Below are 56,284 nucleotides of genomic sequence, written 5' to 3' on the forward strand. Positions count from 1 at the left end.
GAACCTGACTCCCCGACGATCCCGAGCGTGCGTCCCTCGTACACGGCGAACGACGCATCGCTCACCGCCGCGATCTCGCCGAAAGTCTTGGTCGCGCCGGTCGCGACGAGCACGGGCGGGGCGTCCTCCGCCGAAGTCGCCCTGGGCTCGTGGATGGTCGCGGCGATGAGCTGCCGGGTGTACTCGTGCTGGGGCGCCTCGAGCACCTCCGCCACCGTCCCGGACTCGACCACCGCACCGTCGCGCATGACCAGCACGCGATCGGCGATCCGACGGACGGCCGCGAAGTCGTGGCTGATGAACACGATCGCGGTGCCGGCATCCGCGATGTCGCGGAGCAGTCCGAGGATCCGCGCCTGCACAGTCGCATCGAGAGCCGTGGTCGGCTCGTCAGCGACGAGGATCGCCGGTTCCGCGGCGATGGCCGAGGCGATCAGCGCTCGCTGCCGGAGCCCTCCGGAGAGCTCGTGCGGATATTGCAGCGCGCGGCGGGCGGCATCGGGCATCGACACGCGGTGCAGGAGTTCCTGAACCCTCTCGCGCAGCGCCGCTCGCCCGGAGACGAGACCATGGAGACGCAGAGGCTCGGCGATCTCCGATCCCACTCGCTGCAGCGGATCGAGCGACACAAGGGCATCCTGGGAGACGAGCGCGATGCCTGCGCCGCGGAGGGACCGCCAGCGCCGTTCGCCGAATCGGGCGACATCCGTCCCGTCGACGACGAGCCGATCGACGCGCACGCGCGCGTCTGCGGGCGTCAGTCCGAGCAGCGCCCTGGCGGTGAGCGACTTCCCCGCCCCCGACTCGCCCACGATCGCGACGCACTCACCAGGCGACACGCTGAACGACACCCCGTCGACCACGGGCACCCTGCCGAAGTCGATGTGCAGCCCGGTCAGCGCCAGCGCAGCGGTCATGATGTCCGCCCCTCTGCTCTGGCACGCAGGACCCGGCCGACGATGGTCGCTGCGATCACGGTCACGGTGATCGCGATGCCGGGGAACACGGCGATCCACCAGGCCTGCCCCAGCACATTGCGTCCTCCCGCGAGCATGAGTCCCCACTCGGGCGTCGGCTCCGAGGGACCGAGGCCGAGGAAGCTGAGACCGGCCGCGGCGAGGATGCTCGATCCGATGCCGATGGTCGCGAGCACACTCAACGAGCCGAGCACACCCGGCACCACGTGCCGGACGAAGGCGGGCACGGGAGGCACCCCGAGGATGCGGGCGGCCTCGACGTGCTCGGCGGTGCGGAGCGTGCGGGTCTGCACACGGGCGAGACGGATGTACACGGGGACGGCCGCGACCGTCACCGCGATCGCGATGTTGACCGGCCCGGGCCCCAGCACCGCGACGACGACGAGTGCGACCAGGAACTCGGGAAAGGCCATGAGCACGTCGTTGACGCGCATGAGAGCTGCGTCGACTCCCCGCGGAGCGAGTCCGGCGAGCGCGCCGATGAGGAGTCCTGCAGCGAGCGCGATGCCGGTCGCGAGCAGACCGATCCCGATCGAGCGCCCGGCTCCGTGGATCACCCGCGAGTACACGTCGCGGCCGCTCTGATCGGTGCCGAACAGGTGCTCGGCGCTGGGCGGCAGCAGCGACGCGCGCACATCGGTCTGGAGCGGGTCGTGCGTCGCGAGGACTCCGGGGAAGGCCGCCGCGAAGGCGAGCACCAGCAGCACGAGCACCGCGCACCAGAGCATCACGACCTGGGCGCGCTTCATCGCACACCCCCACGTTCCGTGCGAAGACGCGGATCGATGAGCGGATGCAGGAGCTCGATCACGAGGTTCACGATCACGAACACGACGGCGCTGAGCAGGATGATCCCCGTGATCACGGGGAGATCGCGGTTGGTGATGGCCGCGAGGGTGACCCGCCCCAGGCCTGCGCGGGCGAAGACCGTCTCGACGAGCACGGCTCCGCCGAGCACCGATCCGGTCAGGTAGGCCGCCAGCGTCACTGCATTCGCGGCGCCGTGCCTCAGCCCGTGCCGCAGCGTGAACCACGACGGGCCCGCGCCCCGGGCCCGGACGGTCTCGGCGAACGGCATCCGCTCGGCCTGCACGAGTCCGTCGCGCAGTACCTGGCTGAGAAGCGCCGCCACGGGAAGCGCGAGCGTGATGGCCGGCAGCACGATCGTCGCCGGGTTCCGCGCCCCCGAGACGGGGAACCACCCGAGTCCGAAGGCGAAGACACTGAGCAGGATCAGGCCGATCCAGAACACCGGCGACGACAGGATGATGAGCTCGATTCCCGCGGCGACGGCTCGCCCTGCCTGACCGCGCACCAGCAGGGCCACGGCCAGCGCGAGCAGCACCGCGATCACGAGCGCCAGCGCCGAGAGCTGCAGCGTCGAACCGAGCTGACGACCGATGACCTCGGCCACCGGCATCCGCAACTGGTACGACTCCCCCAGGTCTCCCCGGGCGAGCTGACCGATGAAGGCCAGATACTGCTCGAGCGGGGGCCGATCGAGGCCGAGATCTGCGCGGATGCCGTCTTTCACCGCTTCGCTGACCTGCGCCTGCGGCCCGAGCATCACCGATACCGGATCGCCCGGAATGATGCGGAACGCCAGGAAGACCAGCGTCGCGGCGCCCCAGAGCACGATCACGACGGATGCTGCGAGACCGGCGATGCGGAGGAGCGCTGCCTTCACCGTTCGCGCCCTCTCGACAGTTCCTGAGCACCCTCGGGTACGCGGCGCTCGCTCACGAACGATACCGCAGCGATATACCGGAGGTGGCCCGACGCCCCAGGCGTCAGCCGACGCTCACGTCGAAGAACAGCGGGCGTCCGTACAGGTCGTAGTCCAGACCGCTCACTCGCTCGCCGACGGCGGTGATGGCAGACGGACTGTACAGCGGCACGATCGCCGTGTACTCCGCGTTCCACTCCTGCAGCTGCGTGTAGATGCTGTTTCGCTGGTCCTGGTCACTGGACGCGACGGCCTGATCGAGCAGGGCGTCGATCTCGGGATCCGCGACCTGCGAGGCGTTCTGGAATCCGTCCGTGTGCAGGTGCGCACGCAGGAAGTCCGGGTCGACGCCCGAGAACCCCCAGTCGGTGAGGTCGAACGTCTTCGGACCGTACTGCTCGTTGTAGGCACCCGGTTCCAGCACCTCGCGCACGACCTCGAAGCCGATCCCCTTGAGGTCCGACTGGATGGCGTTCGCCAGAGCCGCCCGGTCGTCGGGCACCGGGGTCCAGGCGATCCACCGCGCCGACAGACGCTGACCGTCCTTCATGCGGATGCCGTCGCTGTCGCGCTCCGTCCACCCGGCCTCATCGAGCAGTGCGCTCGCCGCGGCGGCATCGAACGGCCAGCTGTCCTCGAGCGAGGCGTCATAGCCGGGGGTCGTCGACCCGAGCACGCTCCACGCCCGCGGGAACTGTCCGAAGAAGATCTCATCGACGGCCGCGTCGACGTCGATGCCCCGGGCGAACGCCTGGCGGACCTTCTCGTCGGCGAAGACGCCGTACTTCTCGTTGAGGTACAGCGAATACGGCAGGCCGGGGTACTCGATCGAATCGACGGTGACGCCGTCTCCGAGATCCCCCGCGAGGTTCGGCGGGATGTTGCTCCCGAGATCGGCCTCGCCGCTCTGCACCACGCCGGTGCGCACGGAGGCCTCCGGTTGGATCTCGACGCGCAGCGTCTCGACCTTCGGTGCGTCCTCGCCGTGCGGGCCCCAGGCGTAGTCGTCGTTGCGGGTGTAGACGAGCTCCTGATCGGGCGTGTACTCGGTGAGCACGAACGGACCGGTGCCGACCGTGACGTCGGGCCCCCCGGCCTTCAGCTGATCCGCGGACTCGGCGAGCACCGCCGGCGAGTAGAAGCCGAGCTGCGGGGTGCTGGCCGCCTGCAGGAACGGCGCGTACGGCTGGGTGAAGCTGACCTTGACGGTGTGGTCGTCGACGACCTCGGTGCCTTCGTAGAAATCGGCGCCGAGCATCGACGCCGCCTGGGCGGACTCGGTCTCCGGGTCGACGATGCGGTCGAAGTTCGCCTTGACCGCCTCGGCGTCGAAGGGCTCGCCGTCGGTGAAGGACACGTCGTCGCGAAGCACGAAGGTGTACTCGGTGCTGTCGTCCGAGACCGTCCACTCCTTGGCCAGCCACGGGGTGAAGGACCCGTCGTCCTCCTGGAAGACGAGCGAGTCGAGCACGGCGCGCTGCACCATGCCCGAGACGTCGAGCTGGCTCACCTGCGGGTCCATGTGACCGGCCGAGAGGTTCGCACCCTCGATCGACCAGACGAGCTCGCCGCCGTCGGAGTCGGAGGACGGAGCGGCGCACGAGCTGAGCAGGAGGGCGCTCGCGGCGACGGCGGCACCGAGCGGGATCGCGCGGCGCAGGAAGGAGTTGGGCATGCTGTTCCTCGGGAGGGAAATGCGGGAGACGACGCGGATGCATCAGTTCTTGGACTCGATCCAATTCTATGCCGTCCTGGGCGACACGGGCGCTCCGTGGCCTTCACCCCGTCATCCACTCCTCATATACTGCGAGGACACCGGAGGAGGGGGTAGCAGTGTCGACCGAGGAACTTTCGGACACGATCGCCGCGCTGAACGCGAAGATCGATGCCCAGATAGCCCATGCGCAGGACCTGGCCGCGGAGACGGCGAAGCTCGACGACGAGGTGGCGGAGACCACGGCGACCGTGTCATCCGCGGATGGTCGCGTCACGGTCACCGCGCGCCCCACGGGCGGGATCGACTCGGTGCAGCTGTCGTCGATCAGCACCGCGACCGACGCCGCGGCACTGGGCGGACTCATCACGGCGACGATCGCGAAGGCGCAGCGCGCGGCCGCAGAGCAGGTGCTCGCATCGATGAGCCTGACTCTCGGTGAGACCTCGCCCCTCGTCGCTGCCGTGCGCGACGACATCGACACCGCCTTCCCGCAGGCGGGCGGCAGCACGATCGAGTACCGCTGATGGGCGTGATCGAGGTCAACCCGGCGCAGGTCGCCAAGGCGGCGAAGGCGATCAGCGTCGCCTCGCGGAGCATCGACGCCGCTCTCGAGGAGCTCACCGCCCATGCGGGGATTCTTCGTCGCTCATGGTCGGGCGAAGCCCAGGTCGCGTTCGACTCGGCGCAGGGCAGATTCGACGGGCTCATGCGCGAACGCACCGCACTCGTCATCGCGATCTCCGACGCGCTCGGAGAACTTGCGACTCAGTACTCGGATGCGGACCTGGCCGGTCAGCGCGTCCTCGGCGGCAGCTGACGCCGGATCACACAAGACACACAATCGGGGGGAACCGATCACGATGACCGCAGCCAATCAGCAGATCATCATCGACGAGGATGAGCTTCGCGCCCATGTGAAGTCACTCACCACAGCCGCCGAGCTCCTCGGAGCCGCAGCGAAGACAGCGGCGGGAGGCGTCGGGCAGTCGGCCTTTGGAGCGATGTGCGGGCCGCTGCTCGGCCCCGCCATCGATGCGCTCGCCGATGCATCCGAGTCCACGCTCACGGCGGCCACCGAGCTCGCCGACGCGACCGGCACAGGGCTCAAAGGCATCGTCGATGCGTTCGGCGAGATCGAGGACGGCGCCGTCAAGGCATTCGGCACGATCGAGGGCGAGCTGTGAGCGCGATCGCCGGCATCAGCAGCCAGGTGCGCTCCGGGTCCTGGGCCGCCGGGGCGCCCGGGCCCAGTGCATCGCAGGCGGACTGCGCGAGCATCCCGGGTTTCGCAGGGATGCTGATGCAGTACATCGCCCCGCTGCGCGAGTGGTTCGACGACCTCCTCGGCGACCCGGGGACGGTCGGCGGATTCGCCTCTCGATGGGAGGACGCCGAGAAGTCCCTCCGCCGGGTCGTCGAGACCCTGCGGGACGCAGAGCCGAAACTCGCAGAAATGGATGGACGGACGGTCCGCGCGCTCCGGGCCCGCTACGGCGACCTGCTGTCCGTCGCCGAGGACGCCGCGCAGTGGACCGGGGCCACCGCGAGCGCCGTGCGGCTGGTCAGCCAGATCATCGAGTCAACGAGGGTCCTGATCTGCGACTTCCTCGGGAGCCTCAGCAGGTTCGCCGATGACCTCTTCAGCTTCAGCCTCAACCCGTTGAAGAAGATCGACGACATCAAGCGCTTCGCATCGTCCGCCGCCGACTTCATCACCTCGGCAGGCGCTCTGGTGAAGAGCCTCACGGGCGCCGTCGTTTCACTCGCTCAGCTGCTGTACAAGCTGGTCCCTCTCATCGGGGATGCACTGGCGACGCTGCGTGACCTGCTCGTGGACATGCTGCCTCTGGTCGGAGCGCTCACCGGTGGACCGCTCGGGTTGGTGTTCGGCAACGTCCTGCACGACTTCCTGACCGATGACGCGCGCGTGAACGAGATCGATCCGTCGACGCTCACCGACGATCAGCTCGAGGCCTGGAAGGACGCTCACGGGGTGACCTCTCTCGACTCCCTGTCGGACCTCGTCTCGGTCAACGGCACGACCGATTCGATGGGCGGCGAGGATTCGACCGCCATCGACATCAAGCAGGTCGTCGCACCTGACGGATCGACCCACTGGGTCGTGTCGCTGCCCTCGACGCAGGCGTGGGAGGTCGGAGGCCCCGCGGGCGCGATGAACGACCGCGACAACAACCTCGCTCTGATGCTCGACAATCCGCTCTTCCGCACGCAGTACGAGCGCGCGGTGCTGGACGCGATGCAGCAGGCGGGCATCCCCGCGGGCTCCGATGTCGTGCTGACCGGCTTCAGTCAGGGCGGCATCATGGCGGCGAACCTCGCCGCGGACTCGTCGTTCCCTTACAACCCGATCGGGGTCGTGACCAACGGCTCGCCCGTCGACAACTTCCACGTGCCGCCGAACGTGCCGGTCTACGCGTTCCAGCACGCGACGGACGTCGTGCCGATGCTGGATGGAAGCCTCGTCGGCGTACCGGGGCTGCCCGGCCAGTCGCCGATCGACATCCCGAACACCCCCGTGACCGTGCTCCCGCCGAACATCCACCAGATCACCCTTCCGGACCCTCCGGGATCACACGGATTCAGCGCGCACGACAACGCGCTCTACGCAGACTCCGTCGGCGACTGGGAGAGCGGATACCACGCCGCGAACAACGGCACCGATCCATGGGATCTCGCGGGTCTCGGTGGTACGGTCGTCGATCACCAGGTCTATCAGGGAGTGGAACGCTGATATGAGCACCACCGGCGTCACCCGACTCGTTCGTGGAGTCACGGTCATCGCCCTCGGCGCAGCGATGGTCGCGCTGAGCGGGTGCGGGGCCGTCACGAAGGAGCTCTCCGAGGGGGACTTCGCCGAGACGATCCCCGCTGCCCTGGCGGCGTCCGACATCGGTATCACCGACTCCTATGCCGAGAAGACGATCTCCGGCTTCACCTTCTACCTGAGCGTGGGAGTCGATCTCGACCACGACGATGCCTCGGCCGACGACCTCGCGGGAATCCTCCGGATCATTCTCGAGAACAACGACGTACCCAGCGACAAGATCGACCTCGGCGTCAACGGAAGCGACGAGGAGTCCGTCGACCTCGAGGCGCTGGTCCAGAGCATCTCGCCCGACCTGAAGATCTCGTCGAGCACCTACGGAGACATCCAGGTCACGAACGACCAGGCCGCGGCGATCGTCGAGGCCGTCTGGGGCGAGTGAGGGACTCCCCACACGTTCGGGGCGATTAGACTGTGGGGCACAACCCACACTCAGGCACGCTCACACAGTGCCGTATACATCGCTCGAGGAGACCTCCATGTCCGTGATTCCCGACAAGCCCGTACTCGAAGGCCTCGAAGCGAAGTGGGGTGAGTCGTGGTCCGAGCAGGGCACCTACCTGTTCGACCGCATCCGCGCTGCGCAGTCCGGCCGTGAGGGCGTGTACTCGATCGACACTCCCCCGCCCACGGCATCCGGCAGTCTGCACATCGGTCACGTGTTCTCGTACACGCACACCGACGTCAAGGCGCGGTTCGAGCGCATGCGCGGCAAGAACGTCTTCTACCCGATGGGCTGGGACGACAACGGCCTGCCCACCGAGCGCCGGGTGCAGAACTACTACGGCGTGCGCTGCGACCCGACGCTCCCGTATCAGACCGACTTCACCCCGCCGTTCGAGGGCGGGGACAACAAGTCCAGCCGCGCCGCCGACCAGGTGCCGATCAGCCGCCGCAACTTCATCGAGCTGTGCGAGCGCCTGACCATCGAGGATGAGAAGCAGTTCGAGGCCTTGTTCCGCCAGTTGGGCCTCAGCGTCGACTGGACCCAGACGTACCGCACGATCTCCGACGACACGATCCGTCAGAGCCAGCTCGCGTTCCTGCGCAACCTCGAGCGCGGCGAGGCCTATCAGTCGCTCGCGCCGACCCTGTGGGACATCGACTTCCGCTCGGCCATCGCCCAGGCAGAGCTCGAGGACCGCGACCAGCAGGCCGCGTACCACACCATCGACTTCCCCTTCGCCGACGGTTCAGGCTCGATCACGATCGAGACCACCCGCCCGGAGTTGCTCCCCGCCTGCGTCGCGATCGTGACGCACCCCGAGGGCCCGCACAAGCACCTCATCGGCACGAAGGTGCGGACGCCCTTCTTCGACGCCGAGATCGAGGTCCACGGACACCACCTCGCGCAGCCTGACAAGGGCACGGGTGCGGCCATGGTCTGCACCTTCGGCGACGTGACCGACATCATCTGGTGGCGCGAGCTGCGCACCACCACCGGCGGCGACCTGCCGAACATGACGACCATCGGTCTGGACGGGCGTTTCCTGCCCACTGCCCCGTCGATCGTGGCGAGCCCCGAGGCCATCGACTGGTACACGGCAGAGCTCGCCGGCAAGACCGTGTTCTCGGCCCGCAAGGCGATCGTCGAGAAGCTTCAGGAGACCGGCGACATGACCGCGGTCGGCAAGCCCTTCAACCACGCGGTGAAGTTCTTCGAGAAGGGCGACCGTCCACTCGAGATCGTGTCGACGCGGCAGTGGTACATCCGCAACGGCGCCCGTGACGCGAAGCTCCGGGACGAGCTGCTCGCGCACGGAACCGAGCTCGCCTGGCACCCGGAGTTCATGCGCGTGCGCTACGAGAACTGGGTCGGCGGCCTGACCGGCGACTGGCTCGTGTCGCGTCAGCGCTTCTTCGGCGTGCCGATCCCGCTCTGGTACGGACTCGACGAGAACGGCGATCGCGACTACGACCGCGTGCTCGCTCCGGACCACGCGTCCCTGCCCATCGACCCGACGACCGACGTGCCTGCGGGTTACACCGAGGACCAGCGCGGAGTGGCCGGAGGCTTCGAGGCCGAGGCCGACATCCTCGACACCTGGGCCACATCGTCCCTGACCCCGCAGCTCGCCGGCGGATGGCAGCGCGATGAGGAGCTCTGGCAGCTCACCGCCCCGTTCGACCTGCGCCCGCAGGGTCAGGACATCATCCGCACCTGGCTCTTCTCGACCATGCTGCGTTCGACCCTCGAAGACGGCCGCTCGCCGTGGCGCAACGCCGCCATCTCGGGCTTCATCGTCGACCCCGACCGCAAGAAGATGTCGAAGTCGAAGGGCAATGTCGTGACGCCGGCGGACATCCTCGAGACCCACGGATCGGATGCTGTGCGCTACTGGGCCGCCTCCAGCCGCCTGGGCATGGACGCCGCCTTCGACCCGCAGAACCCGACGCAGGTCAAGATCGGCCGCCGCCTGGCGATCAAGGTGCTGAACGCCGCGAAGTTCGTGCTGTCGTTCCCCGTGCCCGAGGGTGCGCAGGTGACGCATGCGCTCGACGCCTCGATGCTCACCGGGCTCGACGCCGTGATCGCGGAGGCGACCAGGGCCTACGAGAACTACGACCAGGCGAAGGCGCTCGAAGTCACCGAGGCGTTCTTCTGGACCTTCTGCGACGACTACCTCGAACTCGTCAAGGAGCGCGCCTACAACCAGAACGACGTGGGTCAGGCATCTGCCGCGCTCGCTCTGCGCCTGGCGCTGTCCACGTTGCTGCGTCTGCTCGCACCGATCGTCTCGTTCGCGACCGAGGAGGTGTGGTCGTGGTTCGAAGAGGGTTCGGTGCACACCGCGGCCTGGCCGGAGGCACTCGGCATCGAGGGCGACACGGCTGTGCTGTCGGCGGCGAGCGAGGCTCTGATCGGCATCCGTCGGGCGAAGACCGAGGCGAAGGCCTCGCAGAAGACACCGGTGTCACGTGCGGCGATCGCCGCTCCTGCCGCCAAGCTCGAGGCGCTCCGCGCCGCGGCCGACGATCTCCGAGCCGTCGGGCGCATCGCCGACCTCGAATTCACCGAGGCGGACGAGTTCGCGGTCACCGCGATCGAGCTCGCCCCGGTCGAGGGCGCCTGATGCAGCTGGGCACGAGATGGGCCACAGGCTCCGAGCCCCCGGCATCCGTTCCCGCCGCGCTCCGGCCGGCGATCTCCGAGGTCGAAGCGCGCGGTCTCACCGGGCACTGGACGCTCACCTGGCTCGAGGGCCGCGCGATCGCCGAGCTCGATGCAGGCTGGGAGGTCGTGCAGACGGGCACCGGCGACGTGATCGCCCGCCCCTTCGAGGACTGATCCGACTCTGACGACGAAGCCCCCTGACCGCGCCTGCGGCAGGGGGCTTCGTCGTCGTCGGAACGTCTCAGCGCCGAGGGAGCCCGATCTGCGCGAGCATGTGATCGACCTCGCGGGGATCCTGTCGCCTGGTCTGCTGCTCTCGCAGGAGATCGAGAGCGAGGGTCCGCTTCTGAGCGCGGCGAGCGATGCGGCGCTCGACGAAGACCGTGAGGAGATCGGCGAGGCCGAGGAGCTGCCGCTCGGCCTGTGTCGGGGCGACGAGGCGGATGGTCGCGCTGGTCATGATTCCTCCTCGTTCGATTCAGCGACGTCGGCGAGCACCGGCCCGGTCGCCGGAAGGTCGAAGAGCTCGGTGCGCATCGACACCCGACGCACGTCCGGGCCCGTCTGGCCGCGATATCGCCCGACGGCACCCTCGATGACTCCCGTGAGCTCGTCCTTGAGATCCTCCATCTGCGAGGGGGTCATCTCGAGGAGGGTCGTGGCGATCAGGCCCGCGTCCTTCCAGCCTTCCGGCACCTCGGTGTCCGGCCGGTTGACGTAGGACATCAGGGTCTCGTGCCGCAGGCGGAAGAACTCCGACGACACGATCTGCGCGGCTGCGCGGTTGGCGGGCGACATGCTCTGGCTCGGACCGGGGATGTCGATGCGTCCCTCGGGGAGCTCCCACCAGCGCTCGCGTGCGGTGCCTCGCCCCTCGACCTCGTGGATCAGGTCGTGCGCCGAGAGCGTGCGCAGGTGATAGCTGGTGGACCCAGACGTCTCCCCCAGCATCGAGGCGAGCGAACTCGCCGTCTGCGGCCCGTGCGCGCTGAGCAGATCGAAGATCCGCACACGCAGCGGGTGAGCCAGGGCCTTGAGCGCCCCGGAATCGAGTCGTCGCAACTGCTCTTCGTCTGCCATGCCTGCAAAGATACTCTTGCAAAGACTTCTTTGCAAGTATTCTTTTGCAAAGAAGTCTTTGCCTGTGCGCTCGTCAGCTCACGACGGCTCGCGCGCCGACGAAGGCGGCCACGCATCGCTCGATCTGCTCGGGCGTATGCACCGCCGAGAGCTGTACGCGGATCCGCGCCAGTCCGCGAGGAACGACGGGGAAGCTGAACGCGGTCACGTAGATGCCTTGCGCCTGCATCTCCGTCGCGATGCGCGCCGTGAGAGCCGCGTCGCCGAACATGACGGGGACGATCGGATGCTCTCCCGGCAGCAGGTCGAAGCCCTCCGCCGTCATCCGCGCACGGAACAGAGCGGCGTTGTCGCGCAGACGCGCTCGGAGATCGGCAGAGCCCTCGACCAGGTCGAGAGCGGTCAGGGTTCCTGCCACGATCGCGGGCGCGAGCGTGTTCGAGAACAGGTACGGGCGAGAGCGCTGTCGTAGTAGTGCGACGATGTCGGCGTGCGAGGCGACGTAGCCACCGGACGCTCCACCGAGCGCCTTGCCGAACGTGCCCGTGTAGATGTCCACCCGATCCGCGACGCCGCAGAGCTCGGGTGTGCCCCGGCCGCCCTCTCCCACGAAACCGACAGCGTGCGAGTCATCGACGAACACGAGGGCGTCGTAACGCTCCGCCAGGTCGCAGATCTCGGCGAGGGGTGCGATGTAGCCGTCCATCGAGAAGACGCCGTCAGTGACGACCACCCGGAAACGGGCATCGGATGCCGCCTGCAGCTGCTCTTCGAGGTCCGCCATGTCGCGGTTTCGATACCGCAGTCGGCGCGCCTTGGAGAGACGGATCCCGTCGATGATCGACGCGTGGTTGAGTTCGTCCGAGATGATCGCGTCCTCGGCGCCGAACAGCGTCTCGAAGACTCCCCCGTTGGCGTCGAAGCACGAGGAGTACAGGATCGCGTCATCCGTTCCGAGGAACCGCGCTAGTCGGCGCTCGAGCTCCAGGTGCTGCTCCTGGGTGCCGCAGATGAAGCGGACGCTGGCGAGCCCATAGCCCCACTCCTTCAACGCCGTGGTCGCCGATTCGAGGATTCGCGGGTCGTCCGCGAGCCCCAGATAGTTGTTGGCGCAGAAGTTCAGCACATCCGCCCCGTCCGCAGTGATCTCGGCGCTCTGCGGTCCGCGGATGCCGCGTTCGTGCTTCGTGAGGCCCGCAGCCTCGATGCCGTCGAGTTCGTCCGCCACATGCTTCCGGAATGTCTCGTACATCACAGCTCCGTCCAATCGAGGATGATCTTTCCCGTTCCCGCGGACTCTGCCGCGGCGAACCCCTGTTCCCAATCCCTGGCGGGGATCACATCGGCGATCACCCGTCCGATCGAGTCGCGCAGAGTCGCGCTGGTCTGCAGCATCGCCCCCATCGCGTTCCATGTCTCGAACATCTCACGCCCGTAGATGCCCTTGATCGTGAGCATGTGGGTGACGAGCTTGCCCCAGTCGATATCGAAGCCCGCGCTGGGCAGCCCGAGCATCGCGATCCGACCACCGTGGTTCATGTTGTCGATCATGGCGGGGAGCGCCGTCGCCGCACCGCTCATCTCGAACCCGATGTCGAAGCCCTCGCGCAGTCCGAGGCAGTGCTGGGCATCGCGGATGTCGCGCACCGACACGTCGACGACCTCATCTGCGCCCATCAGACGCGCCATCTCGAGACGGGGAGCACTCACGTCCGTCGCCGCGATGAAGCGGGCGCCGGCATGCCGGGCGACGGCGATCGCCATCAGACCGATCGGCCCGCATCCGGTCACGAGCACGTCCTCGCCGACGAGCGGGTAGGTGAGCGCCGTGTGCACGGCGTTTCCGAGCGGGTCGAAGATCGCACCGAGTTCCGGTGCGACATCGGCGTGATGCACCCAGACGTTGGTCGCCGGCAGGGCGAGGAACTCGGCGAAGGCGCCGTCTCGCTGCAGGCCGAGGCCGACCGTGCGGATGCACATCTGCCGGCGCCCCGCCCGGCAGTTGCGGCACGTGCCGCAGACGATGTGCCCCTCGCCGGAGACGCGGTCGCCCACCGCGATGTCATGCACGAGCGGCCCGATTTCGACGACCTCACCGTAGAACTCGTGGCCGGGGATGAGCGGAGCCTCGATCGCGGACGCGGCCCAGTCATCCCAGCGACGTATGTGGAGGTCGGTGCCGCAGATCCCTGTGCGCAGAACGCGGATCACCACCTCGTCGGCCGCCGCTGTGGGCTCAGGACGATCGACGAGTTCCAGACCGACTGCGCGTTCCGCTTTGAACAGTGCCTTCATACATCGATCCCATCGCGACTGTCGATGTAGAGCAATCTCGAACTTCTGCATCGATGATGTAGCGATCGCTAATCTGTGAGCATGGAACTCCATCAACTGCAGATCCTCAGAGAGCTGGGCGCGCTGGGCAGCGTCGCCGCCGTCGCGGACAACCTGCATGTCACACCCTCGGCCGTGTCGCAGCACCTCGCGGCGCTGCAGCGGAGCTTTCGCACGCCGCTCACACGGAGAGACGGACGCCGCCTGACGCTGACCGCCGCAGGCGAGGTGCTCGCCACAGCCGGGGCCGACGCGATCGATGCCATGGCAGCAGCGCGCAGCGCATTGGACGACTTCGAGGGCGACAGCACCGGCATCGTCACAGTCAGCGGATTCCACAGCGTGGGACAGGCGCTCTTCGGCCCGCTGGTCCGAGAACTCGACGCCGCGGATGCGCCGCCGACCGTGCAGCTCACAGACGAGGATGTCGCGCAGAGCGACTTCCCGGCTCTCACCGCCCGCTACGACCTCGTGCTCGCCCACCGCATGGAGCACTCTCCTCCCTGGCCCACCGACGGGGTGCGCAGCCTGGCACTCGTGCGGGAGCCGCTCGACGTCGCCGTCTCGGCATCCCATCCCCTCGCCGCGCGTGGCCAGGTGACCTCCTTCGACGTGGTCGACAGCCCGTGGGTCACGAGCCGTGTCGGCTACTCCCCCGACGACGTGCTGCGCGCGGTGTCCGCCGTGGCCGGCCGCCCTGTCGAGATCCGGCACAGGATCAACGACTACGGGGCGATCGCCGCCGTCGTCGCCGCCGGCGGAGTGCTGGGGATGCTGCCCCGCTACACGACCCGCACGGTCGACGACCGTGACATCGTCCGGCTCCCACTGCGAGGAGTCAGCACCCACCGGATGATCGACGTGCTCGCCCGCCCCGAGAACCTGAGACGGCAGTCCGTGCGCCTCGTCGTCGAGGCCCTCCAGCGGGTGATGGCTAGGCTCAGAGGATGACCGACGCCTCGAACCCGCTGCTCCAGCCGTCCACGCTCCCCTACGGTCTTCCCGACTTCGCCGCGATCAGGCCCGAGCACTACCTTCCCGCGTTCCAGGCCGCATTCGACGAGCACCTCCGCGAGATCTCGCGGATCACGATGGTGCGCTCGATGCCCACCTTCGAGAACACGATCGACGCGCTCGAGCGCTCCGGCGAACTGCTCGACCGAGTCGCGCACGCGTTCTACACAGTGACGTCGGCCGATGCGACGCCCGAGATCCAGGAGATCGACGAGCACCTCGCTCCGCTGATGGCCGCGCATCAGGACGCGATCACCCTCGACGGAGCCCTGTACTGGCGCGTGCAGCAGGTGCACGCACAGCTCGCCGACCTCGACCTCGACGACGAGCAGCGCTATCTCGTCGAACGGCACCACCGTGAGATGACGCACGCGGGCGCCGCCCTCGACGACGGAGCGAAGGAGCGGCTCACCCTGCTCAATCAGCAGCTCTCGACGCTCAACAACACCTTCGAGCGCAACCTGCTGAACGACACCAACGACCTGGCCGTCGTGTTCGACTCCGCCGAGGAGCTCGCCGGTCTCAGCACGGGAGAGCTCTCGGCCGCCTCTCGCTCCGCCGAGGAGCGTGGCCTCGACGGCAGATTCCTGATCTCGCTGCCCCTGTTCACGGGGCACCCCTATCTCGCGCAGCTGCATCATCGCGGGGCGCGGAGACGGATCATGGACGCGTCCCGCGCCCGCGCATCGCGTGACAACGGCAACGACAACCGCCCGGTGCTGCGAGACATCGTGCGGCTGCGCGCAGAGCGCGCGGAACTGCTCGGCTACGCATCGCACGCGGCATACGTGACGGCCGACGAGACGGCGGGAACTCCCGAGGCGGTCGAGCGGATGCTGCGTGACCTCGCCGCTCCGGCCGCGCGCAACGCCCGTGCGGAGCGGGAAGCACTGCAGACGATCGTCGACGAGACCGAGAGCACCCCCTTCCCCGTCGAGGCGCACGATTGGGCGTTCTACACAGAGAAGGTGCGCACTGCGCGCTACGACATCGATACCAGTGCCCTCCGACCGTGGTTCGAGGCCGAGCGGGTCCTGCAGGACGGCGTGTTCTTCGCCGCCACGCGGCTCTACGGCGTCACCTTCACCGAACGGCACGACCTGGTGGCCTACCACCCGGGGGCACGTGTGTTCGAGGTGCACAACGCCGACGGCACCGCCCTCGGACTGTACGTGCTCGATCTCTACACGCGCGACTCGAAGCGCGGCGGCGCGTGGATGAACCCCATCGTGAGCCAGTCGCACCTTCGCGGCACGCTGCCGGTCGTGGTCAACAACCTCAACGTGTCGCTTCCCGGCGACGGTGAGCCGACCCTGTTGACCCTCGACGAGGTCACCACGCTCTTCCATGAGTTCGGCCACGCGCTGCACGGCCTGTTCGCTGTGGTGACGTATCCGCACTTCGCCGGCACCAACGTCTTCCGCGACTTCGTCGAATTCCCCAGCCAGGTGAACGAGATGTGGATCCTCTGGCCCGAGGTGCTCGACAACTACGCGCGTCACCACGAGACGGGCGAACCCCTCGACCCGGCGATCGTCGCACGTCTGCGCGCGACCGAGGCTTTCAACCAGGGGCACGACACGAGCGAGTACCTCGCGGCCGCCTGGCTCGACCAGGCATGGCACCGAGTGGGTCCTGATGCCGAGGTCGCCGACGTCGCCGCATTCGAGGCTGCGGCGCTCGCCGACATCGGCCTCGACGACCCGGTGGTGCCGACTCGCTATTCGTCGACCTACTTCGCCCACGTGTTCTCGGGCGGGTACAGCGCAGGGTACTACTCCTACATCTGGAGCGAGGTGCTCGACGCCGACACCGTCGACTGGTTCCGAGAGAACGGCGGGCTCACTCGCGAGAACGGCGACAGGTTCCGTGCGCGCCTCCTCGGGGTCGGCGGATCGAAGGACCCGCTCGACGCGTACCGTGACTTCCGTGGCCGCGACGCGGAGATCGCGCCTCTGCTGAAGCGTCGCGGGCTCGATACCTGAGTCGGGTCACCCCGACTTGCCTCGACTCAGCGGTCGAGCACTTCCATCGCCTTGTACCAGGTGAGCTGATGATAGCTCTGAGCGAGGTGGTCGCCGAGACCGTCGAGAGACACGACGTGCACGGCGATCGCCTCGCTGTCGTCGAGCGCCTGCTCGGCGACGCGGACGCAGTCGCGAGCGAGGAAGTGATGCACGCGGTTGGTATGGTTGCCGAAGTTCGCCCAGGTGGATCCGAGTTCGACGATCTCACCCGGCTCGTACCCCGTCTCCTCGCGGAGCTCCCGGGCCGCTGCCTCGATCGGGACTTCGCCCGGTTCCACGCCCCCTCCGATCGTCCCCATCGCGATGATCCCCGCTCCGTGGCGGTACTCCTCGACGATGATCGCGTCGCCGTCGACATCGAGCGCGAGCAGTGAGATCCAGTCCCCGTACTCGAGCACGTAGTAGGGCGCGATCCGACGGTCGTCCGCATCACGGCAGTCGTCCGCGCGCACACGGATCCAGCGGTCGGCGACGACGGTCTCGCTGTCGACGACCCGCCAGGGCTCGAGAGCCGGACTCACGCGCTCTTGCGCTTGCGCTCCATCACGATCGTGGGAGGCGCGCCCTCATCGACGGCCGCGCGGGTCACGATGACCTTGGCGACGTCTTCGGCGGAGGGGATCTCGAACATGATCGGACCGAGCACGTCTTCGAGGATCGCGCGGAGTCCGCGGGCACCGGTCTTGCGCTCGACCGCGAGGTCGGCGATGGACCGCAGAGCCTCTTCCTCGAACTCGAGCTGCACGCCGTCGAGCTCGAACATGCGCTGGTACTGCTTGACCAGAGCGTTGCGGGGTCCGGTGAGGATGTCGATGAGAGCATCCTGGTCGAGCGGAGACACCGAGGTGACGACGGGCAGTCGGCCGATGAACTCGGGGATCAGACCGAACTTGTGCAGGTCCTCGGGCAGCACCTCGCTGAACAGGTCGAGATCCTTGCCCTTGTCGTGCAGCGGGGCACCGAAGCCGATGCCGTGCTTGCCGACGCGCGCCGACACGATGTCCTCGAGACCGGCGAACGCGCCGGCGACGATGAACAGGACGTTCGACGTGTCGATCTGCAGGAACTCCTGGTGGGGGTGCTTGCGCCCGCCCTGCGGCGGCACGGAGGCGACCGTGCCCTCGATGATCTTGAGCAGCGCCTGCTGGACGCCCTCGCCCGACACATCGCGCGTGATCGACGGGTTCTCGGCCTTGCGGGCGATCTTGTCGACCTCGTCGATGTAGATGATGCCCTGCTCGGCGCGCTTGACGTCGTAGTCCGCCGCCTGGATGAGCTTCAGCAGGATGTTCTCGACGTCCTCTCCGACATAGCCGGCCTCGGTCAGCGCCGTGGCGTCGGCGACCGCGAACGGCACGTTGAGGCGTTTCGCGAGCGTCTGCGCCAGGTAGGTCTTGCCGCAGCCGGTCGGACCGATGAGCAGGATGTTGCTCTTGGCGATCTCGACGCTCTCGGCCTTCTGCTCGGCCGTCTGGAGCGTGCCATGTGCGCGGATGCGCTTGTAGTGGTTGTAGACCGCGACGGCGAGTGCCTTCTTCGCGGGCTCCTGGCCGACGACGTACTCCTCGAGGAAGGAGAAGATCTCGCGGGGCTTCGGCAGCTCGAAGTCTGCACCGCCCTCGGCGGAGGATTCCGCCATCCGCTCCTCGATGATCTCGTTGCACAGCTCTACGCACTCGTCGCAGATGTACACACCGGGGCCAGCGATGAGCTGCTGCACCTGCTTCTGACTCTTTCCGCAGAACGAGCACTTGAACAGGTCAGCGCTTTCACCGATACGGGCCATGCGCGTCCTCCTAGGGGGATCCAGAGATCGTCTACTGAGCCTAACCGCTGCATCCGACACCGGGACGCATTGGCGCGGCGGAGGACATCTCGAGTCCGTATCGACTCGCACGCGAAAGGCCCGCCCCGAGCGATGCGCTGGGCGGGCCTTCCGGGTGGATTCAGACCATGCTCTTGGTGTGCCAGACCGTCTTGACCTCGGTGAAGGCTCCGATGCGCTCGGGCGAAGCCACCACCTCACCCGGAGCGAGGACGCGCTTCAGCGTGTCGGCCGCGGCGATCTGCATGTCGATCCACTCGAGATCGCCCGCACCGGCCAGATCGAGGGCGTTGACATCCTGGTGCGAGGCGAGCCACGGTGCCATCTCGGCCGGCGACCCGGTGAGGACGTTCACCACTCCCCCCGGCACGTCGCTCGTCGCGAGCACCTCGGCGAGGCTGATGGCGGAGAGCGGATGCCGCTCGCTCGCGATCACGACCACCGTGTTGCCTGCCACGAGAGCGGGGGCGACCACCGAGACCAGCCCGAGGAGAGCGGAATCCTGCGGTGCCACGATCGCGACGACGCCGGTCGGCTCGGGGACGGAGATGTTGAAGTACGGCCCTGATACGGGATTCGCGTTGCCGGCGACCTGTGCGTACTTGTCGCACCAGCCCGCGTACCAGACCCACAGGTCGATCGCTTCGTCCACCTGCGCTGCTGCGGCGGAGGCCGAAACCCCCTCCTGTGCGGCGATCTCGTCGATGAACTGCGCCCGGCGACCCTCGAGCACCTCGGCGACACGATAGAGCACCTGTCCGCGGTTGTAGGCGGTCGCCCCAGACCAGCCCTTGACGGCTGCGCGGGCGGCGACGACGGCATCGCGGGCATCCTTGCGAGAGCCTTGAGCGGCGTTCGCCAGGAACGCCCCCTTCGCCGAGAGCACCTCGTAGGTGCGACCCGACTCGCTGCGGGGGAACGCCCCGCCGATGGCCAGCTTGTACGTCTTGGGAACGGTCAATCGCTTGCTCATGCTGCGGCCCCCTTCAGGTACGCGGTGAGGCCCTGACGTCCGCCCTCGCGGCCGTATCCGGACTCCTTGTAGCCGCCGAACGGGCTCGACGGGTCGAAACGGTTGAACGTGTTGGCCCAGATGACGCCGGCGCGAAGCCGGTCGGCGACTGCCAGGATGCGGGAGCCCTTGTCCGACCAGATACCCGCGGAGAGACCGTACGGGGTGTTGTTCGCCTTTGCGATCGCTTCGGCAGGCGTACGGAATGTGAGCACCGAGAGAACGGGTCCGAACACCTCGTCACGGGCGATGCGATGCGACGCCTCGACTCCGGTGAAGATCGTCGGAGCGAACCAGAATCCCTTGTCGGGGATCGCGCAGTCCGCCGTCCAGCGCTCCGCGCCCTCGGCCTCGCCGATGTCGCTGAGCTCGCGGATGCGGGCGAGCTGCGCGGCCGAGTTGATCGCGCCGATGTCGGTGTTCTTATCGAGCGGGTCACCGAGACGCAGGGTCGAGAGGCGGTTCTTCAGGCGATCGATGACCTCGTCGTGGATCGACTCCTGCACGAGCAGTCGGCTTCCGGCGCAGCACACGTGCCCCTGGTTGAAGAAGATGCCGTTGACGATTCCTTCGACGGCCTGGTCGATGGGCGCGTCGTCGAACACGATGTTCGCGGCCTTGCCTCCGAGCTCGAGCGTGAGCTTCTTGTTCGTTCCGGCGACAGCACGGGCGATGTCGCGGCCTACTCCGGTCGAGCCGGTGAAGGCCACCTTGTCGACATCCGGGTGGCGCACGAGAGAGGCGCCGGTCGCGCCGGCGCCCGTCACGATGTTGACCACACCCGCCGGAAGATCGGCCTGCTGCAGGATCTCCGCGAAGATCAGCGCCGTGAGCGGCGTGGTCTCTGCGGGCTTCAGCACGACGGTGTTACCGGCGGCCAGGGCGGGCGCGAGCTTCCATGCGAGCATCAGCAGCGGGAAGTTCCAGGGGATGATCTGCCCCGCGACGCCGAGCGCGCGAGGATTCGCTCCGAGGCCGGCGTGGTCGAGCTTGTCGGCCCAGCCCGCGTAATAGAAGAACCAGGATGCGACGAGAGGCACGTCGACGTCGCGGCTCTCCTTGATCGGCTTGCCGTTGTCGAGGCTCTCGGCGACCGCGAGCTCACGAGCCCGCTCCTGCACGAGACGGGCGATGCGGAACAGGTACTTGCCCCGATCGCGACCGCTCATCTTCGACCAGGTCTTGTCGTAGGCGCGACGGGCGGCGGCGACCGCTCGGTCGATGTCCTCATCGCTCGCGGACGCGATCTCGGCGATGCGGGTCTCATCTGCGGGCGAGATGGTGGTGAAGCTCGGGCCAGAGCCGTCGACGAACTCGCCGTCGATGAACAGGCCGTAGCTGTCCTTGAGGTTGAGGACTGCCTTCGACTCCGGTGCCGGAGCGTATTCCAGGAATGACATATTCGGGGCTCCTAGTCGATCGTGACGTAGTCGGGGCCGGAGTAGTGGCCGGTGGTGAGCTTCTGACGCTGCAGCAGCACGTCGTTCAGCAGGCTCGATGCGCCGAAGCGGAACAGGTGCGGCTGGAGCCACTCCTCGCCCACGGTCTCGGCCACGGTGACGAGGTACTTCACTGCGTCCTTGGAGGCGCGGATGCCGCCGGCGGGCTTCACGCCGATGCGCTCCCCCGTGCCGCGGTGCCAGTCACGCACCGTCTCGAGCATCAGCAGCGTCGTCGGCAGGGTGGCCGCGGGCTGCACCTTGCCGGTGGACGTCTTGATGAAGTCGCCACCGGCGAGGATGCCGAGCCACGACGCGCGCTTGATGTTGTCGTAGGTGTTCAGCTCACCGGTCTCGAGGATGACCTTGAGCGAGGCGTACGAGCCGTCCGCACGACGGCACGCCTCCTTCACCTGGGCGATCTGGTCGTAGACGAGTCCGTAGCGACCCGAGAGGAATGCCCCGCGGTCGATGACCATGTCGATCTCGTCGGCACCGGCCGCGACGGCCTCGGCCGTGTCGGCGAGCTTGATCGCCAGCGATGAGCGTCCGCTCGGGAAGGCCGTGGCTACCGCGGCGACCGAGATCAGACCGTCGTCAGGATCACCGTGCAACGCACCGAGCGCCTCGACCGCGTCGCCGACCATGTCGCCGTACACGCAGACCGCGGCGACCTTGGGGGTCGACGGGTCTGCGGCATCCGGGTTCTTGGCCTTCGCGACGAGCGAGCGCACCTTGCCCGGCGTGTCCGAGCCTTCGAGGGTCGTGAGGTCGATCAGCTTGATGATGGTGTCGAGGGCCCAGGCCTTCGACGTCGTCTTGATCGATCGCGTGCCGAGACCGGCAGCGCGCTGCTCGAGTCCGACGGCGTCGACTCCGGGGAGTCCATGCAGGAAGCGGCGGAGCGTGGCGTCATCCGGCTCACCGCCGAGGACGTCCACCGCCGCTCTGCGGCTGAGTTCTTGGGTCGTCATTGTTCCTCCAACAATGCTCGTGCTGTGGTCTCATCTGTCACCAGGACGCTGCACAGGCCGCTGGTCACGACTGTACGCGCGATGTCATGCTTGGCGTCACCCGCGGTGACGAAGATCGAGCGCTTCGCGGCGCGCAGCCGACCGAGGTCGACGCCGACCGTCCGGGCGTCGAGCTGCGGGTCGACGATGTTGCCGTCCGCGTCGATGTAGCGGCCGAGGACATCACCTACGGCGCCGCGTCGGGCGAGCTCCTCGACATCGGACGCCGAGAGATACCCGTTCTCGACGTGGGCCGAAGTGGCGTCGCAGGGGCCGGCCGTGAACAGGAACGCCTGCGCCTCGGCTGCCTCTTCGAGGACGGCAGCGACCGTGCGGTCGGCCTCGATCGCCTGTTTGGTCTCGACACGTTCGAGGATCGCCGGGCTCGGCAACAGAGACACATGACCGGAGGCGCGCTGAGCGATCGTGACGGCGAGGCCTGCGGCTCCGCCCGAGCGACGGTTCAGGCTCACTCCCCCGTTGAGCTGCACGACCGTGACGCCGGTGGCCCATCCGTCGGGCAGCGCTTCGGCGACGGCACGAAGCGTGCGTCCCCAGCTGACGCCGAGGGTGCGCGGAACCGGACGCATGGCGGTGAGGAAGTCGGCGGCGGCCTGCGCGACGCGTTCGAGCGTTCCATCGTCGCCGTCGGGAGAGGGGACGACGACTGCCGCCCGCAATCCGTGGCGCTCGACGAGCTGGCGCTCGAGACCGAGGCGCCGAGCGCGCGGATGCACGATCTCGATCCGGACGATGCCGCGCTCGCGCGCCTGGGTGAGCAGACGGCCCACCTTCCAGCGGGAGAGCTTGAGGAGGGCGCCGATCTCGTCCTGCGTCTTGTCTTCGTCGTAGTAGAGCTCTGCGACTCGGACCATCGTGAGTTCGTCTTCCAAGGCATCCTCCTTCGCCGCTCAGTCTACGCGCGGATCACCGTTCGCGCATCCGAATGCTCATATGAGCAGGACTGTCGAGACCTCCCGCGCATCCGCCGGATACGACGAAAGGACGCCGGCCCGGAGGCCGACGTCCTTTCAGACCAGCGATGACTACGCGCGCTTGCGCGAGGTGAGCACCTGATCGACGATGCCGTAGTCCAGCGCCTCGGCGGCGGACAGGATCTTGTCGCGGTCGATGTCGCGGTTGACCTGTTCGACCGGCTTGCCGGTGTGGCGAGCCATGGTCTCCTCGAGCCAGGTGCGCATGCGGAGGATCTCCGCCGCCTGGATCTCGATGTCGGACGCCTGACCGTGTCCGGCCTCACCCATCGCCGGCTGGTGCATGAGCACTCGGGCGTTGGGCAGAGCGAGACGCTTTCCGGGGTGGCCGCCCGCGAGCAGCACGGAGGCGGCGGAAGCCGCCTGACCGAGCACGACGGTCTGGATCTGCGGCGCGACGTACTGCATCGTGTCGTAGATCGCCGTCATCGCGGTGAACGAACCACCGGGCGAGTTGATGTACATCGTGATGTCGCGCTCGGAGTCCTGGCTCTCGAGAACGAGGAGCTGGGCCATGACGTCGTCGGCCGACGCGTCGTCGACCTGGACGCCGAGGAAGATCACACGATCTTCGAACAGCTTGTTGTAGGGGTCCTGGCGCTTGAAGCCGTAAGCCGTGCGCTCCTCGAACTGAGGAAGCACGTAGCGGCTGGAGGGCAGGTCGCCGGCAGAGCGGAAGGTGGGTGAGTACATGAGAGTCCTTTCGCTTTCCGTTACTTGATGTCCTGGTCGGTTCCGCCGCCACCGACGACGTCGGTGGCCGAGTCGCGGATGTGGTCGACGAAGCCGTACTCGAGCGCCTCGTCGGCGGTGAACCAGCGGTCACGGTCGCCGTCGGCGTTGATCTGCTCGACGGACTTGCCGGTCTGTGCCGCGGTGATCTCGGCGAGGCGGTTCTTCATCGAGGTGATGAGCTGCGCCTGCGTCTGGATGTCGCTCGAGGTGCCGCCGAAGCCGCCGTGCGGCTGGTGAAGCAGCACGCGGGCGTTGGGCGTGATGTAGCGCTTGCCCTTGGTGCCGGCGGTCAGCAGCAGCTGACCCATCGATGCGGCCATGCCGATTCCCACGGTGACGATGTCGTTCGGGACGAACTGCATCGTGTCGTAGATCGCCATGCCCGCGGTGATCGATCCACCGGGCGAGTTGATGTAGAGGTAGATGTCCTTCTCGGAGTCCTCTGCGGCGAGAAGGAGGATCTTCGCGCAGATCTCGTTCGCATTGTCGTCGCGCACCTCCGATCCCAGCCAGATGATGCGGTCTTTCAACAGTCGGTCGAAGACGCTCGTAGCGAGGAGGGGTTCTGCAGCCATGTCAGCTCCTGATTCCGTGTTTCAGTGATTCGAATCTACCGGCGACGACGCAGCGCTCAGGCCGTGTTCGCCGTCGGCATATCAGGCGTCGAGTTCCGCGATCTCGTGCGCGTATGCGGTCATCGAGCGGTGGTACCGCGGCAGGTGCGGAACGAGCGCGAGCAGCGCGACCGAGAGGCCTTGCGCCGGGCGCCCCGAGCTCGCCAGGATCAGCGCGTGCACTGTGGCCACGGCGTCTCGGTAGGGACCGTCGCCCGACAGCTCCTCCTCCGCGCGGATCACGACGAGGGCATCGTCGTACTCTCCGAGATTGCGCAGCGAGCTCGCCAACTGGATCACGCACTGAGGGCGGTGCTCATCGTCGAGGCCCAGAGCGAGCGCGCGTCGGTACAGCTCCACCGCCTCGGCGGGCCGACCCGCCGAGTCACGGGCTCCGGCACGTTCGAACTCGGCGCGTGCGTCGTCACTCCCCCGCTCGGCGGCGAGGGCGTCGATCCTCGCGATCGTGTCGTCCCCGACCTCTTCGCCGCTCGCGTCGTCCCACACCTCGTCGACGCGCTCATCCCAGGTCTTCGCCATGTCCTCACTCCACATCCCGTCCGTTCACGAGAAAGGGGCGGATGCCGCAGCATCCGCCCCTTCCTCAGAGATCGTTCTCGATCACTCAGCCTTGTCGGCTGCCTTCTTGGCCGGAGCCTTCTTGGCAGCGGGCTTCTTCGCGGCCGGCTTCTCAGCGGCCTCGGCGTCGTCGGCCTTCTTCGCGGGGGCCTTCTTCGCAGCAGGCTTCTTCGCGGCCGGTTTCTCAGCGGCCTCGGCGTCGTCGGCCTTCTTCGCGGGGGCCTTCTTCGCCGGAGCCTTCTTGGCGGGCTTCTCGTCAGCCGCAGCCTCGGTCTCAGCCTCGGCCTCGTCGTCGGTCACGACGAAGTCAGACAGATCGACGGGCTTGCCGTTCGTGTCGACGACCTTGACCTTGCCGAGTGCGATGGCGAGGGCCTTGTTGCGGGCGACCTCGCCGACGAGCGCGGGAAGCTGGTTCGACGACTGCAGCGCCTCGACGAACTCCTGGGGAGCCATGCCGTACTGCGATGCGGACTGGATGAGGTACTGCGAGAGCTCCTCCTGCGAGACCTGCACGTCGGCCTGCTCGGCGATCGTGTCGAGCAGCACCTGCGTGCGGAACTGCTTCTCGCTCGCCTCGGTGACCTCGGCGCGGTGCACGTCGTCCTCGAGGCGGTTCTCGCCCTCGAGGTGGTTGTGCACCTCGTCCTCGATGAGCTTCGGCGGCACGGGGATGTCGATCTGCTCGAGCAGGGTCTCGACGAGCTTGTCACGCGCAGCGGAGCCCTGCGTGAAGACGCCCTGCTGCGAGACGCGCTCGGCGAGGCTCGCGCGGAGCTCGGCGATCGTGTCGAACTCGCTGGCGATCTGCGCGAAGTCATCGTCTGCCTCGGGGAGCTCGCGCTCCTTGACGGCCTTGACGGTGACGGAGACCTCGGCCTCGGAGCCGGCGTGGTCGCCGCCCACGAGTGCGGAGCGGAACGTGGTGTCCTCGCCTGCAGTGAGCGACTCGATCGCGTCGTCGATGCCCTCGAGCAGCTCGCCCGAGCCGACCTCGTAGGAGACGCCCTCGGCGCGGTCGATCTCGGCGCCGTCGATGGTGGCGACGAGGTCGAGTTCGACGAAGTCGCCCTTCGCTGCGGGGCGGTCGACGGGAACGAGCGTGCCGAAGCGCGCGCGCAGGTTCTCGAGCTCTGCGTCGAGCGCGGCCTCGTCGGCCTCGACGGCGTCGACCGTCAGGGTGATGCCGTCATACGCGGGGATCTCGATCTCCGGGCGGACGTCCACCTCGATGTCGACGAGCAGGTCGCCCGAGAAGTCCTTCTCGTTCGGCCACTGCGTGATGTCGGCTGCAGGGCGGCCGACGACGCGGAGCTTGTGCTCGACGGTCGCGTCGCGGAAGAACTTGTCGAGGCCCTCGTTGACCGCGTGCTCGATGACCGCGCCACGACCGATGCGCTGGTCGATGATCGGAGCGGGGACCTTGCCCTTGCGGAAGCCGGGGATCTGGACGTCCTGAGCGATGTGCTCGTAGGCGTGCGCGATGCTGGGCTTGAGGTCGTCGGGGGTGACCGTGATGCTGAGCTTGACCCGGGTCGGGGTCAGCTTCTCGACGGTGCTGTTCGCCATTCTGGTGTGCTCTCCTTGTGATTTCCGCGCTGAATCGCGGCTGTCAGGCCGATGAAGCCATGTCGGGGCGACAGGAGTTGAACCTGCGACCTCCCGCTCCCAAAGCGGGCGCTCTACCAAACTGAGCTACGCCCCGGGGAATCCGCATGCAGATTCAGCCCCACCGAGTCTAACGGACACGAGCACCTCCGTCAGTCCGCTATGATCGATGAGTCGGCACAGTCCTCCCGGACACCGCAGACAACGGGGCTGTAGCTTAGTGGTAAAGCCTCTGTCTTCCAAACAGATGATGCGAGTTCGATTCTCGTCAGCCCCTCACTCCGAAGGCCCCCGCACATGCGGGGGCCTTCGACGTTTTCCCGTTCGGTGAGCGATCTTCTGGCAGAGTCGAGATACGCAGGTCCCGACCGGAGGTCCCCACCGAATGTCTGCTCCCACCGGCTTCGCCGAGCACTCACCCGGAGGCCATGTCCTGCCTGCGCACATCGCGAGCACGTTCCCGCAGGCACCGCAGCCGCGCAAGAGGAGGACGGGACTCCTCGTCGGCCCCCTGGGCGCGATCATCGCCGCGTCCGTCGTCGGAGGGCTGCAGATCACCGCGAACCTCGGGTACGACGACGCGCGCGCGGAGTTCGACAGTGCCAGGGACATCGCTCAGGACACGATCGCAGAGGTCACACTCGCCTCTGACCAGCTCGGCTCGACCTCCGACACCGCGACCCTCCTGCTGAACAGCGACTCGGGCGTGCTCGCAGATGCGACCGCGAAAGAGGCACTGTCGGCATCGATCACCGAGGCCGCCGATGTCTCGGCATCCGCCGATCAGGTCCTCGACACCGCGCTGCCGGATGCAGGAGCGAAGCCCACCATCTTCTGGGAGCTGTTCGGCGCATCCGAGGGGCTCCGGCTCGACATCGAGGATCTCGAGCATCTCGACACCGAGCTCTCCGAGGAGTCCCCCGCGCTCGCGGACGTCGAGACGCTGGTGACGGACGCCGGTCTCGCGTTCCTGGGTTCTGCCGCGACCGCAGCCGCTCCCTTCGAGGCCGCGCACGTCTCCGCAAAGAACGACGACGTCATCGCGCTGCGTGATGCCGCCTCGACCGCCGCCGGCGCATCCGCTCTCGACGACTCCGCCGTCGCCACCTTCGTGGCACTGCAGGATGCCGCGGCGCAGGTCGTCGCCTCCGAAAGCGCGGAACTGAGCGAGAAGGCCGGTCCTCTGCAGGGCGTGCGGCTCGAGATCGAGGCGTATGCCCGGTCGCTGGCACCAGGTGTGCTGCTCGAGTTCGACTGGAACCCGCTCGTGAACAATGCCGGCGAGAACGGGAGCATGGGCGGCCTGACCACATGGTGGTGGGACGAACCCGATCGCGCGGTGATCGAGCTCTCGAACTCCGTGGCGGAGCAATGGCCGGCCGATCGCAGCAAGGCACTCGTCGCGCACGAGGTCGGCCACGCCATCAGCGTCAAGTGCGAGGACATGTACGACTCGTCGACGCAGGACAGCATCGAGAAATGGGCCACTGCGTGGGCCATCAGCATGGGATTCACCGACGATGCGAACGGCGTCTGGGCGTACGGCTACCCACCGCAGTCCTACATCGACGCCGCGGCCGGATGCCGCTGAGACCTTCACCGAACATGGAAGAAGCCGTCGCGATGTGATCGCGACGGCTTCTTCTCTGAGATCAGACCGAGGTCACTGGCCCCGGCGCTCGCGCAGCTGGGTGAGCGCGTCCTCGAGAAGCTGGACGGCCTCTTCGTCGGTACGACGCTCCTTCACGTATGCGAGGTGCGTCTTGTACGGCTCCGCCTTGGCGAGCGCAGGCGGGTTGGCCTTGTCGCGCCCGGCAGGCAGCCCGGACTGCGGGTGGTCGATCGTCTCGGGGATCTCCTCTTCAGGAAGACCCGCCGCGAAGTAGCGAACCGTCTCGTTACCGAGACCGTCCCAGTAGGACACCGCGATGCGGTCGGCGTGGTAGCCGTGGTCCTGCTCGCCCATGGGGCCGGAACCGACACGGGTCCCTCGGATCGCATTGCCGCCGGTAGCCATCAGATCACCTCGAACTTCGTGATGAGACCGAGCGCGACGATCGACACGAACCACGCCAGAGCGAGGATCACGGTGAACCGATTGAGATTGCGCTCAGCGAGACCCGACGAGCCCACAGCCGACGTCATTCCGCCACCGAACATGTCGGACAGGCCGCCACCGCGACCCTTGTGGAGGAGGATGAGGAGAGTCAGCAGGACGCTGGTTATGCCCAGCACCACCTGCAGGACGAACTCGAGAATTTCCACGAGGAAGAGCCTTTCGCTGGGGCAGGACTGCCCCGGTAACGGTCAAGTATACGGTGTGGCGGGGCCGGAGCCCCGCCACACTCACACGCCGACGTGCTTCTCGAAGCGGATGATCGCGGCGAATTCGTCGACCACGAGGCTCGCGCCTCCGACGAGTGCGCCGTCGACATCGGGCTCACGCATGTAGCTGGCGATGTTCGCAGCCTTGACCGATCCGCCGTACAGGATCCGGGTGCGCGCCGCAGCGTCGTCACCGAGGACCTTGGCGATCACCGTGCGCAGCGCGGCGCAGACATCCTGCGCCTGCTGCGGTGTCGCCGCCTGGCCTGAGCCGATGGCCCAGACAGGCTCGTACGCCACGACGATGTCGGCATCCTTGGAGAGTCCCTGCAGAGCGGCTTCGAGCTGTCCGGCCGGAACCGCGCTCGCGCCGAACTTCTCGAGGTCCTCCGCGGTCTCGCCCACGCAGATCACCGGCGAGAGGCCGTGCTTGAGCGCGGCCTTCGTCTTCGCCGCGACGACCTCGTCGGATTCCGCGTGGTACTCGCGGCGCTCCGAGTGGCCGATGATGACGTACTTCGCGTCGAGCTTCGCGAGGAACGCACCCGACACCTCACCGGTGTACGCACCGGAATCGTGTGCCGAGATGTCCTGCGCTCCGAGCGCGAACGGGATCTTGTCCGCGTCGATCAGCGTCTGCACGCTGCGGATGTCGGTGAAGGGCGGGAACACCGCGACCTCGACCGAGCCGTCCTCGTGCTTGGCGTCCTTGAGCGTCCAGTGCAGCTTCTGCACGAATGCGACCGCCTGCAGGTGGTCGAGATTCATCTTCCAGTTTCCCGCGATCAGCGGGGTACGGGTCTTCACGCCCATCCGAGCACCTCCAGGCCGGGTAGTTTCTTTCCCTCGAGGAACTCGAGGCTGGCGCCGCCGCCGGTCGAGATGTGACCGAACTGATCGTCGGTGAAGCCGAGCTGACGCACGGCCGCGGCCGAGTCGCCACCGCCGACCACGCTGAGACCGTCGACCTCGGTGAGCGCCTGCGCGACGGCCTTGGTGCCACCGGCGAAGGCCGGGAACTCGAACACACCCATCGGGCCGTTCCAGAACACGGTCTTGGATCCGCGGATGACCTCCGCGAACCGAGCGGCCGTCTCCGGGCCGATGTCCAGGCCGATGCCGGCGGAACCGAAAGCAGTGCTCTCGATGGCGTCGGCCGCCGTGACCTCGTGGTCGGCGTCCGCCGAGAACGAGGATGCGACCACCACGTCGGTCGGGAGCACCAGCTCCACGCCGCGCTTCTCGGCCTCGGCGATGTAGCCGCGGACGGTCTCGAGCTGGTCCTCTTCGAGGAGGCTGGAAGCCACCGCGTTGCCCTGTGCCTTCAGGAAGGTGAACAGCATCCCGCCTCCGACGAGGATGCGATCCACGCGCGGCAGCAGGTGCGAGATGACGCCGAGCTTGTCGCTCACCTTCGACCCGCCGAGCACGACCGCGTACGGGCGCTCCGGGTTCTCGGTGAGGCGGTCGAGCACATCGAGCTCCGCTGCGATGAGCAGACCGGCCGCGGACGGCAGCAGCTCGGCGAGGTCGTAGACGCTCGCCTGCTTGCGGTGCACGACACCGAAGCCGTCGGAGACGAGGACGTCGCCGAGTTCTGCGAGCTGAGCCGCGAAGGCGCCGCGCTCAGCGTCGTCCTTCGAGGTCTCCCCCGGGTTGAACCGCAGGTTCTCGATGACGACGATGCCGCCGTCCTCGAGCGAGGCGACTGCCTCGTGCGCCGACTCGCCGACTGTGTCGCGAGCGAACGCGACCGGCTTGCCGAGCAGCTCGGAAAGCCGCTGGGCGACCGGCGCGAGGCTGTACTGCGGGTCGGGAGCACCGTCGGGTCGTCCGAGGTGCGAGCACACGACGACGCGGGCGCCCGCGTTGATCAGTGCGTTGAGGGTCGGCAACGAGGCGCGGACACGGCCATCGTCCGTGATGATCCCATCCCGCAGGGGGACGTTGAGATCACAACGGACGATGACGCGCTTGCCCTCGAGCGGACCCAGTGAATCCAGGGTGCGCAGAGTCATGGGAGATGTCTCAGAGACGCTCTGCCACGTACTCGGTCAGGTCGACGAGGCGGTTGGAGTAGCCCCACTCGTTGTCGTACCAGCTGGAGACCTTGACCAGGTTGCCGCTGACGTTGGTCAGGGTGGCGTCGAAGATCGACGAGTGCGGGTTGTGCACGATGTCGCTCGAGACGATCTGGTCTTCGTTGTACTGCAGGAAGCCGGCGAGGCGACCGTCGGCCGCTGCCTTCTTGTACGCCTCGTTGACCTCTTCGACCGTGAGGTTCTCACGGTCGGTGATCAGCGTGAGGTCGACGATCGAGCCGGTGGGAACCGGCACGCGGTACGACGAGCCGCTCAGCTTGCCCTGGAGCTCGGGGAGGACCTCGCCGATCGCCTTGGCAGCACCGGTGGATGCCGGGGTGATGTTGATGGCGGCGGCGCGCGCACGACGCAGGTCGCTGTGCGGGCCGTCCTGCAGGTTCTGGTCTGCGGTGTAGGCGTGAGCCGTCATCATGAAGCCGCGGTCGATGCCGAACGCGTCATTGAAGACCTGTGCCAGCGGTGCGAGGCAGTTGGTCGTGCACGAGGCGTTGGAGATGATGTGATCGGTCTCCGGGTTGTACGTGTCCTCGTTCACGCCCATGACGAACGTGCCGTCGACGCCGGTGCCCGGTGCCGAGATGAGGACCTTCTTGGCGCCTGCCTCGATGTGCTTCTTGGCGAGCTCGGCCTTGGTGAAGAAGCCGGTCGACTCGATGACGATGTCGACGCCCAGCTCGCCCCACGGGAGACCGGCGGGGTCGCGCTCTGCGAACGCCTTGATGGCCTTGCCGTTGACCGTGATGCTCTCGTCGTCGTAGCTGATGTCAGCATCGAGGACGCCGCCCACCGAGTCGTACTTCAGAAGGTGGGCAAGGGTCTTGTTGTCGGTGAGGTCGTTGACAGCGACGATCTCGATGTCCGCTCCCTGCGCGAGAGCCGCGCGGAAGTAGTTGCGTCCGATACGGCCGAAGCCGTTGATACCGATCTTGACAGACACTCAGGTCTCCCTGTTTCTCATGCGCTGTGCGCAGCAATCGTGCGTGCGCGGTGCGCGGGGGTTTTTGGCTGAGATGGCGTCCCGACGAGACTTGGCCCGTCGGGACGCGACCCGATTACGACAGTACCAGCAGGCCGTTCGTCTTCTCGCGGGCTGCCTCGAAGCGCTGGGCGACGTTCTCCCAGTTGGCGATGTTCCACGCGGCCTTGACGTAGTCGGCCTTCACGTTGAGGTAGTCGAGGTAGAAGGCGTGCTCCCACATGTCGAGCTGGAAAAGCGGCACGGTGCCCGCTGCCGTGTTCGACTGCTGGTCGAACAGCTGCTGGATGATCAGGCGCTGACCGATCGAATCCCAGCTGAGGACGGACCATCCGGAGCCCTGGATGCCGAGGGCGTTGGCGGTGAAGTGCGCCTGGAACTTCTCGAACGAGCCGAAGAACTCGTCGATGGCGGCCTTGAGCTCGCCCTCGGGCTGTCCGCCGCCGGTCGGCGACAGGTTCGTCCAGAAGATCGAGTGGTTGACATGACCGCCGAGGTTGAACGCGAGGTCCTTCTCGAGCTTGTTCACGTTGGCGAGGTTGCCGCTGTCACGGGCCTCGGCGAGCTGCTCGAGGGCGGTGTTCGCGCCGGCGACGTAGGTCGCGTGGTGCTTGTCATGGTGCAGCTCCATGATCTTGCCGCTGATGTGCGGCTCGAGGGCTGCGAAGTCGTAGGGAAGGTCGGGGAGCGTGTAAATCGCCATGTCGCTTTCATCCAATCCGCGCCGCGCCGCGGCGCTTGCCGATCCTCTGCGCCGCCGAGGTGCGGCGTAGAGCGGACTTAACTCATCCTAGTGACGACAACGTGTCGACGACCCTGATCCTTCCCCCATATGACGAAGCGAGGCGACCCCTTGACAGGGATCGCCTCGCTGAGGTCGATGGTCGGGCTCAGACGTCGAGTCCGGCGGGCACCGCCGCCTCGGTGCCAGGGATGCCCTCCTGCTGCGCACGCTTGTCCGCCATGGCCAGAAGGCGACGAATGCGTCCTGCGACGGCGTCCTTCGTCATGGGCGGGTCGGCGTGGTGACCCAGCTCGTCGAGGCTCGCGTCGCGGTGTGCGAGGCGGAGCTCTCCGGCGACCTTGAGATGGTCGGGAACATCGTCGGCGAGGATCTCGAGCGCCCGCTCGACCCGGGCGCACGCGGCGACGGCGGCCTGCGCGGAGCGACGCAGATTCGCGTCGTCGAAGTTCACGAGACGGTTGACACCCGCGCGCACTTCGCGGCGCTGGCGCATCTCCTCCCAGGTGACGGCGGTCTTCTGCGCGCCCATCTCACTGAGGATCGTGCGGATCGCCTCCCCCTCGCGGACCACGACGCGGGGCATGCCGCGCACCTCGCGGGCCTTCGCGGCCACGCCCAGACGGTGCGCGGCCCCCACGAGCGCCATAGCGGCTTCGGACGATGGGCAGGCGACCTCGAGCATGGCCGATCGGCCTGGTTCGCTGAGGGTTCCTGCAGCGAGGAACGCGCCACGCCAGAGGCCGGCGATCTCGGCGCGAGACCCGGTGGTCAGGCGGTTGGGCAGGCCGCGCACGGGGCGACGACGCTGGTCGAGCAGCCCGGTCTGGCGGGCGAGCGTCTCGCCGGACGCGATGACCCTGACGGCCCAGCGGGCACCGTCGTTCGCGGTGCTGGACTGCACCTGGGCGATCTCGGGCCGAACACCGTAGATCTCGGCGAGGTCGCGGGCGACGCGCTGCGCGAGGATCTCGGCATCCACCTCCGCCTCGACGGCGACCCGCCCGGCGATGGAGTGCAATCCGCCGGCGAACCGGAGGATCGAGGTGACCTCCGCGACACGCACCGTCGGGGGTGCATTACGGATGCTGACCAGCTCAGCCTTGACGTCGGTGGTTAGTGCCACGACACTCCTCTACGCTCACGCGCCGGATCGCGACGCAAACCTCCAGCCTACTCTGACGGAGGCTCCTGCTATTCCCTGCCGAGGTCCCGATGACGCACGTTCACCGCTACGCCGGGCACGGCCGCGACCCGACGAGCCAGCTCTTCCACCATGGCGACCGAGCGGTGCTTTCCGCCGGTGCACCCGATCGCGATCGTCGAGTGGCTCTTGTTCTCGCGCTGATACCCCTCGAGCACCGGGGTGAGAGCCGCGGTGTAGGCATCGAGGAACTCGGTGGCGCCCTCGCGGGACAGCACATAGTCCCTGACGGCCTCATCCTTGCCGGTGAGCCCGCGCAGCTCCTCGTTCCAGAACGGGTTGGGGAGGAAGCGCATATCGGCGACCAGATCGACGTCCGTCGGCAGTCCGTACTTGAAGCCGAAGCTCATCAGCGTCACGCGATGGCGAGCAGCGCCCTCTTCCGAGAACAGATCGGAGACCTGGGTGGCGAGCTGATGGATGTTGAGGGCCGAGGTGTCGATGACGAGATCGGCGGACTCCCTGATCGGAGCGAGTTTGTGACGCTCGATGCGGATGCCGTCGAGGAGCGTGCCGTCTCCCTGGAGCGGTTGCGGTCGGCGCACCGACTCGAACCGTCGGACGAGCACGTCGTCGGATGCATCGAGGAACAGCACACGGACGGACCCGCGTGATCGTAGGGCCCGAGCGACTCCGGGGAAGTCGTCGAAGAGATTGCGTCCTCGGACATCGACCACCGCGGCGACCTTGGGCAGCGCGGTCCCGCCCATGTCGGTGAGATCGAGCAGCGGGCGGAGGATCTGCGGCGGCAGGTTGTCGACGACATACCAGCCGAGGTCCTCGAGTGCGTTCGCGACCGTCGTGCGTCCAGCGCCCGACATGCCCGTGACGATGAGGAACTCGCCCTTTTCCCCGTCAGCCATGGTTACTCCTTCTCCCCCGCATGCACCAGCCTAGCGAGTGGAGAGATGCGAATGGATGTTCTGAGCGAGCACGGGGCCGATCCCCTGCACCTCTTCGATCTCTCCTGGCGCCGCGGCCCGGAGTGCGGTGACGGATCCGAAGTGCTTGAGAAGGACCTTGATGCGGGATGCACCGAGACCTGGGACCTCGGAGAGCACCGACGAGATGTCGTTCCTGCGTCGCTTGCGCTGGTGAGTGATCGCGAAGCGGTGGGCCTCATCGCGCAAGCGCTGGAGCAGGTAGAGGGACTCGCTGGTGCGCGGCAGGATGACCGGGAAGTCCTCGCCCGGAAGCCAGATCTCCTCGAGTCGCTTCGCGATGCCGCACACCGCGATCTCGGTGTGTCCGGCATCGCGGAGGGCCCGCGCCGCCGCCTCGACCTGGGGCTGACCGCCGTCGACGAGCAGCAGCTGGGGAGGATAGGCGAACCGCGGCTTGCGCTTGACCTCGACGACGACCTCCTCGAGGCCCTCTCCCGTCTCACCGGCGACCGCCACGACCCCTGCAGGGTCGTCGGCCTCCTCCGGGCGGTCGAGGTATGCCAGGCGTCGGCGCAGCACCTGGTACATCGAGTCGGTGTCGTCGGTCGTCTCGGGGATGTTGAACGATCGGTATTGGTCTTTCCGCGGAAGGCCGTCTTCGAAGACGACCATCGAGGCGACAACGTTCGTGCCGCCGAGGTGCGAGATGTCGAAGCATTCGATGCGCAGGGGCGCCTCGGTCAGACCCAACGCTTCCTGCAGATCGGTCAACGCCTGGGTGCGCGCGACGTAATCGCTCGTGCGCCGGGTCTTGTAGCGGATCAGCGCCTGCTGAGCGTTGAGCGTCGCCGTGCGCATCAGGTCGGCGCGCTGACCGCGCTGAGCGACCGCGATCTCGACCTTCTTGCCCCGCCTCTCGCGGAGCCACACCTCGAGCTCGGCCGCGTCGTCGGGAAGGGATGGCACGAGGATGCGCCGAGGCACGTCCTGCGCATCGCCGTAGGCGCGCTGCAGCACCTGGTCGACGAGCTCGGCGCCGGAGATGTCGATCTCCTTCTCGATCGTCATCGCACGGACACCGCGCACACGTCCACCACGGATCACGAAGTGCTGCACGGCGGCGGCGAGCTCGTCTTCCGCGATGCCGAACAGATCCGCGTCCTCGTCGGTCGCCAGCACCAGCGCGCTCTTGCCGAGCACGGCCTCGATCGCCGAGAGCTTGTCGCGGTACTTGGCCGCGGCCTCGTAGTCCATCGCCGCGGATGCCGCGAGCATCCTGGTGGTCAGCTCGCGCGTGAACCGCTCGTCACCGCCGGCCATGAACGCGACGAAGTCGTCGACCATCGCGCGGTGCTCTTCGATCGTGACGGTCATCGAGCACGGCCCACCGCACTTGCCGATCTGCCCGGGGAAGCACGGCCTGCCCGTCTGCATAGCCCGCTTGTAGCTCGAGTCGCTGCAGGTGCGGATGGGGAAGGCCTTGACCATCAGATCGATCGTCTCGTGCACCGCCCAGACCTTGGGGTAGGGGCCGAAGTATCGCGCACCGGGGATCTTGCGATTCCGGGTGACGATCACCCGAGGAGCCTCGTCCCCGAGGGTGACCGCCATGAACGGGTACGACTTGTCGTCTTTGTACCGCACGTTGAAGGGCGGATCGAACTCCTTGATCCACATGTACTCCAACTGCAGCGAGTCGACGTCGGTCGAGACGACCGTCCACTCGACAGACGATGCCGTGGTCACCATCCGCCGCGTGCGCTCGTGCAGGGTGCGCAGCGGCGCGAAGTAGTTCGACAGGCGCTGACGCAGGTTCTTGGCCTTGCCGACATAGAGCACGCGGCCGTCGGCGTCGCGGAAACGGTACACGCCGGGATTGGTCGGGATCTCACCGGCCCTCGGCTTGTACGGCAGCACGTCGGCCATCAGCTGGCCTTCTTCGCGGCGCGCCCCTCACCCAGGATCTCGGCGAGGAACTGACCTGTGTGGCTGTCCTCGACCCGGGCGATCTGCTCGGGAGTGCCGGTCGCCAGAATCTCACCGCCACCGGAACCGCCCTCCGGTCCGAGATCGATGACCCAGTCCGCGGACTTGATCACATCGAGGTTGTGCTCGATGACGATCACCGTGTTGCCCTTGTCGACGAGGCCGTTCAGCACCTCGAGGAGCTTGCGCACATCTTCGAAGTGCAGACCGGTCGTCGGCTCGTCGAGCACGTAGATGCTGCGCCCGTTGCTGCGGCGCTGGAGCTCGGTGGCGAGCTTGACGCGCTGCGCCTCGCCGCCGGAGAGGGTCGTCGCGGACTGGCCGAGGCGCACGTACCCGAGGCCGACATCGACGAGCGTCTTCATGTAGCGGTGGATGGCCTGGATGGGCTCGAAGAACTCCGCGGCCTCCGCGATCGGCATCTCGAGCACCTCGGCGATGTTCTTGCCCTTGTAGTGCACCGAGAGGGTGTCGCGGTTGTACCGCTTGCCGTGGCACACCTCGCAGTCGACGTACACGTCGGGGAGGAAGTTCATCTCGATCTTGATCGTGCCGTCGCCCGAGCACGCGTCGCAGCGCCCGCCCTTGACGTTGAAGCTGAACCGACCCGGCTGGTAGCCGCGCACCTTCGCCTCGGGGGTCTCGCTGAACAGCGAGCGGATCCTGTCGAAGACGCCCGTGTAGGTCGCCGGGTTGGACCGCGGTGTGCGACCGATCGGCGCCTGATCGACGTGCACGACCTTGTCGAGGTTGTCGAGTCCGGAGACGCGGGTGTGCTTGCCGGGAACCGTGCGTGCTCCGTTGAGCCGCGAGGCCAGCACCTGATACAGGATGTCATTGACCAGAGAGGACTTGCCTGATCCGGAGACGCCGGTGACCGCCGTCAGGACACCGAGCGGGAAGTCGACGCTCACGTTCTTGAGGTTGTTCTCACGAGCCCCGACGACGCTGATCTTGCGCTTCTTGTCAAGCTTGCGTCGCTTCGTCGGCGTCGGGATCTCGCGAGCCCCCGAGAGGTACTCCCCCGTCATCGAGTCGGGCTCGTTCAGGAGAGCCGAGTACGGCCCCGAGTGCACGACCTCGCCGCCGTTCACGCCGGCGCCCGGTCCGATGTCGACGACCCAGTCGGCCGCTTCGATGGTCTCCTCATCGTGCTCGACGACGATGAGCGTATTGCCGAGGTCACGGAGCTTGAGCAGAGTGTCGATCAGGCGCCGGTTGTCGCGCTGGTGGAGGCCGATCGAGGGCTCGTCGAGTACGTAGAGCACGCCGGTGAGCCCGGATCCGATCTGAGTGGCCAGTCGGATGCGCTGCGCCTCGCCACCCGAGAGCGAACCGGCCGAGCGGCTGAGGTTGAGGTAGGACAGGCCGACCTGCAGCAGGAAGTCGAGTCGCAGGCGGATCTCGCGCAGCACCTGCGCCGCGATCTTGGCCTCACGATCGGTGAGCGTCAGCGTCTCCATGAAGGAACGGGCATCGGCGAGGCTGAGGTGCGAGACCTCGGCGATCGAGTGGCCGTGCACCTGCACCGCGAGCACCTCGGGCTTGAGCCTGTTGCCGTCGCACACCGGGCAGGGCACCTCGCGGAGGTACTCCCCCCAGCGCGCGCGCTGGGTGTCGGACTCGGCCTGCGCGTACTGCCGCTCGATGTAGGGGACGACGCCCTCGAAGCCGGAGGCGTAGCGCATCTCGCGCCCGTACCGGTTCTTGAACTTGACGGTGACCTTGTAGTTGTCACCGCGCAGGATCGCGTCCTGCACGTCGACTCTGAGGTCCTGCCACGGAGTGTCGAGCGAGAAGTTGAGGTCGTCGGCCAGCCCCTCCAGCAGTCGCTCGTAGTACTGGAAGAGGCCCTTGCCCTGGGTGGTCCACGGGACGATCGCACCCTCGCGGATGGAGAGCTCTTCGTCGCCGAGCATCAGGTCGATGTCGACCGACATGCGCGTGCCGAGTCCCGAGCAGGCCGGGCAGGCGCCGAACGGCGCGTTGAACGAGAAGGTGCGCGGCTCGATCTCGGTGAGCGAGAGCGCGTGACCGTTCGGGCATGCGAGCTTCTCGGAGAACGACTGCCAGGCGTCGTCGCCCTCTTCGTCGACGAAGTTCACCTGAACAACGCCGCCGGCCAGCCCCAGTGCGGTCTCGACCGAATCGGTGACGCGACCGAGTATGTCGTCAGCCGCCACGAGACGGTCGACGACGACCGCGATGTCGTGCTTGTAGCTCTTCTTGAGCGTGGGCGGCTCCGCGAGTTGGATCAGATCGCCGTCGACGATCGCCCGCGAATATCCCTTGGCCCCGAGCTCACGGAAGAGGTCGACGAACTCGCCTTTCTTCTGCGAGACGATGGGCGCGACGATCTGGTAGCGGGTGCGCTCGGGCAGCTCCATGAGCTGGTCGGCGATCTGCTGAACGGTCTGGCGCTGGATGCGCTCACCGCACTCTGGGCAGTGCGGGATGCCGATGCGGGCCCACAGCAGGCGCATGTAGTCGTAGATCTCGGTGATAGTGCCGACCGTCGACCGCGGGTTGCGGTTGGTCGACTTCTGGTCGATCGACACCGCAGGGCTCAGTCCCTCGATGAAGTCGACGTCCGGTCGGTCGACCTGGCCGAGGAACTGGCGCGCGTAGGCGCTCAGCGACTCGACATAGCGACGCTGCCCTTCGGCGAAGATCGTGTCGAACGCGAGACTGGACTTTCCCGATCCGGACAGGCCGGTGAACACGACGAGGGAGTCGCGTGGGATGTCGATGTCGACATTCTTGAGATTGTGGACGCGGGCACCGCGAACACTGAGTTTTCCTGGGGTTGCAACCGGGACGATAGGCACTGATCAAGTCTACGAGGGGCCACGGACATTGGCTCCGTGAGGGCTCACAGGAAGGCGCTCACACTCGCCGCCGCACGTCTGACTGGCGCCGATTCGCCGTCATGAGCAGCAGCACCGCGATCGCGACGACCGCGGCTCCGCCGGCGACGACCGCCCACGGCGCGGTGCCCTCGGCTCCGTCGATGCCGAGCATGACGGCGATCGTCAGCGGCTGGGCGATCGCCTGCACCAGGACGAGACGGATGGCCGTCGGGCGCAGCGCGGCGAGCACGACCCGTGAGCCGCGAGGGATCACGAGCGTCAGCGACGTCAGGACGTGGATCGCGTGCACGACGAGCACCGCGAGCATCGCCCGACCGAGTTCCGGCTCGGACAAGAGCATCCCGATCACGATGCACGCGGCCCCGCCCCACGCGGCGAAAGTCTGCGGGAACACCGCGGCGGTCACCGCAAGGATGACGGCGGCCCACTGCCACCCGACGAGGGGATTGAGCACGAACACCCCGACCGCGACGACGGCGAGCAACACGACCCGCACCACTATCCAGGAGACGACGGGCGCGGTCTGCAACGTGTCGTTCGGAGCTCTCATCGCCCGGCCCTCACGATCTCGCGCAGCGCGGAGGACGGATCGTCCGCCCATGTCACCACGTCGACGCCCGCACCGTGCAGGTCGGCGAACACGTTCTCCCGCTCCGCCAGCACCGTCCGCAGGCCGATGAGCTGAGGGCGGGTGAGGCGGGAGCGATCGAGCCGCGGCAGCACGTCGATCGCGACGACGCGGTGACCGCTCGCCCGCCACATCAGCGCGGTCTGGGCGGCAGCACCCTGGAAGAACGTGGACAGGACGAGGACGACCGACCCGTGCGGGACATGCGGGGTCCTGCGGAAGGCCGCGTCATCGCGCGCCTGCCCCGTCGCCGCGATCGCCGCTTCGAGGCGTGCGAGATGACGAGAGCCTCCGCCGCTGCGCACCGAACGCCCGCCATGCATGAGGACATGCAGGGCGACGCGGTCGCCGGCATCGATAGCCGCCCCGGCGAGTCCCCGAGCGGCCTCACGGGCGTTGTCGAGCGACGTCACGCCGCTGCGCTCGAAGTCCCCGCTCCCCCACGACGACACGACCGCGCCGAGGTCTTCCGAGGTGTCCATCGCGATCACCACGGACGCATCGCTCAGTGTGTGGGTGCGCCGCACCAGCAGATCACCCGGCCTCCGCGCCATCCGCGCTGTCGCGCGCCAGTCGACGCGACGCAGCTCGTCTCCGGGCGCGAACGCGTGGATGTCCCGGAAGTCACCGCCCTGCCCCGGGCGCCGCCCCTCGTGCGAGCCGTGCAGACCGGTCAGGCGTCTCGGCAGCGGCAGCATCCCGACCGTTCGCGGTGACGGAGCGACCTGGCGTCTGCTCCTGACGATCTCGGACGGCGCCGCGAGCACGGCACCGTCGAGAGCCAGACCGCGCGTCGAGACCTGCACAGGGAGCGCAGGGCCCGAGTGGAGGACGCGGCTGCGTGCGAGGACCGTGGCGCCGTCGCCGACGCCGGGAACGATCGCGCGTCGAGTCCTGCGCTCGGACTGCACGACGACCAGCTCGACCATCTCGGCGTCGCTCTCGACCGAGATCCCGGTGAGCAGCTCGCCGTCGGCGCTGGGACGCGAAGCGACGATCGGCACGGCCCCGACACCCGAGGTTCCTCGCCCGAGGGCGAGAGCACCCCACAGGGCCACGGGAAGACCCATCGCGACGACGTCCGGACGCGAGAACAGCAGTCCGATGACGGCGAGGACGATCGCGCCGGCGATGGCGACGACCAACGCGGGGCTCCAGCGAGCGTGCATCGGTGGCCTCGTCACACGCGCTCTTTCACGGTCGGAGGAACGGGCACCTGACCCACCACCGCTCGCACGACGTCGGCGGCTGAGGCACCCTGCGCCCAGGCCTGCGGTGTCAAGGTGAGGCGGTGTGCGAGCACGGGCACGGCGATCCGCTTGATGTCGTCCGGCCGCACGAAGTCCCGACCGTCCAGCGCTGCCAGGGCGCGACCCAGCAGCAGCAGGCCGAGCGAGCCGCGCGGGGAGGCCCCGACTTCGACATTGGGTGCCGTCCGTGTCGCGCGTGCGATCTCGACGCAGTAGCGCGCGATGTCCGCGTCGACATGGATGCCCTCGACCACGGTCTGGAGCTCGACCAGGCGCTCCGCATCGATGACGGCGGCGACATGCGCGGCCTCCTGCCGTCGGCTGACGCGGTTCTGGAGGATCTGCGCCTCACCTGACACATCGGGATACCCCACCGAGAGCCTGACCATGAACCGGTCGAGCTGCGCCTCGGGGAGTGCGTATGTGCCCTCGTACTCGATGGGGTTCGACGTGGCGATCACGTGGAAGGGAGCGGGCAGCGGGAAGCTGTTGCCTTCGACCGTGACCTGCCGCTCGGCCATCGCCTCGAGCATCGCCGACTGCGTCTTCGGCGTCGTGCGGTTGATCTCGTCCGCCAGGAGGAGACCGGTGAAGATCGGCCCCGGCCGGAAGACGAAGTCCGATGAGTCGGGCGCGTACACGTACGACCCCGTGACATCGCCCGGGAGCATGTCCGGGGTGCATTGGAGCCGACGGAACGAGAGCCCCAGCGCCGAGGCGAGGCTGCGTGCCGCAAGGGTCTTGCCGAGCCCTGGCACGTCTTCGAAGAGCACGTGTCCCCCGGCCAGGATCGAGGCGAGCGCGATCTCGAGCGGGTCATCCATCCCGACGACGACGGTGCGCACGGCGGTGAGGATTCGAGCGCCGGCCTCGGCGATCTCGGCGGACGTTGTCATGTCATCTCCTGTGTCTCGGGAACAGCACAGCACGGCTGGTGAATGAGGGCGGTGTGCCGGGCGTCGCCGTCGTCGTCTCTGCGGCGCGCTCCGGGGTGAGAGCGTCGATCGCGTCGAGCGCTCGTTCGATGTCGACGATGGTGGTGCCAGAGCCCTCCAGCCGAGCCCACAGGTCGGGACCGATCAGCGCGACGACCTCCGACCTTCTCGCGGGGTCTGACGGGTCTGCTCCGCGTCGTTGGAGTCGTTTCCGCAGGGCTTCCCGCACGCGGCGCGTGATCTGCGTGCCGGCGAGCCCTGTGTGCGTGTTCAGCGCCCAGGCCATGCGGGAGATCTCCGTCGGCCGGCGATCGGGCTCGATCGCGATGTGCGGGGCGTCGACGCTGGGTTCGAGCGGCATGGCGAGCTGCGAGAGAAGCGCGAGCGCCCCCACGAGAAGACTCCACCCGATCACGAACGGCCAGGTGAAGCCGAAGCCGGTGAGCACCAGCGCCGCGAGCACCGCGGTCGCCACGGCAGCGAGGGTGCGCCCCCACCTCATCGCCATACCTCTTCGATCCGGCGGAGCGCAGCGCGGGCGGCGTGCCTCTCGGATTCGGTGGCGTGGTGGGCACCGAAGCGCACCCGCTCGAACAGAGTCAACAGCTCCGCGGCGTCGTCCGAGATGCCGGAGCGCCGCGTGATGATCCTGAGGGCGAACTCTCCCGGCGTCTCGCTCGGAGCGCGTGCGACCCCTGCCTCCGCCGCACTCTCTTCGAGGCCGACCCACGCGGCGATGACGGCGTCTGTCGGCAGCGCGCGCTCGTCGATGGCCTGCAGCGCCCCGGCGATACCGCGCCGGATGGCTTCGACCACCACCTCAGGTTCGGGAACCGCAGCCACCTCAGCGACATCTGCGGCGACCTCGGCTCCGTCGCGCCGCTCCGTGGGCCTGTTGCGCCAGGCGCGCAGCAGCGCTCGAACGATGATCACGAGGAGCGCGATGACCCCGGCAGCGACCAGGAGCATCAGGATCACTGCGAACACCTGCACCACGGCGGCGCTCGTGGGGTCGACCTCGACCTCTTCCGGAAGCCCCGTCGCGCCGGGCGCAGTCGTGGGAACCGGCGGCTCCGATGGGAGCGGCACCGGCTCCGACGGACGGAATGTGGGTGGACCCTGGATCGCGGCGGCGATCATCACGATGAGGAAGAGCGCGGCGACGGCGCTCACGAGTCCGAGCCGACGAACACCCCGACGCGCATCGGTCGTCGGACGTTCACTCGGCATGCCCACACCCTATGACGCGGTCACTCCGGGGCGGGGCGCCGACCCGCGAAAGCCGACAACCCGTCGCGCAGCGCTGCGATCTGCGCGAGATCCATGCCCACCGCCGCCATGACCTGGCGAGGAACATCGAGCGCACGCTCGCGGAGCGCCCGACCGGCATCCGTGAGGGTGATGTCGAGGCGGCGCTCGTCTTCCGAGCTGCGCTGCCGGGCGACCAGGCCGTCGACCTCGAGGCGCTTGACCAGCGGCGACGCGGTGGCCGGCTCGAGAGCGAGATCAGCGGCGAGATCATTGAGCTGGCGCGGAGCACGCTCCCAGAGCGCGAGCATCACGAGGTACTGCGGATGTGTGAGTCCGAGCGGCTCCAGGATCGGCCGGTAGATCGCGACGACGTTGCGCGCGGCGGTCACCAGGGCGAAGCAGAGCTGGTTGTCCAGCTTGAGCAGATCATCCGTAGCGGTCACGGCTCGACTATACAACGGCACTAATAGTTAGTACACTAAGCAACATGGCACGCTCCAGTGATCGCCCTCCTCTTCGCTCGCGCATCCGCGAGGCAGGTGGTCTCTATTCCTGGATCAATTCGAATCTGATCCGGTTCGCCGGCCCGGCATCGGTCGGACCCTACGAGAAGACGCCTCCCCCGAGCGCTGCCGAGAGAGCGGAACGGGCCTGCCCGCTCTGCGGGGCCCCGATGAGTGAGCACGAGATCGATCGCTCAGGCCCGAAGACACTCGTCCACTGCCCCTGACGCTCGCGCGGTCAGTCGTCTCGGGCTGCGTCCTCGCGCGCGACGTCGAGCCAGAAAGCCAGATCGTCATCGCCGACCAGCGCTCGTGGCGACACATCGAGCCATCCGGTGCCCATCGTCCGGGGCCCCATGACCGCCGCCTCGACGCCGGTTCTGGTGATCAGGGCAGCGCCGTGCTCTTCGTCCACTCGAACGAGGAGCACGCCACCGCTGCGGGCTCCGACCAGGATGTGTCCGTCGAGGAGGAAGGCGCGGGTGCCGAACATCCGCTTCTCCTCGACGCCTCCGTCGAGGGTCAGCAGCGCGCGCACGCGGTCGGCGAGCTCTTCTCCTGACGCATCCATCGTCATCGCCTCCGGGGGCTCAGGCGTGCCCTGCCTTCTCCATGGCACGCAGCTCCTTCTTCATGTCCTGGACCTCATCGCGCAGTCGCCCGGCGAGCTCGAACTTGAGTTCGGCCGCAGCAGCGAGCATCTGGTCGGACAGGTCCTGGATGACGGCTTCGAGCTGTTGAGCACCCTCGGCCGCGATTCCCGTGCGACGGAGGTTCGGTGTCGGCGACTTGCCCTTGCCCGTCGCACGCCCGCGCCCGGACATCATCTCGGCCGTGTCCGCGCCCTCGCGAGCGAGCACCTCGGTGATGTCGGCGATCCGTTTGCGCAGCGGCTGCGGATCGATGCCGTGCTCGAGGTTGTAGGCCACCTGCTTCTCACGACGACGATCTGTCTCCTCGATGGCCTTGGCCATCGAATCGGTGATCTTGTCGGCATACATGTGCACTTCACCCGACACGTTTCGCGCCGCGCGACCGATCGTCTGGATCAGCGAGGTGCCGGAGCGCAGGAAGCCCTCTTTGTCGGCATCGAGGATCGCCACCAGCGACACCTCAGGCAGGTCGAGACCTTCGCGGAGCAGGTTGATGCCGACGAGCACGTCGTAGACGCCGGCCCGCAGCTCGCTGAGCAGTTCGACACGACGGAGCGTGTCGACATCGGAATGGAGGTAGCGCACCCGCACGCCGTGCTCTCCGAGGAAGTCGGTGAGCTCTTCGGACATCTTCTTCGTGAGCGTCGTGACGAGCACGCGCTCGTCACGACCCGCGCGAACCCGAATCTCTTCGAGGAGATCGTCGATCTGCCCCTTGGACGGCTTCACGATGATGTGCGGGTCGACGAGGCCGGTCGGGCGGATGATCTGCTCGACCACGCCGTCGGCGATGCCCATCTCGTATTTGCCGGGGGTCGCCGACAGGTACACCGTCTGACCGATGCGGTTCTTGAACTCGTCCCAGCGCAGGGGTCGGTTGTCCATCGCGCTCGGCAGGCGGAATCCGTGTTCCACGAGGGTGCGCTTGCGCGAGGCATCGCCTTCGTACATCGCACCGATCTGCGGCACCGTGACGTGCGACTCGTCGATCACGAGCATGAAGTCGTCGGGGAAGAAGTCGAGCAGCGTATGCGGCGGCTCGCCGGGCTGACGTCCGTCCATGTGTCGGGAGTAGTTCTCGATCCCCGAGCAGAAGCCCAACTGCTGCAGCATCTCGAGGTCGAATGTGGTGCGCATCCGCAGACGCTGTGCCTCGAGCAGCTTGCCCTGACGCTCGAACTCCTTGAGCCGCTCTTCGAGCTCGTGCTCGATGGTGCCGATCGAGCGCTGGATCACGTCGGTTCCCGCCACGTAGTGCGAAGCGGGGAAGATCGGAACCGCATCGAGCTTCTCGATGACCTCACCGGTGAGCGGATGCAGCGAGTACAGCGCCTCGATCTCGTCGCCGAACAGCTCGATGCGGATCGCGTGCTCTTCATACACCGGGATGATCTCGATCGTGTCGCCGCGCACACGGAAGTTGCCTCGCGAGAAGTCGACGTCGTTGCGGTTGTACTGCATCGCGATGAACTGCCGGATGAGCGCATCTCTGTCGTACCGCTCCCCCACCTGGAGCGCGACCATGGCGCGAAGGTACTCTTCAGGCGCGCCGAGGCCGTAGATGCAGGAGACGGTGGAGACGACGATCACGTCGCGGCGGCTGAGCAGCGAGTTCGTGGTCGAGTGACGGAGACGCTCGACCTCGGAGTTGATTGACGAGTCCTTCTCGATGAAGGTATCGGTCTGCGGGACGTACGCCTCGGGCTGGTAGTAGTCGTAGTAGGAGACGAAGTACTCGACCGCGTTGTTGGGCATCAGCTCGCGGAACTCGTTGGCGAGCTGGGCGGCGAGCGTCTTGTTGTGCGCGAGCACGAGCGTCGGGCGCTGCACCTGCTCGACGAGCCACGCGGTGGTGGCCGACTTGCCGGTGCCCGTCGCGCCGAGCAGCACGATGTCGGTCTCGCCGGCATTGATGCGGGACGCCAGCTCGGCGATGGCCTTCGGCTGGTCGCCGGCTGGCTCGTACTCGCTGACGACCTCGAACGGACGGACACTGCGCGTGGGTTGCATACCTCCAGCGTATGCCGGGCCACCGACACCGGGGTCGCGCGTCCGTCAGCGGCGAACGGGGAGCCGCTCAGCCCGACTCCGGCGTCCAGACGTAGGGAGTGGTGGTCGACACCTTGATCAGCCCTGCGCGCTCGAGTATCGGCCGGGAGAACTCCGTCGAGTCGGACTGGAGGTACCGCTTGCCGCGAGCGAGAGCGGAGCGCGCGCGTCGCGCGGTCAGTGCGCGGTAGATCCCCCGGCCACGCCACGACTCGATCGTCGCACCGCCCCAGAGCCCCGCGAAGTCCGTCGCCGCCACGGGTTCGAGGCGGCCTGCGCTGATCACCGCGCCGTCCGCGACGGCGATCCACAGCTCCACCGTGTCGTCCGAGCGGATGCGCTGCAGAGTCGTCTCCACCCGTGCACGCCAGTGCGGATCGTCGAAGACGGTGCCCTGCATCTCCTCCATGGCCAGCACCTCCGCCTCGGTGCGAGCTCGGCGCAGCTCGACTCGGTCGGGAACCGCGACCTCCTCGGCGAGCAGCGCCGCCTCGCCGATCATGATCGACTCGGTGTCCTCCGGCACGAACCCGCGCGCGATGAGCGCATCGTGCAGACCGGGAGCGTAGTCGTGGCCGCGAGTCTTCCACTCCACGCTCGTGATGCCGGCGATGCCGCGGAAGTGCTCCAGCGCGGCGTCGACGAGCTCGGCGGCCCGCGCGGCATCCGCTCCGCCCAGGTTCGCATACGACACGAACCCGCGGCCGCCCGGGAACACTGCGAGACGGAGGGGCCCCATCGGGGCCACCGCCAGTGCGTGAGCGGTCTCGGCATCGGTTCGGAGCTGTGCGTCGTAGGCCGCGAGGAGATCCAGGCTCATGCGCCCATCCTCTCAGGAAGCCGCTGCCCTGCGACTCTCGCGGCGCCGCACCCGCTCACGAGGAACCGGCGGCTGGCGATCCGCGCAGCTTCGCGACCGCCGAGGACGCCGCGAGGGCGCACATCGCGAGGACCGCGACGATGAACCACACCCAGTCCGCCTGGCCGAACACGATGCCGAGCGCCCAGCCGAACAGACTCGATCCTGCGTAGTAGCCGAAGTAGTAGAGCGAGGATGCCTGTGCTCTGCTGGCGGGTCCCGCAGCCGCCGGCGCCCACCCCGATGCCACGGCGTGCGCACCGAAGAAGCCTCCGGTGAAGAGAAGCAGCCCGATCAGCACGATCGGAGTGGAATGAGCGAGCATCGCGGCCGCACCCGCGGCCATCACGGCGATCGCTCCCAGCAGCACCGGGTATCGCCCGAAGCGAGAGGCCAGGGACCCTGCCCACGGGGACGAGACGGTGCCGGCGAGATAGGCGAGGAAGAGCAGCGTCACCACCCAGGCCGGCAGCGCGAAGGGCGGTTCGGCGAGGTGGAATCCGAGGTAGTTGTAGACGGCCACGAACGCCCCCATGAGCAGGAACCCCTGGGCATACAGAGCGAGCTGGCGCCCCGAGCGCAGCGGCGCCAGCAGGCGCGTGAGCATCCTCGGTCCGGCGTCGTCACGGAACCTTCCGGGGACGAAGCCCTGTGCCTTCGGCGTCAGCCACAGGAACAGCACTGCCGCCAGCGCGCACAGCCCCGCGACCGTCCACATGCCCTCCCGCCACCCCGCCTGCTCGCCGACGATGCCGGACACGACCCGGCCGACGAGCCCACCCACCGTCGTGCCCGCGATGTAGCTTCCTGCTGCGGCGGCCGAGTTTCGCGGGCTGACCTCTTCACTCAGGTACGCGAGCGCGACCGCAGGCACAGCCCCGAGCGCGACGCCTTCGAGCAGGCGCAGCGTCAGGAGCATCTCCATCCCCGCGCTGAGTGGGGCGAGGAGCCCCAGCACGGTAGCCGTGAGCACGCCGATCGCCATCGCCTGCACCCGCCCGATGCGATCGGCCACCATCGACCATGGGATGACGGCGGCCGCCAGCCCGAGCGTCGCCGCCGACACGCTGAGCGCCGCGCTCGCCGGCGAGATACCGAGAGCTGTGGACAGCTGCGGCAGCACGGCCTGGGGTGAATAGAGCTGCGCGAAGGTCGCGATACCCGCGAAGAACAGACCGACGATCAGACGTCGGTAGACGGGCGATCCCGGGGTGTGACCGGTGAAGGTCACGACGTGCTGATCCGCTCCCAGAGATCATCCGTCTGAGCGAGCGTCTGCTCCAGCGATCCGGACGTATCGATGACGACGTCGGCGATCGCCAGGCGGCGCTCATCGGAGACCTGCGCGTCGATCCGCTCCTGCGCGGCCTTCTCCGCCATCCCGCGGATCTCCACGAGCCGACACCTGCGCTCCTCCACGGGCGCATGTGCGACGACGATCAGATCCCATGGATCGTCGACCCGCGCTTCGACCAGAAGCGGCACGTCGTACACGACCACCGTCGCGGGGTCTGCGGACATCGCCTCGTCGAACCGGCGCTGCGACTCGGCGCGGACCGCAGGGTGCACGATCGCGTTCAGCTGCGCCAGCTGCCCGGCATCCCCGAACACCTGCGCACCGAGGGCGGCACGATCGAGCGAACCGTCGGCGGCGATGACCTCTGCACCGAACGTCTCGGCGATGGCTGCGAGAACAGGGCTCCCTGGTGCCTGCACGTCGCGGACGATCTGATCGGCGTCGACGACGACTGCTCCCCTCTCCGCCAGTCGTCGTGCGATGGTCGACTTCCCGGAGGCGATGCCGCCGGTGAGCGCGATGAGAGCCATGCGGCCAGTCTAGGCTTCGAACCCGGCCGTGCTCAGCGTCCGAGAAGCTGACGCCGGGAGCTGATGACCCCCGTGTCGAACCCGGCGAGGTGCAGTCCGCCGTGGAACCGCGCGTGCTCGATCTTGATGCAGCGATCCATCACCACGGCGAGCCCTGCGTCCTCGGCGAGGGCGGCCGCATCCTCGTTCCATGACCCCAGCTGCAGCCACAGCGTCTGCGCACCGGCATCGATCGCCTCCTGCGCGACGCCGGGAAGATCCTCGTGCCGACGGAACACGTCGACGATGTCGGGGACGACGGGGAGGTCGGCGAGCGACGCATAGACGGGCTGTCCGAGGATGGACGACTCACGCGGATTGACGAGGTAGACGTCGTACGCGGTGCTCGAGAGCAGATAGGTCGCGACGAAGTACGACGCGCGGGCCGGGTTGTTCGATGCGCCGACGATCGCGACGGACTTCGCGCGTCGGAGGATGCCGAACCGCTGTTGCTGGCTCGGTCCTTCCCACGTGCGCTCAGGGTGCAGCGGGGCGGCTCCGGGAAGCGCGCATGCTGCAGCATCCTGAGGCGCGGGGAGAGCGCAGGCGTCTGCCCCCGTGATCTCGGCGTCGCTCATCGGTTCGCTCCCGTCGCCGTGCTGAGTGCCTGGTCAAGGTCCCAGATGATGTCGGCGGCGTCCTCGAGGCCCACCGAGATCCGGATGAGATCGGGACGCACCCCGGCCGCCACGAGCTGCGATTCCGTGAGCTGACGATGGGTGGTGGATGCCGGATGGATCACGAGCGTGCGCGCATCGCCGATGTTCGCGAGATGGGACGCGAGCTGGAGGTTCTCGATGAGGGTCTCCCCCGCGGCACGGCCGTCATCGGCCTTCACACCGAAGGCGAACACCGACCCAGGGCCGAGCGGCAGGTACTTCGCAGCGCGCTCATGGTGCGGGTGATGAGCCAGGCCCGCCCAGGTCACGTACTCGACCCGGGGGTCCGAGTCGAGCCACTCGGCGACGACCCGCGCGTTCGCGAGGTGCGCGTCGATGCGCTGGGGCAGCGTCTCGACTCCCTGCAGGAGGTTGAACGCCGACTGCGGGCTGAGTGCCGGACCGATGTCGCGAAGCTGCTCGGTGCGGAGCTTGGTGAGGAACCCGTACTCGCCGAAGTTGTCCCACCATTTGATGCCGCCGTAGGACTCGACTGGCTCTGTCATCTGCGGGAACCGTCCGTTGCCCCAGTCGAAGTTGCCCTTCTCGATCACGACGCCGCCGAGTGTGGTGCCGTGGCCCCCGAGGAACTTCGTCACCGAGTGGATGACGATGTCGGCGCCGTGCTCGAGCGGCCGTGCGAGGTACGGAGTGGCGAGGGTCGCGTCGACGACGAGCGGCACACCGGCGGCATGCGCGACCTCCGCGAGGCCTTCGATGTCGGCGATCTCACCCGACGGGTTGCCGATCATCTCCACGTAGACGACCTTGGTCTCGGGGCGGATCGCGGCGGCGTAGTCGGCGGGGTCGGTGGATGCGACGAAAGTCGTCTCCACGCCGAACCGGCGCAGCGTCACGTCGAGCTGCGTCACCGTGCCTCCGTACAGCTGGGCGGAGGCCACCACGTGGTCACCGGCTCCGACGAGCGCGGCGAACGTGATGAACTCCGCGCTCATGCCGGATGCTGTCGCGACCGCACCGATCCCGCCCTCGAGCGATGCCAGCCGTTCCTCGAGCGCAGCGACGGTGGGGTTGCCGATGCGCGAGTAGATGTTGCCGTACTTCTGCAGCGCGAAGAGGTTACCGGCATCCGTCGCATCCTCGAAGACGAAGGAGGTCGTCTGGTAGATCGGCACGGCGCGGGCACCCGTCGCGGCATCGGGAGTGCCGCCGGCGTGGAGAGCCCTCGTGCGAAAGCCGAAGCGGTGTTCTTCCGTCATCATGTCCTCAGTTCAGCGGTCTCGAGCACGGCGGCGATGTCGTCGACGGCCCACGGGTTCTGGAGAGATGTCGTGTCCCCGAGCGGGGCGGGTGCTCGTCCGGCGCGGCGATCCTGCTCGGCCTCCCACAGCTGCGCGAGGAGTCGTCGCATGATCTTGCCGGAGCGCGTCTTGGGGAGGTCGGGGACCACGACGATGTGCTTCGGCTTGGCGACGGGGCCGATCGCCGTGGCGACCTGTCCGCGCAGCTGCGAGGTCGAGACCTCCGCGCGTCCTGATGCGGTGACGAACGCGACCACGGCCTGCCCGGTGACGGGATCGGAGACGCCTGCGGTACCGGCCTCCCCCACCGTGTCGTGGGCCACGAGCGCGGATTCGATCTCGATCGTCGAGAGCCTGTGGCCGGACACGTTCACGACGTCGTCGAGGCGGCCGAGGATCCAGATGTAGCCGTCGGCATCGCGCGTCGCCCCGTCGCCGGCGACGTAGTATCCGCCGTGCTCGCCGTGTCCGGCATACGCCGACCAGTACGCATCGCGGTAGCGCTGCGGGTTACCCCACACGGTCCGCGCCATTCCCGGCCACGGGCGCCGCACCACGAGCGTTCCGGATCTTCCGGGCGCGACCTCATCGCCGTTCGCGTCGACGACGGTCGCGTCGATCCCGGGCAGCGGCACGGATGCAGAGCCGGGCTTGAGCGTCGTCACTCCCGGAAGAGGCGCGATCATCGCTGCTCCGGTCTCGGACTGCCACCAGGTGTCAACCACCGGGAGCTCGTCGCGCCCGAAGTTGCGACGGAACCAGATCCAGGCTTCGGGGTTGATCGCTTCCCCGACCGTTCCGAGCAGACGCAGCGTCGAGAGGTCGTGCCCCTGCGGCAGCTCTGTGCCGAACCACGTCATGAAGGTGCGGATGAGCGTGGGTGCGGTGTAGTAGACGGTCACGCCGTAGCGCTCGATGATCTCGAGATGGCGTTCGCGGTTCGGCGCGTCCGGCGTCCCCTCGTAGATGACCTGCGTGAGGCCGTTCGAGAGAGGACCGTAGACCTCGTACGTGTGGGCGGTCACCCAGGCGAGATCCGCCGTGCACCAGTGCACGTCGTCGGGTTTCGCGTCGAAATGGGCCCAGTGCGCCCAGCTCGCATGCGTGAGGTACCCGCCGGATGTGTGGACGAGCCCCTTCGGCTTGCCGGTGGTTCCCGACGTGTAGATGATGAAGAGCGGATGCTCGGCATCGAACGCCTGAGGATCATGCCGGGAGGAGGCGGTGTCGACGATGTCGTGCCACCAGACGTCGCGTCCCTCGGTCCAGGCAACATCCTGCCCGGTCCGCCGGAGGACGAGGACGTGCTCGAGGTCGGGCAGATCCGCGGCTGCGATGTCGGCCGTCGATTTGACCTCGGTGGCGGTGCCACGCCGGAACTGTCCGTCGCTCGTCACGAGCAGCTTGGCTCCGGTGTCGACGAGACGGAACCGCACCGCCTCGGCCGAGAACCCGCCGAAGACCAGTGAGTGCACGGCTCCGATGCGCGCGCAGGCCAGGGTGATCACGACCGTCTCGATCAGCACCGGGAGATAGATGACGACACGGTCGCCCGGACGGATGCCGAGTGCGATGAGCGCGTTGGCCGCGCGCGACACCCTGTCCTGGAGGTCCGAGTACGTCACGGCGATCCGGTCGCCCGGCTCACCCTCGAAGTGCAGGGCGACCTTGTCGCCGCGGCCCGCCTCGACATGGCGGTCGACGCAGTTGTAGGCGACGTTGAGGCGTCCGCCGACGAACCAGCGTGCGGCGGGAACGGCATCGCCCACGGGCGGATCCCATTCGTGAGCCGTGTGCCAGGGCTCGGCCCAGTCGAGCCGTTCGGCAGCCTGCTCCCAGAAGAGGGTCGGATCCGATGCCGCCCGCGCATACGCCTCTGCGGTCACGTTCGCGGTCGCGGCGAAGCCGTCGGGCGCCCGGTACGTGCGGGTCTCGTGCAGACGTGCCTCCGTCACGGTCACACCCACCGTCGGAGCAGATACTTCTCGACCAGCACGAGAAGCGCATTGGTGATCGTGCCGAGAAGCGCGAGCAGCACGATCGACAGGATGATCCTGTCGACACGTCCGCTGTTCTGCGAGTCCGTGAGCAGGAACCCGAGTCCCATCGACGAGGCGATCAGCTCGGCGGCGACGAGGAACAGCCAGGCCTGCGCGAGAGCGAGCCGAAGGCCTGCGACCACTGACGGCACGACGGCAGGCAGCTGCACGGTGCGGAACAGCGACCAGCCTCGGAGGCTGAACGAGCGCCCGGCCTCGACGAGCTGGGGATCGACGTGTCGGAGTGCCGATGCGACGGTGGTGTAGACCGGGAAGAACGCACCGATGGCGATCAGCGTCACCTTGGATTCCTCGCCGATCTGCATCCAGAGGATCAGGAGCGGCACCCAGGCCAGCGACGGGACCGCGCGGACCGCCGAGAGCGTGGGGCTGAGCAGCACGTCGCCGATCCTCGAGAGCCCGACGATCCCCGCGATCGCGAGTCCGATCACGGATCCGATCGCGAAGCCGAGCAGCACGCGCTGCACCGAGATCGCGATGTGCGTCCAGAGCAGACCGCGCTCGGCCAGTTCGACGCCGGCTGCGAAGACGGACTCCGGAGACGGGAGGAGGTAGGGCGCGACGAGTCCGGTGGTCGTCACGACCTGCCAGGCGGTGAGGATGAGGGCGGGCAGCAGGAATCCGGCGATGACGCGAACCACCGGACGGTCCCACGCATGCCGCGCGCCCACTTCGGCGTGCCGACGGACGCCGCGAGCGGCATCGAGCGCCTCCCGTGCGTCCGCGGGCACCACCACGCGCTGCTCGGGAAGGCTCACTCGCCCCCGACCGCCTTCTCTGCGAAGGTGGCGTTGACGATCGAGTCCAGCGCTTTGTCGACCGAGTCCTTGCCGCCCTGGACATCACCGGAGTCGACGAGCACGGGAGCGATCTTCTCGAGCACCGCGACCTGGTCGTCTCCCGGGATGCCGCTCACATCGAGGTTCGAGCGCTCGGTGATGACGGTCTTCGCGACCTCGATGTCGATGCCCGCGACCTCGGCCAGCAGCGCGGCCGTCTCGTCGGGGTTCTCGAGTGCCCACTCGCGCGCCTGCTCGTAGGCGTCGACGACCGCCTGCGCGAGGTCCGCATGGTTCTCGATGAAGTCCTCGGTGGCGTTCAGGAATCCGTAGGTGTTGAAGTCGACGTTGCGGTAGATGAGCTGGTCGCCCGACTCCACCTCGGCCGCGGCCATGATCGGGTCGAGGCCCGCCCAGGCGTCGACCGAGCCGCCGTCGAGCGCTGCGCGCCCGTCCGCGTGCTGGAGGTTCTGCACCTCGACGTCGTCGACCGAGAGGCCGGCTTCCTCGAGGGACTGCAGCAGGAAGAAGTAGGGATCCGTGCCCTTCGTCGCGGCGACCGACTTGCCTGCGAGGTCCTCGACCGAGGTGATGTCACTGTCGGGGCCGACGACGATCGCCGACCACTCGGGCTGCGAGAAGATGTCGATGACCTGGATGGGCGAGCCGTTCGCACGGGCGAGGAGCGCGGCGGAGCCGGCGGTCGATCCCACGTCGATCGACCCGGAGCGCAGCAGCTCGTTCGCCTTGTTGGACCCGGCGGACTGCACCCACTCGACATCGACGTCGTCGCCCAGGATGTCCTCGAGGATTCCCTGGTCGCGGATCACGAGGCTCAGCGGGTTGTAGGTGGCGAAGTCGATCGACAGCGTGTCGGACGACCATTCGCCGGAGGCTGCGGCATCGTCCTTCGATGTGTCGGAGGCCGTGGCGTTCTCCCCGGCGACGCAGCCGGACGCGACGAGCATCATCGTCCCGGCGATCGCGATCGCGGGGATGATTCGGCGGGTGATGGTGCTCATCGGGTCTCCTCGGTGGCGGTGCTGTGGTGGGTGTCGACGCCGAGCCCTTCGAGGAGCTCGGCGCGAAGGTCCGCGAGGCCGCGATCGGCGCGGTCACGGGGGCGGACGCCGGGAACCGTGATCGTGCGCGCGATGGAGGGCGCGTCCGTCTCGGCGTCGCCGACGAGCGTGCGCAGCAGCAGCACGCGATCGGCCAGATAGAGAGCCTCTTCGACGTCGTGGGTGACGAGCAGGATCGTCGTGGGCTCTGCGGCGTGGATCTTCAGAAGCAGATCATGCATCCGCAGCCGCGTGAGAGCGTCGAGCGCTCCGAAGGGCTCGTCGAGGAGCAGGACGCCGGGGTTGCGAGCGAGCGCGCGGGCGAGTGAGGCGCGCTGGGCCATTCCACCCGACACCTCACGCGGACGCTGGTCTGCCGCCTGTTCGAGACCGACCAGTTCGAGCAGCTCACGCACACGCTCGCGCCCTTCACGTCGCGCGGTGCCGCGGGGAAGCCCGAGCTCGACGTTCTGCGCGATGCTCCGCCATGGCAGGAGCCGGGGCTCCTGGAAGGCGATCGCGGTGCGCTCGTCGACGTCGGCGACGCCCGAGCCATCGAGCAGGATGCGGCCGCTCGTCGGCGCATCCAGCCCTCCGACCAGACGCAGGAGCGTGGACTTGCCGCATCCGGAAGGACCGACGATCGCGACGATCTCACCGGCCATGACCTCGACGTCGACACCTCGGAGGACGTCACGCCGACCGCGAGCGAGAGGGAAGCTGCG

General features: G+C 67.8%; 56 protein-coding genes and 2 tRNA genes (2 of these 58 only partly in view). 12 read left to right on the forward strand and 46 right to left on the reverse strand.

Going from position 1 to position 56,284, the window contains the following annotated elements:
• The 4 genes from MRBLWH13_RS08275 to MRBLWH13_RS08290 all read right to left on the reverse strand — a co-directional run.
• Window positions 1-917, reverse strand: partial view of an ABC transporter ATP-binding protein gene (locus MRBLWH13_RS08275; RefSeq protein WP_341957985.1) — the 5' portion only. The gene continues 592 nt to the left of window position 1, outside the view; 917 of the gene's 1,509 nt are visible here — the first part of the coding sequence; it begins with the start codon at window positions 915-917; its stop codon lies beyond the left edge, outside the window.
• Window positions 914-1,726, reverse strand: coding sequence for an ABC transporter permease (locus tag MRBLWH13_RS08280; protein WP_341957987.1), 813 nt, complete (start codon window positions 1,724-1,726; stop codon window positions 914-916). The genes MRBLWH13_RS08275 and MRBLWH13_RS08280 overlap by 4 nt, the downstream gene beginning before the upstream one ends.
• Window positions 1,723-2,664 carry an ABC transporter permease gene (locus tag MRBLWH13_RS08285; RefSeq protein WP_341957990.1) on the reverse strand — a complete coding sequence of 314 codons (942 nt, stop codon included), beginning with the start codon at window positions 2,662-2,664 and terminating at the stop codon, window positions 1,723-1,725. The genes MRBLWH13_RS08280 and MRBLWH13_RS08285 overlap by 4 nt, the downstream gene beginning before the upstream one ends.
• Before the next feature lie 103 nt (window positions 2,665-2,767).
• Window positions 2,768-4,378: an ABC transporter substrate-binding protein gene (locus MRBLWH13_RS08290; RefSeq protein ID WP_341957992.1), complete on the reverse strand. Its 1,611-nt coding sequence runs from the start codon at window positions 4,376-4,378 to the stop codon at window positions 2,768-2,770.
• Window positions 4,379-4,536: 158 nt separating this feature from the next.
• Here MRBLWH13_RS08290 and MRBLWH13_RS08295 point away from each other — a divergent pair, with 158 nt between their 5' ends.
• From MRBLWH13_RS08295 to MRBLWH13_RS08325, 7 genes are all read left to right on the forward strand, one after another.
• Window positions 4,537-4,944, forward strand: coding sequence for a YbaB/EbfC family nucleoid-associated protein (locus tag MRBLWH13_RS08295; RefSeq protein WP_341957996.1), 408 nt, complete (start codon window positions 4,537-4,539; stop codon window positions 4,942-4,944).
• Window positions 4,944-5,237, forward strand: a complete 294-nt coding sequence (locus MRBLWH13_RS08300; protein ID WP_341957998.1) for a WXG100 family type VII secretion target — start codon at window positions 4,944-4,946, stop codon at window positions 5,235-5,237. The genes MRBLWH13_RS08295 and MRBLWH13_RS08300 overlap by 1 nt, the downstream gene beginning before the upstream one ends.
• Window positions 5,238-5,280: 43 nt before the next feature.
• The gene (locus MRBLWH13_RS08305) at window positions 5,281-5,604 is read left to right on the forward strand and encodes a hypothetical protein (protein ID WP_311244324.1); all 324 of its coding nucleotides are present in this window, start codon (window positions 5,281-5,283) and stop codon (window positions 5,602-5,604) included.
• Complete coding sequence (locus MRBLWH13_RS08310; protein ID WP_341958002.1) at window positions 5,601-7,172, forward strand: hypothetical protein; 1,572 nt, start codon at window positions 5,601-5,603, stop codon at window positions 7,170-7,172. The genes MRBLWH13_RS08305 and MRBLWH13_RS08310 overlap by 4 nt, the downstream gene beginning before the upstream one ends.
• A 1-nt stretch (window position 7,173) precedes the next feature.
• On the forward strand, window positions 7,174-7,647 hold the full coding sequence (locus MRBLWH13_RS08315) for a hypothetical protein (protein WP_341958004.1): 474 nt from the start codon (window positions 7,174-7,176) through the stop codon (window positions 7,645-7,647).
• 97 nt (window positions 7,648-7,744) lie between these two features.
• Complete coding sequence (valS, locus tag MRBLWH13_RS08320) at window positions 7,745-10,339, forward strand: valine--tRNA ligase (RefSeq protein ID WP_341958006.1); 2,595 nt, start codon at window positions 7,745-7,747, stop codon at window positions 10,337-10,339.
• A complete protein-coding gene (locus tag MRBLWH13_RS08325) occupies window positions 10,339-10,554 on the forward strand; it encodes a hypothetical protein (protein WP_341958008.1) in 216 nt (71 codons plus the stop codon). The genes valS and MRBLWH13_RS08325 overlap by 1 nt, the downstream gene beginning before the upstream one ends.
• A 67-nt stretch (window positions 10,555-10,621) precedes the next feature.
• Here the strand turns inward: MRBLWH13_RS08325 and MRBLWH13_RS08330 are convergent, their stop codons facing one another.
• From MRBLWH13_RS08330 to tdh, 4 genes are all read right to left on the reverse strand, one after another.
• On the reverse strand, window positions 10,622-10,840 hold the full coding sequence (locus tag MRBLWH13_RS08330) for a hypothetical protein (RefSeq protein WP_341958010.1): 219 nt from the start codon (window positions 10,838-10,840) through the stop codon (window positions 10,622-10,624).
• Window positions 10,837-11,460, reverse strand: a complete 624-nt coding sequence (locus MRBLWH13_RS08335) for a helix-turn-helix domain-containing protein (RefSeq protein ID WP_341958012.1) — start codon at window positions 11,458-11,460, stop codon at window positions 10,837-10,839. Before MRBLWH13_RS08335 ends, MRBLWH13_RS08330 begins: the two co-directional genes overlap by 4 nt.
• Window positions 11,461-11,533: 73 nt before the next feature.
• Window positions 11,534-12,712, reverse strand: a complete 1,179-nt coding sequence (locus MRBLWH13_RS08340) for a glycine C-acetyltransferase (protein WP_341958014.1) — start codon at window positions 12,710-12,712, stop codon at window positions 11,534-11,536.
• Window positions 12,712-13,755, reverse strand: coding sequence for an L-threonine 3-dehydrogenase (gene tdh / locus MRBLWH13_RS08345; protein WP_341958016.1), 1,044 nt, complete (start codon window positions 13,753-13,755; stop codon window positions 12,712-12,714). Before tdh ends, MRBLWH13_RS08340 begins: the two co-directional genes overlap by 1 nt.
• An 81-nt stretch (window positions 13,756-13,836) precedes the next feature.
• Here tdh and MRBLWH13_RS08350 point away from each other — a divergent pair, with 81 nt between their 5' ends.
• Window positions 13,837-14,745 carry a LysR family transcriptional regulator gene (locus MRBLWH13_RS08350; RefSeq protein ID WP_341958018.1) on the forward strand — a complete coding sequence of 303 codons (909 nt, stop codon included), beginning with the start codon at window positions 13,837-13,839 and terminating at the stop codon, window positions 14,743-14,745.
• Complete coding sequence (locus tag MRBLWH13_RS08355; RefSeq protein WP_341958020.1) at window positions 14,742-16,793, forward strand: M3 family metallopeptidase; 2,052 nt, start codon at window positions 14,742-14,744, stop codon at window positions 16,791-16,793. The genes MRBLWH13_RS08350 and MRBLWH13_RS08355 overlap by 4 nt, the downstream gene beginning before the upstream one ends.
• Before the next feature lie 26 nt (window positions 16,794-16,819).
• On the opposite strand, the gene MRBLWH13_RS08360 is transcribed toward MRBLWH13_RS08355, so the two are convergent.
• The 11 genes from MRBLWH13_RS08360 to MRBLWH13_RS08410 form a co-directional block, all read right to left on the reverse strand.
• Window positions 16,820-17,356 (reverse strand): NUDIX hydrolase, encoded by a 537-nt coding sequence (locus tag MRBLWH13_RS08360; protein ID WP_341958023.1) that lies wholly within the window; start codon window positions 17,354-17,356, stop codon window positions 16,820-16,822.
• A complete protein-coding gene (gene clpX / locus MRBLWH13_RS08365; RefSeq protein WP_341958025.1) occupies window positions 17,353-18,621 on the reverse strand; it encodes an ATP-dependent Clp protease ATP-binding subunit ClpX in 1,269 nt (422 codons plus the stop codon). The genes MRBLWH13_RS08360 and clpX overlap by 4 nt, the downstream gene beginning before the upstream one ends.
• A 160-nt stretch (window positions 18,622-18,781) precedes the next feature.
• A complete protein-coding gene (locus tag MRBLWH13_RS08370; RefSeq protein ID WP_341958027.1) occupies window positions 18,782-19,633 on the reverse strand; it encodes an aldehyde dehydrogenase family protein in 852 nt (283 codons plus the stop codon).
• Window positions 19,630-21,072, reverse strand: a complete 1,443-nt coding sequence (locus tag MRBLWH13_RS08375) for an aldehyde dehydrogenase family protein (protein WP_341958029.1) — start codon at window positions 21,070-21,072, stop codon at window positions 19,630-19,632. Before MRBLWH13_RS08375 ends, MRBLWH13_RS08370 begins: the two co-directional genes overlap by 4 nt.
• 11 nt (window positions 21,073-21,083) lie before the next feature.
• The gene (gene deoC, locus MRBLWH13_RS08380; RefSeq protein ID WP_056307105.1) at window positions 21,084-22,085 is read right to left on the reverse strand and encodes a deoxyribose-phosphate aldolase; all 1,002 of its coding nucleotides are present in this window, start codon (window positions 22,083-22,085) and stop codon (window positions 21,084-21,086) included.
• On the reverse strand, window positions 22,082-23,017 hold the full coding sequence (locus tag MRBLWH13_RS08385) for a sugar-binding domain-containing protein (protein ID WP_056516639.1): 936 nt from the start codon (window positions 23,015-23,017) through the stop codon (window positions 22,082-22,084). The genes deoC and MRBLWH13_RS08385 overlap by 4 nt, the downstream gene beginning before the upstream one ends.
• A 153-nt stretch (window positions 23,018-23,170) precedes the next feature.
• Window positions 23,171-23,812, reverse strand: coding sequence for an ATP-dependent Clp protease proteolytic subunit (locus MRBLWH13_RS08390; RefSeq protein WP_045253790.1), 642 nt, complete (start codon window positions 23,810-23,812; stop codon window positions 23,171-23,173).
• A gap of 20 nt (window positions 23,813-23,832) precedes the next feature.
• A complete protein-coding gene (locus MRBLWH13_RS08395; RefSeq protein WP_056516636.1) occupies window positions 23,833-24,429 on the reverse strand; it encodes an ATP-dependent Clp protease proteolytic subunit in 597 nt (198 codons plus the stop codon).
• An 81-nt stretch (window positions 24,430-24,510) separates the two neighbouring features.
• Entirely contained in the window at window positions 24,511-25,008 is a 498-nt protein-coding gene (locus MRBLWH13_RS08400; protein ID WP_341958034.1) for a tetratricopeptide repeat protein, read from the reverse strand.
• Between the two features lie 81 nt (window positions 25,009-25,089).
• Window positions 25,090-26,616, reverse strand: coding sequence for a trigger factor (tig, locus tag MRBLWH13_RS08405; protein ID WP_056516631.1), 1,527 nt, complete (start codon window positions 26,614-26,616; stop codon window positions 25,090-25,092).
• 62 nt (window positions 26,617-26,678) lie between these two features.
• A tRNA-Pro gene (locus MRBLWH13_RS08410) sits at window positions 26,679-26,752 on the reverse strand.
• A 109-nt stretch (window positions 26,753-26,861) separates the two neighbouring features.
• Here MRBLWH13_RS08410 and MRBLWH13_RS08415 point away from each other — a divergent pair.
• A tRNA-Gly gene (locus tag MRBLWH13_RS08415) sits at window positions 26,862-26,932 on the forward strand.
• 108 nt (window positions 26,933-27,040) lie between these two features.
• Complete coding sequence (locus MRBLWH13_RS08420) at window positions 27,041-28,246, forward strand: hypothetical protein (protein WP_341958039.1); 1,206 nt, start codon at window positions 27,041-27,043, stop codon at window positions 28,244-28,246.
• A gap of 72 nt (window positions 28,247-28,318) precedes the next feature.
• On the opposite strand, the gene MRBLWH13_RS08425 is transcribed toward MRBLWH13_RS08420, so the two are convergent.
• The 16 genes from MRBLWH13_RS08425 to MRBLWH13_RS08500 all read right to left on the reverse strand — a co-directional run bounded on the left by MRBLWH13_RS08425 (window position 28,319) and on the right by MRBLWH13_RS08500 (window position 44,251).
• Window positions 28,319-28,672, reverse strand: coding sequence for an RNA polymerase-binding protein RbpA (locus MRBLWH13_RS08425; RefSeq protein ID WP_056307093.1), 354 nt, complete (start codon window positions 28,670-28,672; stop codon window positions 28,319-28,321).
• Entirely contained in the window at window positions 28,672-28,920 is a 249-nt protein-coding gene (gene secG, locus MRBLWH13_RS08430; protein WP_053096652.1) for a preprotein translocase subunit SecG, read from the reverse strand. Before secG ends, MRBLWH13_RS08425 begins: the two co-directional genes overlap by 1 nt.
• A gap of 81 nt (window positions 28,921-29,001) precedes the next feature.
• Complete coding sequence (gene tpiA / locus MRBLWH13_RS08435; protein WP_341958044.1) at window positions 29,002-29,793, reverse strand: triose-phosphate isomerase; 792 nt, start codon at window positions 29,791-29,793, stop codon at window positions 29,002-29,004.
• Window positions 29,784-30,998, reverse strand: a complete 1,215-nt coding sequence (locus MRBLWH13_RS08440; protein ID WP_341958046.1) for a phosphoglycerate kinase — start codon at window positions 30,996-30,998, stop codon at window positions 29,784-29,786. The genes tpiA and MRBLWH13_RS08440 overlap by 10 nt, the downstream gene beginning before the upstream one ends.
• 10 nt (window positions 30,999-31,008) lie before the next feature.
• Complete coding sequence (gene gap / locus MRBLWH13_RS08445; RefSeq protein ID WP_053096657.1) at window positions 31,009-32,019, reverse strand: type I glyceraldehyde-3-phosphate dehydrogenase; 1,011 nt, start codon at window positions 32,017-32,019, stop codon at window positions 31,009-31,011.
• Between the two features lie 115 nt (window positions 32,020-32,134).
• Complete coding sequence (locus tag MRBLWH13_RS08450) at window positions 32,135-32,761, reverse strand: superoxide dismutase (RefSeq protein WP_056307086.1); 627 nt, start codon at window positions 32,759-32,761, stop codon at window positions 32,135-32,137.
• A gap of 187 nt (window positions 32,762-32,948) precedes the next feature.
• A complete protein-coding gene (gene whiA / locus MRBLWH13_RS08455; RefSeq protein WP_210098275.1) occupies window positions 32,949-33,926 on the reverse strand; it encodes a DNA-binding protein WhiA in 978 nt (325 codons plus the stop codon).
• Between the two features lie 68 nt (window positions 33,927-33,994).
• A complete protein-coding gene (gene rapZ, locus MRBLWH13_RS08460) occupies window positions 33,995-34,867 on the reverse strand; it encodes an RNase adapter RapZ (protein ID WP_341958052.1) in 873 nt (290 codons plus the stop codon).
• A 30-nt stretch (window positions 34,868-34,897) separates the two neighbouring features.
• Complete coding sequence (gene uvrC / locus MRBLWH13_RS08465; protein WP_341958054.1) at window positions 34,898-36,814, reverse strand: excinuclease ABC subunit UvrC; 1,917 nt, start codon at window positions 36,812-36,814, stop codon at window positions 34,898-34,900.
• The gene (gene uvrA / locus MRBLWH13_RS08470; RefSeq protein ID WP_341958056.1) at window positions 36,814-39,702 is read right to left on the reverse strand and encodes an excinuclease ABC subunit UvrA; all 2,889 of its coding nucleotides are present in this window, start codon (window positions 39,700-39,702) and stop codon (window positions 36,814-36,816) included. The genes uvrC and uvrA overlap by 1 nt, the downstream gene beginning before the upstream one ends.
• Window positions 39,703-39,760: 58 nt before the next feature.
• Window positions 39,761-40,294: a hypothetical protein gene (locus MRBLWH13_RS08475; RefSeq protein ID WP_341958059.1), complete on the reverse strand. Its 534-nt coding sequence runs from the start codon at window positions 40,292-40,294 to the stop codon at window positions 39,761-39,763.
• Window positions 40,291-41,541: a DUF58 domain-containing protein gene (locus tag MRBLWH13_RS08480; RefSeq protein ID WP_341958061.1), complete on the reverse strand. Its 1,251-nt coding sequence runs from the start codon at window positions 41,539-41,541 to the stop codon at window positions 40,291-40,293. The genes MRBLWH13_RS08475 and MRBLWH13_RS08480 overlap by 4 nt, the downstream gene beginning before the upstream one ends.
• Before the next feature lie 11 nt (window positions 41,542-41,552).
• Entirely contained in the window at window positions 41,553-42,518 is a 966-nt protein-coding gene (locus tag MRBLWH13_RS08485; protein WP_341958063.1) for a MoxR family ATPase, read from the reverse strand.
• A gap of 1 nt (window position 42,519) precedes the next feature.
• A complete protein-coding gene (locus MRBLWH13_RS08490; protein ID WP_341958065.1) occupies window positions 42,520-43,059 on the reverse strand; it encodes a hypothetical protein in 540 nt (179 codons plus the stop codon).
• Complete coding sequence (locus MRBLWH13_RS08495; RefSeq protein WP_341958067.1) at window positions 43,056-43,787, reverse strand: DUF4129 domain-containing protein; 732 nt, start codon at window positions 43,785-43,787, stop codon at window positions 43,056-43,058. Before MRBLWH13_RS08495 ends, MRBLWH13_RS08490 begins: the two co-directional genes overlap by 4 nt.
• 20 nt (window positions 43,788-43,807) lie before the next feature.
• Window positions 43,808-44,251, reverse strand: a complete 444-nt coding sequence (locus MRBLWH13_RS08500; protein ID WP_341958069.1) for a MarR family transcriptional regulator — start codon at window positions 44,249-44,251, stop codon at window positions 43,808-43,810.
• A 44-nt stretch (window positions 44,252-44,295) separates the two neighbouring features.
• On the opposite strand from MRBLWH13_RS08500, the gene MRBLWH13_RS08505 reads away from it, so the two are divergent.
• Window positions 44,296-44,538, forward strand: a complete 243-nt coding sequence (locus MRBLWH13_RS08505; RefSeq protein ID WP_082488132.1) for a hypothetical protein — start codon at window positions 44,296-44,298, stop codon at window positions 44,536-44,538.
• Window positions 44,539-44,549: 11 nt separating this feature from the next.
• Here the strand turns inward: MRBLWH13_RS08505 and MRBLWH13_RS08510 are convergent, their stop codons facing one another.
• From MRBLWH13_RS08510 to MRBLWH13_RS08560, 11 genes are all read right to left on the reverse strand, one after another.
• The gene (locus MRBLWH13_RS08510) at window positions 44,550-44,882 is read right to left on the reverse strand and encodes a TfoX/Sxy family protein (RefSeq protein WP_341958072.1); all 333 of its coding nucleotides are present in this window, start codon (window positions 44,880-44,882) and stop codon (window positions 44,550-44,552) included.
• A 19-nt stretch (window positions 44,883-44,901) separates the two neighbouring features.
• Window positions 44,902-46,974 carry an excinuclease ABC subunit UvrB gene (uvrB, locus tag MRBLWH13_RS08515; protein ID WP_341958074.1) on the reverse strand — a complete coding sequence of 691 codons (2,073 nt, stop codon included), beginning with the start codon at window positions 46,972-46,974 and terminating at the stop codon, window positions 44,902-44,904.
• Window positions 46,975-47,041: 67 nt separating this feature from the next.
• Window positions 47,042-47,833, reverse strand: coding sequence for a GNAT family N-acetyltransferase (locus tag MRBLWH13_RS08520; RefSeq protein WP_341958076.1), 792 nt, complete (start codon window positions 47,831-47,833; stop codon window positions 47,042-47,044).
• Between the two features lie 55 nt (window positions 47,834-47,888).
• A complete protein-coding gene (locus tag MRBLWH13_RS08525; protein ID WP_341958078.1) occupies window positions 47,889-49,103 on the reverse strand; it encodes an MFS transporter in 1,215 nt (404 codons plus the stop codon).
• Window positions 49,100-49,699, reverse strand: a complete 600-nt coding sequence (gene coaE / locus MRBLWH13_RS08530) for a dephospho-CoA kinase (protein WP_341958079.1) — start codon at window positions 49,697-49,699, stop codon at window positions 49,100-49,102. Before coaE ends, MRBLWH13_RS08525 begins: the two co-directional genes overlap by 4 nt.
• Before the next feature lie 32 nt (window positions 49,700-49,731).
• Complete coding sequence (locus MRBLWH13_RS08535) at window positions 49,732-50,316, reverse strand: CoA-binding protein (protein WP_341958081.1); 585 nt, start codon at window positions 50,314-50,316, stop codon at window positions 49,732-49,734.
• Complete coding sequence (locus MRBLWH13_RS08540; protein ID WP_341958259.1) at window positions 50,313-51,617, reverse strand: O-acetylhomoserine aminocarboxypropyltransferase/cysteine synthase family protein; 1,305 nt, start codon at window positions 51,615-51,617, stop codon at window positions 50,313-50,315. Before MRBLWH13_RS08540 ends, MRBLWH13_RS08535 begins: the two co-directional genes overlap by 4 nt.
• Window positions 51,617-53,614: an acetate--CoA ligase gene (acs, locus tag MRBLWH13_RS08545; protein WP_341958083.1), complete on the reverse strand. Its 1,998-nt coding sequence runs from the start codon at window positions 53,612-53,614 to the stop codon at window positions 51,617-51,619. Before acs ends, MRBLWH13_RS08540 begins: the two co-directional genes overlap by 1 nt.
• 2 nt (window positions 53,615-53,616) lie before the next feature.
• Entirely contained in the window at window positions 53,617-54,477 is an 861-nt protein-coding gene (locus MRBLWH13_RS08550; RefSeq protein WP_341958085.1) for an ABC transporter permease, read from the reverse strand.
• Window positions 54,474-55,520 (reverse strand): aliphatic sulfonate ABC transporter substrate-binding protein, encoded by a 1,047-nt coding sequence (locus MRBLWH13_RS08555; RefSeq protein ID WP_341958087.1) that lies wholly within the window; start codon window positions 55,518-55,520, stop codon window positions 54,474-54,476. Before MRBLWH13_RS08555 ends, MRBLWH13_RS08550 begins: the two co-directional genes overlap by 4 nt.
• Window positions 55,517-56,284: the 3' portion of an ABC transporter ATP-binding protein gene (locus tag MRBLWH13_RS08560; RefSeq protein ID WP_341958089.1), read on the reverse strand. The gene runs 87 nt beyond the window's last position; only the last 768 of its 855 coding nucleotides appear in the window; its start codon lies beyond the right edge, outside the window — the gene reads right to left on this strand; it ends in the stop codon at window positions 55,517-55,519. The genes MRBLWH13_RS08555 and MRBLWH13_RS08560 overlap by 4 nt, the downstream gene beginning before the upstream one ends.

Origin of the sequence: Microbacterium sp. LWH13-1.2 (assembly GCF_038397735.1) — a bacterium.
Taxonomy (GTDB): Bacteria; Actinomycetota; Actinomycetes; order Actinomycetales; family Microbacteriaceae; genus Microbacterium.

Excerpts from the sequence above, each read along its gene's own strand:
- MRBLWH13_RS08280 (WP_341957987.1), bottom strand. The coding sequence starts at position 1,726 with ATGAAGCGCGCCCAGGTCGTGATGCTCTGGTGCGCGGTGCTCGTGCTG.
- MRBLWH13_RS08290 (WP_341957992.1), bottom strand. The coding sequence starts at position 4,378 with ATGCCCAACTCCTTCCTGCGCCGCGCGATCCCGCTCGGTGCCGCCGTC.
- MRBLWH13_RS08300 (WP_341957998.1), top strand. The coding sequence starts at position 4,944 with ATGGGCGTGATCGAGGTCAACCCGGCGCAGGTCGCCAAGGCGGCGAAG.
- MRBLWH13_RS08305 (WP_311244324.1), top strand. The coding sequence starts at position 5,281 with ATGACCGCAGCCAATCAGCAGATCATCATCGACGAGGATGAGCTTCGC.
- MRBLWH13_RS08315 (WP_341958004.1), top strand. The coding sequence starts at position 7,174 with ATGAGCACCACCGGCGTCACCCGACTCGTTCGTGGAGTCACGGTCATC.
- valS (WP_341958006.1), top strand. The coding sequence starts at position 7,745 with ATGTCCGTGATTCCCGACAAGCCCGTACTCGAAGGCCTCGAAGCGAAG.
- MRBLWH13_RS08325 (WP_341958008.1), top strand. The coding sequence starts at position 10,339 with ATGCAGCTGGGCACGAGATGGGCCACAGGCTCCGAGCCCCCGGCATCC.
- MRBLWH13_RS08330 (WP_341958010.1), bottom strand. The coding sequence starts at position 10,840 with ATGACCAGCGCGACCATCCGCCTCGTCGCCCCGACACAGGCCGAGCGG.
- MRBLWH13_RS08335 (WP_341958012.1), bottom strand. The coding sequence starts at position 11,460 with ATGGCAGACGAAGAGCAGTTGCGACGACTCGATTCCGGGGCGCTCAAG.
- MRBLWH13_RS08340 (WP_341958014.1), bottom strand. The coding sequence starts at position 12,712 with ATGTACGAGACATTCCGGAAGCATGTGGCGGACGAACTCGACGGCATC.
- tdh (WP_341958016.1), bottom strand. The coding sequence starts at position 13,755 with ATGAAGGCACTGTTCAAAGCGGAACGCGCAGTCGGTCTGGAACTCGTC.
- MRBLWH13_RS08350 (WP_341958018.1), top strand. The coding sequence starts at position 13,837 with ATGGAACTCCATCAACTGCAGATCCTCAGAGAGCTGGGCGCGCTGGGC.
- MRBLWH13_RS08355 (WP_341958020.1), top strand. The coding sequence starts at position 14,742 with ATGACCGACGCCTCGAACCCGCTGCTCCAGCCGTCCACGCTCCCCTAC.
- clpX (WP_341958025.1), bottom strand. The coding sequence starts at position 18,621 with ATGGCCCGTATCGGTGAAAGCGCTGACCTGTTCAAGTGCTCGTTCTGC.
- MRBLWH13_RS08370 (WP_341958027.1), bottom strand. The coding sequence starts at position 19,633 with ATGAGCAAGCGATTGACCGTTCCCAAGACGTACAAGCTGGCCATCGGC.
- MRBLWH13_RS08375 (WP_341958029.1), bottom strand. The coding sequence starts at position 21,072 with ATGTCATTCCTGGAATACGCTCCGGCACCGGAGTCGAAGGCAGTCCTC.
- deoC (WP_056307105.1), bottom strand. The coding sequence starts at position 22,085 with ATGACGACCCAAGAACTCAGCCGCAGAGCGGCGGTGGACGTCCTCGGC.
- MRBLWH13_RS08390 (WP_045253790.1), bottom strand. The coding sequence starts at position 23,812 with ATGTACTCACCCACCTTCCGCTCTGCCGGCGACCTGCCCTCCAGCCGC.
- MRBLWH13_RS08395 (WP_056516636.1), bottom strand. The coding sequence starts at position 24,429 with ATGGCTGCAGAACCCCTCCTCGCTACGAGCGTCTTCGACCGACTGTTG.
- MRBLWH13_RS08400 (WP_341958034.1), bottom strand. The coding sequence starts at position 25,008 with ATGGCGAAGACCTGGGATGAGCGCGTCGACGAGGTGTGGGACGACGCG.
- tig (WP_056516631.1), bottom strand. The coding sequence starts at position 26,616 with ATGGCGAACAGCACCGTCGAGAAGCTGACCCCGACCCGGGTCAAGCTC.
- MRBLWH13_RS08420 (WP_341958039.1), top strand. The coding sequence starts at position 27,041 with ATGTCTGCTCCCACCGGCTTCGCCGAGCACTCACCCGGAGGCCATGTC.
- MRBLWH13_RS08425 (WP_056307093.1), bottom strand. The coding sequence starts at position 28,672 with ATGGCTACCGGCGGCAATGCGATCCGAGGGACCCGTGTCGGTTCCGGC.
- tpiA (WP_341958044.1), bottom strand. The coding sequence starts at position 29,793 with ATGGGCGTGAAGACCCGTACCCCGCTGATCGCGGGAAACTGGAAGATG.
- MRBLWH13_RS08440 (WP_341958046.1), bottom strand. The coding sequence starts at position 30,998 with ATGACTCTGCGCACCCTGGATTCACTGGGTCCGCTCGAGGGCAAGCGC.
- MRBLWH13_RS08450 (WP_056307086.1), bottom strand. The coding sequence starts at position 32,761 with ATGGCGATTTACACGCTCCCCGACCTTCCCTACGACTTCGCAGCCCTC.
- rapZ (WP_341958052.1), bottom strand. The coding sequence starts at position 34,867 with ATGGCTGACGGGGAAAAGGGCGAGTTCCTCATCGTCACGGGCATGTCG.
- uvrC (WP_341958054.1), bottom strand. The coding sequence starts at position 36,814 with ATGGCCGACGTGCTGCCGTACAAGCCGAGGGCCGGTGAGATCCCGACC.
- MRBLWH13_RS08475 (WP_341958059.1), bottom strand. The coding sequence starts at position 40,294 with ATGAGAGCTCCGAACGACACGTTGCAGACCGCGCCCGTCGTCTCCTGG.
- MRBLWH13_RS08480 (WP_341958061.1), bottom strand. The coding sequence starts at position 41,541 with ATGCACGCTCGCTGGAGCCCCGCGTTGGTCGTCGCCATCGCCGGCGCG.
- MRBLWH13_RS08485 (WP_341958063.1), bottom strand. The coding sequence starts at position 42,518 with ATGACAACGTCCGCCGAGATCGCCGAGGCCGGCGCTCGAATCCTCACC.
- MRBLWH13_RS08490 (WP_341958065.1), bottom strand. The coding sequence starts at position 43,059 with ATGAGGTGGGGGCGCACCCTCGCTGCCGTGGCGACCGCGGTGCTCGCG.
- MRBLWH13_RS08495 (WP_341958067.1), bottom strand. The coding sequence starts at position 43,787 with ATGCCGAGTGAACGTCCGACGACCGATGCGCGTCGGGGTGTTCGTCGG.
- MRBLWH13_RS08505 (WP_082488132.1), top strand. The coding sequence starts at position 44,296 with ATGGCACGCTCCAGTGATCGCCCTCCTCTTCGCTCGCGCATCCGCGAG.
- MRBLWH13_RS08510 (WP_341958072.1), bottom strand. The coding sequence starts at position 44,882 with ATGGATGCGTCAGGAGAAGAGCTCGCCGACCGCGTGCGCGCGCTGCTG.
- uvrB (WP_341958074.1), bottom strand. The coding sequence starts at position 46,974 with ATGCAACCCACGCGCAGTGTCCGTCCGTTCGAGGTCGTCAGCGAGTAC.
- MRBLWH13_RS08520 (WP_341958076.1), bottom strand. The coding sequence starts at position 47,833 with ATGAGCCTGGATCTCCTCGCGGCCTACGACGCACAGCTCCGAACCGAT.
- coaE (WP_341958079.1), bottom strand. The coding sequence starts at position 49,699 with ATGGCTCTCATCGCGCTCACCGGCGGCATCGCCTCCGGGAAGTCGACC.
- MRBLWH13_RS08535 (WP_341958081.1), bottom strand. The coding sequence starts at position 50,316 with ATGAGCGACGCCGAGATCACGGGGGCAGACGCCTGCGCTCTCCCCGCG.
- MRBLWH13_RS08540 (WP_341958259.1), bottom strand. The coding sequence starts at position 51,617 with ATGACGGAAGAACACCGCTTCGGCTTTCGCACGAGGGCTCTCCACGCC.
- MRBLWH13_RS08555 (WP_341958087.1), bottom strand. The coding sequence starts at position 55,520 with ATGAGCACCATCACCCGCCGAATCATCCCCGCGATCGCGATCGCCGGG.